The organism is Pseudomonas sp. D4002 (assembly GCF_013385665.1).
Lineage (GTDB): Bacteria > Pseudomonadota > Gammaproteobacteria > Pseudomonadales > Pseudomonadaceae > Aquipseudomonas.
In genome coordinates this window covers 1-54,952 of sequence record NZ_JACAPN010000010.1, presented here as the reverse complement: position 1 = coordinate 54,952, position 54,952 = coordinate 1, and the positions used below count along the sequence as shown (strand labels likewise).

Here is a 54,952-nt window from a genome sequence, read left to right as displayed (position 1 = left end):
ATGCCCTGGAGCAGCGCCTGGGGGTGAAAAGCCAATCCATCGCGGCGGATATCCAGCAGGAGTTGGACAAGCTGCTGTGGGCCGATCTGCTGATCCTCAATTTCCCGATCTTCTGGTTCTCGGCGCCCGCGATGCTCAAGGGCTGGATTGACCGGGTGCTGGTGTCGGGCGTGTGCTACGGCGGCAAGCGGTTTTATGATCAGGGCGGGCTCGCCGGCAAGAAAGCGCTGGTCACGGTGACCCTCGGCGGGCGCGAGCATATGTTTGGCGAGGGTGCGATTCACGGGCCGTTGGAGGACATGCTGCGGCCGATCCTGCGTGGCACGCTGGCGTATGTCGGGTTTGAGGTGCTGGAGCCGTTTGTGGCGTGGCATGTGCCGTATATCAGCGCCGAGGCCCGGCAGACTTTCCTGCACAGTTACCAGCAGCGATTGGAAGGGCTGGCGGATGACCAGCCGTTGGTGTTTCCGAAGTTGGCGCAGTTTGATGAGGCTCTTTATCCACTTTAGTCAAGTGAATGAAGATCCAGTGTGGGAGCGGGCTTGCTCGCGAAAGCGGTGTGCCAGTTGATGCATGTGCTGGCTGAACCACCGCATTCGCGAGCAAGCCCGCTCCCACATTTGGTCTTCATTTGTCAGGCGCGATTGTGTGCCCGCAACCGTTCGGCAGCGCTGCGTAGCAGCTGTTCCGTGCCGTCCCAGCCCAGGCAGCCATCGGTGATCGACACGCCGTATTTCATCGACGGGCTCAATGGCTGGCAGCCTTCGAACAGGTGGCTCTCGATCATCATGCCGATCAGCGAGGTGTCGCCCTGCAGGCGCTGCTCCAGCACGTCGTTGAACACCGCCGGTTGGCGCAGCGGGTCTTTGCCGCTGTTGGCGTGGCTGCAGTCGACCATGATCCGCGGCGCGACTTTGCTCTTGGCAAGGTCGGCGTGAACCTGGGCCACGCTCTGGCGATCGTAGTTCGGCCCACGATGGCCGCCGCGCAACACGAGGTGAGTGTCGGGGTTGCCCGGGGTCTGGATGATCGCCGGATGGCCCTGGCTGTCGACACCGAAGTGACGGTGCGGGTGAGCGGCGGAGCGCATGGCGTCACAGGCGATGGCCACGCCGCCGTCGGTGCCGTTCTTGAAGCCGACGGGCATGCCGAGGCCGCTGGCCATTTCGCGGTGGATCTGCGATTCGGTGGTGCGCGCGCCAATGGCGACCCAGCTCAGCAGGTCATCGAAGTAGCCGGCAGCCATCGGTTGCAGCAGCTCGGTGGCCACCGGCAGGCCCAGGCGCAGCATTTCACGCATCAGTTCCCGGGACAGGGTCAGGCCGGCGGCCATGTCATCACTGCCATCCAGGCGCGGGTCGTACGCCAGGCCTTTCCAGCCGATGGTGGTGCGGGGTTTTTCGACGTAGGCGCGGATCACCAGCAGCATCTGGTCACTGACTTCATGGGCCAGTTTTTTCAGGTTGCGCGCGTATTCCATGGCCGATTCCGGGTCGTGGATCGAGCACGGGCCGACGATCACCAGCAGGCGTGAGTCTTCGCCCTGGAGAATGGCGCGCACGGCTTGGCGATGGGCGTGGATCTGTTCGTTGAGGAATGGGCTCAGGGGCAGTTGGTGCTTGAGCTCAAGGGCACTGGGCAAACGCTGGGTCAGCGCTTCATTGGCGCAGGACAGGGTGGAAACAGGCAGAGCGGCGATCGAGGCGTTCATATTCGGGCTTCCTGGGCAAGCGGCGGGCTGTTCCCGCACGCTCTGCCCTACTGGGGTGTTCGACAATTGGCCGTATTGGCTACGTGTGCTGGCTTGCCACCAATAGGTGACCGATCGGAGGCGGCAGGCTGTCCCGAACGGAGCTTGCTAAATCGCCAGGCGGTGGAGGTGTCGTAGCGGTAATAGGTGGCGTAGTTCATGGCGTGAGTCCTTTAAGTGTTCGGTGTGTGGCAAAAATAATAAGGGCTGAAAAAACAAAACCCCCGGTCGGGGAGCCGACCGGGGGTTAGATTTCTCTGGTAGGCGACCCCTTGAGTAGTGGGCGCCGATTTCAGGTATCAGGCGCGCCAGTGGCTAAACCAATACCCAAAATAAAAGCTGACCAGTGCGCTCAAACCGCTCACGCGGGCAGCCACGACCGAGCGCTGGGCGCTGGCAGCAGGGCAAACCTGAGTGTGGGTGAGTTGCAACATGGTGTGTCTCCAAATGATGGGGGGAGCTTAACTGAGGCGAGCGGGTGGATTCAATCAGTAATTTCTATTGAGGTTGGGTACTTACGGCTATGACCCAAGTGTCGATATGCTGCACGGACTTCACGATGATTGCCTGGATGCGACCATGACGGCCTTGACGATTGCTGCTGCCCAATCCATTTCCATTGCGGGCGACGTACCCGGAAATATCGCGCGTCACTTGGCTTTCATGCGCGTGGCGGCGGAGCACGGCGTGCAGTTGCTGGTGTTTCCGGAACTGTCCCTGACCGGCTATGAACCGTCACTGGCCGCCGGGCTGGCGATCGCGCCCGGCGATGAAGCGCTGGCGCCGCTGCGGGAGATGGCCCGTGAGTTGCGCATCACCGCGGTGGTGGGCATGCCGATTCGCCTGGGGGGCGCCAGTGAGGTGTTGATCGGTGCGCTGGTGCTGGGGCCGGATGGCTCGGTGGCGGTCTATACCAAGCAGCATCTGCATCCCGGTGAAGACGTGGCGTTTGCTGCGGGGCAGGGCGGGGCGGCCCTTGAATGGGGGGACGACCGGATCGCCCTGGCGGTATGCGCGGATTTTTCCCACGCCAGCCACCCTCGACAGGCTGCCGAGGACGGGGCGAACATCTACGCTGCGGGTGTGCTGATCAGCGAAGGCGGCTACGCGCCGGACACCGCCTTGCTACAGGGCTATGCCGCCGAGCACCGGATGCTGGTGCTGATGGCCAACCACGGCGGTCCATCCGGTGGCTGGGCCTGCGCCGGGCGCAGCGCAATCTGGGGCGCCGACGGTGGTTTGATCGCGGCTAGCCCGGGTGTAGGCGATACGCTGGTGATTGCACGACGCGACACCGGCGGCCAGTGGCAGGGAGAACAGGTGGCAATCTAGGGAGTTCAGGCACATGGCGTTTCAACTGCAGGCCGCGACCAGCCAACACCTGGCCTTCGCCCGGACCCTGACCCACCAGGCCATGGGTAATTATTATCGCCAATACGACTTGTCGTGGTCCGATGCCGGTTTCGATACCGCCTGGGCCGGACGAGAAAACTGGCTGATCTGTCGCGATAACGAGGTGCTGGGTTTCATCAGCATCAGTCGTGACCCCAAGGCACTGTATATCCGCGAATTGCACATCCTTGAGGCGTTTCGTCATCAAGGGGCTGGCGGCTGGGTTATCGAGCAGATGGTGTACAAGGCGCGCGCGCAAGGGCTGGGTCTTTTACGGTTGACCGTTTTCAAGACCAACCCGGCGCGAAGGCTCTATCAGCGCAAGGGCCTGGAAATCGTTGGAGCGGAGGATTGCTTCTGGCGCATGGAGCGCAATTGCCGGCCGTGATCGGGTGCGAGTACTGCCAGTTCGAGGAAAACAGGCACTTGGTTTTAATAAGCGCATACTCACTTCAAGAAATGACTTCCTGCTCTTGTCTCACGGTTTCGCCCTCAACCGGGATGATTCCGTCCTTCATGCCCAACAGGACCGCCACCTTGTGGGCTTCTCCACGTCGTCCCTTTTTGCGCCCAGCGAGCACTTGATAGGTGGTTGCCGGGTCCACGCCATGTTCCCGGGCGAACGCTTGAACAGACTTACCTTGATGTTCCAGCCAGGCCTTGGCTTGTGCAGCAGTGCGAATACCGGGCATAGTTCAAAACCGTTCAAGTTTGTGTAAAACGAGATGAGTGTGTCACCTCTAGGGGTGTGCCAAATAGGATCATACATCCAAATGAGTGGAATCGGTTTCCGGTTAAGGCAAGAAAGAGAGCGGCTTGGCCTGTCGCAGAAAACTTTTGGTGAAATAGGAGGTGTAGAGGCGAACGCACAGGGTAAATATGAAAATGGCGGACGCGCGCCAAAGGCTGATTACTTGTCCCGCGTGGCAGAAAGAGGTGTCGATATCCTGTACGTGTTGACCGGCAATCCAACGCCGACCCAACTTGAAAACCTGAGCCAGGTCGAGGAGAAAGTGCTGGGGAACTACCGTGCGATGTTCAAGGAAGACCAGGACGCAATCCATCGCCTGACTTCTACCCTGGCCGAGCATTCACTCACCACCAATGGAAAAAACCGGTCATCGGCCCCGGATTCCTGACCTTTTACCCAGGAAATTGAGCCGTCCGCCATTCGGCGGCGGCCCGTTGTGCATTGAAACTCTATATATATGACGCTTGCAGCTAGGTCTGCGCCGTGGTTTTTTGCTAAGGTGTTCAGCAACCTATAAGACCATATCGCGAGGTGTCTGCTTGATTAGGGTGCTAGTAGTCGATGACCATGATCTCGTTCGTACAGGCATTACACGAATGCTGGCTGACATCGATGGCCTGCAAGTAGTCGGCCAGGCCGAGTCAGGGGAGGAATCCCTGATCAAGGCCCGGGAGTTGAAGCCCGATGTGGTTTTGATGGACGTCAAGATGCCCGGGATCGGCGGTCTTGGCGCCACTACGAAGTTGTTGCGCAGCCATCCGGATATCAAAGTCGTGGTAGTGACCGTGTGCGAGGAAGATCCTTTTCCTACACGGCTTCTACAGGCGGGCGCTGCCGGCTATCTGACAAAGGGCGCGGGATTGGCCGAGATGGTCCAGGCTATCCGCCTGGTATTCGCCGGCCAACGCTACATCAGCCCGCAGATTGCCCAGCAGTTGGCGATCAAGTCGTTCCAGCCCACCAGCGACTCGCCGTTCGATGCGCTGTCGGAGCGGGAAATCCAGATCGCCCTGATGATTGTCGGCTGTCAAAAAGTCCAGTCGATCTCCGACAAGCTGTGCCTGTCGCCGAAAACCGTAAACACCTACCGTTATCGGATTTTCGAAAAGCTTTCCATCAGCAGTGATGTTGAATTGACCCTGCTGGCGGTACGCCACGGCATGGTAGACGCCAGCGCCTGAAATGACAGCCTCTGAAATTAAAGTGCTGTTCGATCCGAGTGCGTTCCTTGCAACCTGCAGTGGCCGTCCTGGCGTGTATCGCATGTTCGACAGCGAAGCGCGCCTGCTCTACGTCGGTAAAGCCAAGAACCTGAAAAGCCGCCTGGCGAGTTACTTCCGCAAGACGGGCCTGGCGCCGAAGACCGCGGCGCTGGTGGCGCGTATCGCCCAGGTGGAAACCACCATCACCGCCAATGAAACCGAGGCGCTGCTGCTTGAGCAGACGCTGATCAAGGAATGGCGGCCGCCCTACAACATCCTGCTGCGTGACGATAAGTCCTACCCGTACGTGTTTCTCTCGGACGGCGACTTTCCGCGCCTGAGCATCCATCGCGGCGCCAAGAAGCAGAAGGGCAAGTACTTCGGGCCTTACCCCAGCGCCGGCGCCATCCGCGAAAGCCTGAGCCTGCTGCAAAAGGCGTTTTTCGTGCGCCAGTGCGAAGACAGTTTCTACAAGAACCGCAACCGCCCGTGCCTGCAGTACCAGATCAAGCGCTGCAAGGCGCCGTGCGTGGGCCTGGTTGAGCCTGCGGAATACGCCGAGGACGTGCGTCACTCGGTGATGTTCCTCGAAGGCCGCAGCAATGCCCTGGCCGATGAGCTGTCCGGCGCCATGGAGCAAGCGGCCAGCACCCTGGATTTTGAGCGCGCCGCAGAGCTACGCGACCAGATCTCCCTGCTGCGTCGCGTACAGGACCAGCAGAGCATGGAGGGCGGCACCGGTGACGTCGACGTCATCGCCGCCTTCGTCAACCCGGGCGGCGCCTGTGTGCACCTGATCAGCGTGCGCGGCGGCCGGGTGCTGGGCAGCAAGAACTTCTTCCCCCAGACCGGTATAGAAGAGGAGGTCGCCGAAGTCATGGCGGCGTTCCTCGGCCAGTACTACGTCAGCAGCCCCGAGCGCGACCTGCCGAGCGAACTGATCGTCAACGTGGTGCACGAGGACTTCCCGGCGCTGATCGAAGCGATTCACGAACTGCGTGGCCGCGAGCTGGACATCAGCCACCGCGTGCGCGGCACCCGTGCGCGCTGGCAGCAGTTGGCCGTGACCAACGCCGAACAGGCCCTGGGCGCACGCCTGGCCAACCGCCAGCACGTCGCCGCGCGATTTGACGCCCTGGCCGAAGTGCTCAAGCTCGACGAGCCGCCCCAGCGCCTGGAGTGCTACGACATCAGCCACTCCAGCGGCGAGGCCACCGTGGCTTCCTGCGTGGTGTTCGGGCCGGAAGGGCCGATCAAGTCCGATTACCGGCGCTACAACATCGAAGGCGTCACCCCGGGCGATGACTATGCCGCCATGCACCAGGCCCTGACCCGCCGCTTCAGCAAACTGAAGGACGGCGAGGGCAAGCTGCCGGATATCCTGCTGGTGGATGGTGGCAAGGGCCAACTGTCCATGGCCCGCGACGTGCTCAACGAACTGGCAGTGCCCGACCTGATCCTGCTCGGCGTGGCCAAGGGGGCCACCCGCAAGGCCGGTTTTGAAACCTTGTACTTGAATGATGCAGCCCATGAGTTCACCTTGAAGGGCGACTCCCCGGCGCTGCACCTTATCCAGCAGATCCGCGACGAAGCCCACCGTTTCGCCATCACCGGCCACCGTGCCCGACGTGGCAAAACCCGGCGTACCTCAACCCTGGAAGGGGTGGCAGGGGTCGGGCCGACACGGCGGCGGGACTTGTTAAAACATTTTGGTGGCTTGCAGGAGCTGTCCCGTGCCAGCATCGAAGAAATAGCCAAAGCTCCCGGTATCAGTAAAAAGCTCGCAGAGTTGATTTATGCAAATCTGCACAGCGAGTAGAATGCCTTCTCACCTCGTAGCCAGTTGTGCCGATGAATATCCCTAATCTGATCACCGTACTACGCGTCCTGCTCATACCGATTTTCATATTGCTGTTTTACCTGCCGTACGAATGGAGCTACATGGCATCCAGTTCGGTGTTTGCCTTCGCAGCCGCCACCGACTGGCTGGACGGTTACCTGGCCCGTCGCCTGGAACAGAGCACGCCGTTTGGCGCGTTCCTGGACCCGGTGGCCGACAAACTGATGGTAGCGGTCGCCCTGGTGCTGCTGGTGCAGGAACACGGCAACCTGTGGCTGACGTTGCCGGCGGCCGTGATCATCGGTCGCGAGATCGTGGTCTCCGCCCTGCGGGAGTGGATGGCCGAAATCGGCGCCCGAGCCCACGTGGCCGTGTCCAACATGGGCAAGTGGAAAACCGCGGCGCAGATGCTTGCCCTGGTGATCCTGCTGGCCAACCCATCGGATTTCTCCTTCTGGGTATTGCTGGGCTACGCCTTGCTGCTGATCGCCGCGGGGCTGACCTTGTGGTCCATGCTGCAATATTTGCGCGCCGCCTGGCCGCATCTGCGCACTGAGGTTGAAAAGAAATAAAACTTTTTTGAATCAAGGGGTTGACGGGTGATGAGGATTCTATAGAATGCGCATCACCAAGACGCGGGAATAGCTCAGTTGGTAGAGCACGACCTTGCCAAGGTCGGGGTCGCGAGTTCGAGTCTCGTTTCCCGCTCCAAACACAAAGAAAAAGCCACTCAATAGAGTGGCTTTTTTTTTGCCTGTAATTTAAGGAATAGACGCTTCGGCGTCTTTTTTCTTTTCTGCGAGACGCTTGGCGCCCGCAGGCTCCGGTGCGCTATCTACTCTTCGACGAACTCGGATTTGTAGGGTTGCCATTTCTCACACGCATCGGTAGTCGCCTTCCTATAGACGTTCACCCGGCCTCTCTCTGAAGTGAATGGCCATTCTGCACGCCCGATCCGCAGGTAAAGATGGCTTCAACGCAAAGAGGCTGCCTATCAAGCGATAACGTTCTGACTATTAGAGTTTTCCGCGATCGAAGCTAATCTCAGCACTCAGCCATCAATGTCTGAGGTGCGCCAGTGGCGCGATGGTACGGATGAACATGACTAAAAGGTGTGCCAAGCATGTCAACTGAATCGAAATGCCCTTTCAACCACGCTGCGGGTGGCGGCACCACGAACCGAGACTGGTGGCCCCAGCAACTGAACCTGAAGATCCTGCATCAGCATTCCTCCCTCAGCGACCCCATGGGTCATGGCTTCGATTACGCCAAGGCGTTCCAGAGCCTTGACTTCGAAGCGGTCAAGCAGGATTTGCGCGATGTCATGACGCAATCCCAGGACTGGTGGCCTGCGGACTTTGGCCATTACGGCCCGCTGTTCATTCGCATGGCCTGGCACAGCGCCGGGACCTACCGTACCGCCGACGGTCGCGGCGGTGCCGGTTCCGGTCAGCAGCGCTTTGCACCGCTCAACAGCTGGCCTGACAACGTCAGCCTGGATAAGGCCCGTCGCCTGATCTGGCCGGTCAAGCAAAAGTACGGCCGGCGGATTTCCTGGGCCGATTTGATCGTACTCACCGGTAACGTTGCGCTGGAATCCATGGGGTTCAAGACCTTCGGGTTCTCCGGCGGTCGCCCGGATGTCTGGGAGCCGGACGAGGACGTTTACTGGGGCGCCGAGACCACGTGGCTGGGGGGAGAAGAGCGTTACGGCGTGCAAAAGAAAATGCAGCAGCCGGGTGATGGTCCGTTGGTGGCTGAGCCGCAGAACCATGGCAACGAAGAAAGCCGCACCGGGGGCGGTGAGCGCAACCTGGAAAATCCCCTCGCCGCTGTGCAGATGGGCTTGATCTACGTGAACCCGGAAGGGCCTGAAGGTGTTCCGGATCCGGTCGCCTCGGCGAAGGATATCCGTGAAACCTTCGGTCGCATGGCGATGAATGATGAAGAGACCGTAGCCCTGATCGCCGGCGGTCACGCCTTCGGCAAGACCCACGGCGCAGGTCCGGCGGATAACGTCGGCCCGGAACCGGAAGCGGCTGGCCTGGAAGAGCAGGGGCTGGGCTGGAAAAACAGCTTCGGCAGCGGCAAGGGCGGTGACACCATCACCAGCGGGCTGGAGGTGACATGGACTTCGACGCCGACAAGATGGAGCAATGAGTACCTCGAAAACCTCTTCGGCTTTGAATGGGAACTGACCAGGAGCCCGGCGGGCGCCCATCAGTGGACACCGAAGAACGGTGCCGGGGCCGGCAAGGTTCCGGATGCCCATGACGCCGGCAGGCGGCATGCGCCGAGCATGCTGACCTCGGACCTGGCGCTGCGTTTCGATCCGGCGTACGAACAGATCTCCCGACGTTTCCTGGCCAACCCGGACCAACTGGCAGACGCCTTTGCCCGTGCCTGGTTCAAGCTTACCCACCGCGACATGGGTCCGCTTGCGCGTTATCTCGGCCCGGAAACCCCCGCGGAAGAGTTGCTGTGGCAGGACCCGATTCCTGCGGTCGATCATCCACTGGTGGATGAGCAGGATGTGGCGGCGCTCAAGCAAAAGATTCTCGCCGCGGGGCTGACGGTCTCGCAGCTGGTTTCGACGGCATGGGCAGCGGCGTCCACCTTCCGCGGCTCCGATAAACGCGGGGGAGCCAATGGCGGGCGCCTGCGCCTGGCTCCGCAGAAGGACTGGGCGGTCAACCAGCCTGAGCAACTGTCGGGCGTACTGAAGCGTCTCGAAGCTATTCAGGGCGACTTCAATGGCGCACAGACGGGAGGCAAAAGGATTTCCCTGGCCGATCTGATCGTGCTGGCGGGCAGCGTGGGAGTTGAGTTGGCGGCAAAAAATGCCGGCCGCCAGACCACGGTGCCTTTCACGGCAGGGCGCACGGATGCTTCCCAAGAGCAGACGGATGTCGAGTCGTTCGGTTTCCTTGAACCGGTCGCCGATGGCTTTCGCAACTACCAGAAGGGGCACTACAAGGTGTCTGCCGAAGCGTTGCTGATCGACAAGGCGCAACTGCTGACATTGACCGCACCCGAAATGACGGTGCTGTTGGGCGGACTGCGGGTCTTGGGTCTAAATGTCGGGGAAAGCAAGCACGGGGTGTTCACCGAGCGCCCGGGAACCCTGACCAATGACTTCTTCAGGAACCTGCTGGACATGGGCGTTGAATGGAAGCCAGTCACCGGCACCCACGATACCTTTGAGGCGCATGACCGCAAGACCGGTGCCGTCAAGTGGACGGGCACCCGGGTCGACCTGGTGTTTGGTTCGCATGCCCAGTTGAGGGCGCTGTCCGAAGTCTATGGCAGTGCCGACGCCGAGGAGAAGTTCGTCGAGGACTTCGTGGCGGCCTGGACCAAGGTGATGAATCTGGATCGCTTTGAACTGGCCTGACACTGGCGCCTGACGTTTACAGGCCCACGCTGTGGGCCTGTTCGCTAGCGGCCTGGGCTTATCCAGGTTTCCAGGTCCGTTGCGGTCATGGGCTTTGCTATCAGGTAGCCCTGCGCTTCGGAACATCCCCACTGTATCAAGAGGTCGAGGATTTCCTGGTTTTCTACGCCTTCGGCAACGACTCGGTAGCCGAGCCCTTTCGCCAGGCCTATCAGGGTTTTAACCAACTGCTTGTCATTTTGATTGCTGCCCAGCCCGCTGATCAATGATTGATCCAGCTTGACGGTAGTGGCCGGCAGTTCCTTCAGGTACGCCCAGTTACTGTAGCCCGTGCCGAAATCATCAACCGCGACTTCTATGCCAATCTGCCGAACGCGCTGCAGTTGCCGGATGACTTCCTCAGGGTTGGTCATCAACATGCTTTCGGTAAACTCAAGTTCAAAGTCGGCAGGGTCAAGGTCGTGCCGGTGAAGCTCATGAATCATCGCGTCCACGAACTCGGAGCTTTCCAGATCGCTGACGGTAATGTTCATCGCTATTCGCAGGCGCACGCCTTGTGCTTTCCAGGCTGCGGCTTGCCGGATGATTGCCTTGAGCACCCATAATCCAACGGACGGTATCAACGCGGTTTTTTCGGCCAGGGGGATGAACTCGGCAGGGCTGATGGGGCCAAGCAACGGATGGGTCCAGCGTAGCAATGCCTCTACCGAATCACAGCTTCCCGAGGGCAGTTTGACTTTGGGCTGATACACCAGGCTGAACTGTTTGTCGCAGCTGACCGCTTCCGGCAACGAACTCAGCAACATGAACGCGCGTTGTTGAGCTGCATCAAACTGGGGTTCATAAAGAGACCAGCCCAGCTTGCGGTCACGTGCCTCATCTGCCGCACTCACCAGCAGGCGTAGCCAGTCTTGCGGGCCGGAATGGTGAATGGGCAGCACGCCAATCCCGACTTGCATGAGGATGGGGATGCCGTGGCATTCAACAGGCTTTTTGAAGTCCTTGAGAATACTTTCGCAGATGTGCTCGGTGGTTTGATTCTCCTCTAGGATGAAGCCAAACCGCGTCGGGCTGATTTTGTAAAGCAGGCACTGCGCGGGTAACAGGTTTTGCAGGCGAGATTTGATCGCCAGAACCAGGTCTCCGGCAAAGCTGTAGCCCAGGGCCTTTACAATATCGTTGAGAAACTTCGGCGAGATAATGTCAACTGCGTACACATGGCACGCGTTTTCAAGCTTAAGCGCTTGACGTATATCTTCCTCAAGCCTGAGTCGATTGAATAGCCCAGTCGGTTGGTCTACGAAGTTGCGGGACCGCATGCCCTGTATGCGCATCATGACCAGCTCGGCAAAGTCGTTGAGCATTGCACTGTCACGCTCGCTCATGGGAGGGCGGGGGACAGTATCAATGATGCAGAGACTTCCCAGGGTAAAGCCATCCTCCGTGATCAATGGCGCGCCCGCGTAATAACGAATATGCGGCGGCCCCGTGACCAGGGGATTGTCTTTGAAGCGGGCATCCAGCGTTGCGTCCGACACCTCCAGCAGGGCGTTGTCCAGGGTAGAGTAGGCGCAAAAAGACACTTCTCGCGGTGTCTGCGTTTCTGTAATTCCCACCCGTGCCCTGAACCATTGCCGGTGTTTATCGACAATTGAAATCAGTGCGATGGGGGCGTTGTAATAGGCAGACGCCATCTCGACGATCTTTTCAAATACATCATCACTATCGCTGTCGGTTGGACAAAATTTCGCGACCTCTTTTAGCCGTTCAATTTCATTCGGCGGAATAGGAGCGCCTTCGCCCATGACAATCCTCAAAGTGGTTATGTTCGTACAACAAGGTATCAGACAGTGCCATCATTATGATGTTGTTTTTCTATTCATCAGATAGCTCAAGGGTATGGCGTCCGGGTGATCTCTTCCTGCGTATCTCCCTAATTCTTGCGCCCTGCGGATGAATGTACGCGCGAGGCAGCGAAGTGGATGCACGGCATTAAAAATTTTTCCGGCATTTCCGCGCTTCTAGTTCACCCGGGGCGCCGCCTTGATGGCCATGTATGCATCCTTGATGGGCTCAAAACCATATTTCTCTTCCAGCCGTTTCACGATGAAGTGCCCCCGCGCCATGTCCTGGTAGAAGTGGGTGAACAGCGTATTGATCGTCGCCCCGGTAAAGGCGCCCATCACCGGAACGGCCTGGGCTGCGAACTTGCTGGAAATGGTAAAGCCAAAACGTGTCGCGACTTTATCGATGAGGATCGCCAGCCATTTCCCGGCTTGGCCCGGGGACAAGCTGCTGATGGCCTTGGAGCCCTGCTTGGCGGCGATCCCCGCCAGTTCCTTGGACAGTTGTTGCATGGCCTGGGTGGTGAAGCTGCGGGTCATGTAGTAACCGGTCTCCGTTGCATCGTCGGCCTGGCTGGTGCCACCCATGGCAAACACCTCGATGCAGGCTTGTTTGGTCGAAAAGTCGCCCAGGTCGAAACCCTCGCTGCGCGCCACGTCGGCGACCGCGCGCATCATGATGGTGGTGGAGATCGGCAGCTCGATAAACAGCGCCGCGAAACCGAAGGCCCCGCCGATGGCGCCCGAGGTGGCCGCAAAAGCCTTGTGCAGCCGGGTCGAGGCCGGTTTTCTCGGACTGTTGTCCAGGCTTTTCAGCGCCGCGCCGGCGGATGAATGCAGCGCTGCCGCCACCGCGCCATTGATCCGTTTGGAAACCACCCCCGGCAATGCCTTTACCGCGCTTTCAATCGGGGAGCCGATCATGCCGGACAGCCTGGCCGTCAGGGAGGGTGACTCCAACAAACCGACGGCCCGCTTGAGATCCTGATAGTCCTCGGGATTGTCGCTGATGCTCACAGGCGTCTCCTTGAAATTTTTCCGGCTTTGATAAAACAAAGACCCGCGAAGAGGGCCATCGTGCCGTCACGCTTTACCCATTCTTTACCTGCGCGGGTGCTGCGTTCGCCGGCGGGTCGGTTAGGCTGCCAGTTACCTTGAACTGAACGGCGGTGTGAATCGAATGAACCTTCAACCTCGGTACTGGCTGGCGGTGAGCGCCCTGGTGGGCAGCCTGGGATTGATTGCGGGGTGTGCGGGCGATCCGCCAAACCCGCGGGCCGAATTCAGCGAGCGGGTCAACAAGGAACTGAGCACCGCGTATCAACCGTCCCATTATGAAACGTCCGGCTGGGGCGCGACCTGGCAGCTCGACAAGCAATCGGTGAACGTTGCGTGGCTGGCACCGGTGACCCATGAGCGCCTGCCGCTGATTATCTACTTGCCGGGTTTGGGTGAGCCGGCCTCGGGCGGGGTGGCGTGGCGCAAGGCTTGGGCGCAGGCCGGTTATGCGGTGTTGTCGGTTCAGGAACCCGCCCATGATCAGTCGATCTTTGCCTCGCAGCAGGCGTTATATGGCGACTTTCGCGGGATGGCGAGCAGTCATTACTCCGCCGCCGCCCTGCGTGACAGGCTGTCGACCTTGCAGAAAGTCCTGAGCGAAGTTCGGGCACGGGCCGCCAAAGGCGACGCGCAACTGGCGGCCATCGACTGGAACCAGGTGGTGGTGGCCGGCTTTGATTTTGGCGCGCAGACCGCTGAGGCACTCGCCGGGGCGCTGGAGCCCGGGGCCACCCCGGGCGTCGGGATTCAACCCAAGGCGGTGTTGCTGCTCAGCCCTTATGTGGACGCCGATGCCCGGCCGGACGTGTTTGCCCGGATAACGGCGCCCGTGCTGTCGATGACCGGCCAGCAGGATGAAGATCCGTTCAACTGGGTCAGCTCTTACCGTCAGCGAGAGGTGTTGGGCGAGTCGGTGACAGCGGCGGGCAGTGTTCAGCTGGAGTTGAACAGTGCGACGCACAAGACCTTGTCCGGGAGCGAGCTGTTCAGCCGGCCGGCGAAAAGGACCGACAAGGGCAGTGCTTCGTCTGGCGACGCGCCCAAGGGGCGAGGGCACAAGCACGGCGCCAAACCTGGCGGCGGCGGCCCGATGGCGGGCGAACCGGCGCCGGACCCCAAGCAGGTGGCCGCGATTCAGGCCATGGGTGTGGCGTTCCTGGATAGCCGGGTCAAACACAATCCCGCCGCCACCGAATGGTTGCGACAGGGCGCGTCAACCTGGCTGGGTGAGGCGGGACGGTTGAAGTAATGGCGGCGGGCTTCCCCCCGCCAAGCGTGATGTATAAGTTTCTCAAACGTCATCAACCATCTTTTTCCGGCGTGATACGCTAGCCTTACTTTTGAATTGGCACTGGTCGTTCCCGCGTATACGGCGACAGTGAGGAGTGAACATGTCGAAAATTTCCCACCAGGATCTACGGCGCTCGTTTCGCGAGCTGCTGGCCTCCCAACACTGCTTTCACACCGCCTCGGTGTTCGACCCGATGTCCGCCAGGATCGCTGCAGACCTGGGCTTCGAAGTCGGCATCCTGGGAGGCTCGGTGGCGTCATTACAGGTCCTGGCTGCACCGGACTTCGCGCTGATTACCCTGAGTGAGTTCGTCGAGCAGGCCACCCGCATCGGCCGGGTGGCGCAGCTTCCGGTGATCGCCGACGCCGACCACGGCTACGGAAATGCACTGAACGTGATGCGCACCGTCCAGGAACTGGAGCGTGCTGGCGTCTCGGCGCTGACCATTGAAGATACCCTGCTGCCCGCGCAGTTCGGGCGCAAATCCACCGACCTCATCAGCACGGAAGAGGGCGTGGGCAAGGTCAAGGCGGCCCTGGAGGCCCGGGTCGATCCGCAGCTTTCGATCATCGCCCGGACCAACGCCGCCGTATTGCCGGTGGAAGACGTTATCCATCGCACCAAGGCGTATCAAGAGGCTGGCGCAGACGGCATCTGCATGGTGGGTGTCCGTGACTTCGACCACCTTGAACAGATCGCCGAAGGCCTGACGGTGCCGTTGATGCTGGTGACCTACGCCAACCCGCATCTCAATGACAACGAACGCCTGGCCAAATTGGGTGTGCGGATTGTGGTTGCCGGGCACGGCGCGTACTTCGCCTCGATCAAGGCCACCTACGACAGCCTTCGCGAACAGCGCAACCTGACGCGCAGCACGTCAAACCTGACCGCCAGCGAACTGACCCACACCTACACGTTCCCCGACACCTACGTGAGCTGGGCCAAAGAGTTCATGGATGTTCAAGAGTGACATGACCCTGCAGGAGCGAGCTTGATCGCTCCTGCAGAAGCTCTAAGCTAATTCCATAAAATTATTTATTTTATTTTTTATAGATCAATATCATCTAACTGAGTTGACCCTTGGAGAGCCGGAGTCCGCGCTGTTCAAGTCTTATCCGCTCAGGAATCTATAAAAATGAACACGCTGAAACTGGCCCGCAACCTCCTCTCGGCCGTGGGCCTCGCTGTCCTCTCCCTAAGCGCTCAATCCGCTGACCTCACCATCGGCTACATCAACGGCATCGACCCGATCAAACGCGCCATCGCCGATGGCGAATATGAAAAAGGTATCGGCCAGAAGATCGATTGGCGCAGATTCGACGCGGGCCCGGCCGTCCTGGCCGCGATGGCTTCCGGTGATGTGCAGATCGGCAACCTGGGTTCCAGCCCGTTGGCCGCGGCGGCTTCGCGAAACATGCCGCTGGTGGCGTTCATTGTCAGCGCGCAGATTCGCAGTTCCGAGGCCCTGGTGGTTCGCGACGGCAGCGGGATCAAGACCCCTGATGACCTGATCGGCAAAACCATCGCCGTGCCCTTTGTGTCGACCTCCCATTACAGCCTGCTGGGCGCGCTGAAGCACTGGAACCTGGACCCGCGCAAAGTCAACATCGTCAACCTGACACCGGCACAAATCACCGCCGCCTGGGCCCGCGGCGATATCGACGGGGCGTTTACCTGGTCGCCTGCCCTGGGTGAAATCCGCAAGACCGGCAAGATCCTCACGGATGCTGCCGAAGTTTCCAACTGGGGCGCCCCGACCTTTGAGGTGTGGGTAGCGCGCAAGGATTTCGCTGAAAAGAATCCGCAGGTCGTTGCCGATTTTGCCAGGGTCAGCCTGGCGGCGATTGCCGATTACGCCGCGCATAAAAAAGACTGGACCGCTGATTCTGCCCCCGTGAAGAGCATCGCCCGACTCACAGGCGCCAACGCTGCGGACATTCCCGAGCTGCTCGAAGGCTCGTCGTTCCCGACGGCCGCCGAACAAAAAAGCGCGCAATACCTCGCCGGTGGCACCGCCAGGGAAATCGGCAAGACCGCCGAATTTCTGAAAGAGCAGGGAAAAATCGAAAAGGTCCTGCCTGACTATTCCGCCTTCGTCAGCGACAAGTTCATCGGAGAATAATCATGGGCCTGACGCTTCATCCCCTTGGCCCTACCATCGGCGCGGAGGTTGAGGGGCTGGATATGGCCCTGCCTCTGACGGATCAACAACACGACTGGGTGGAGCAAGCACTGCTGCAGCACCAGGTGTTGTTCTTCCGTAACCAGGCCATTACCCCCGGGCAGCACGTGGCATTTGCCGCGCGGTTTGGTGATTTGCACCGGCATCCGATTTACCCGCACGTTGACCGGCACCCGGAACTGCTGCTGATCGACACCGCCGTGACCGATGTCCGCGACAACGCCATCTGGCACACCGATGTGACCTTCCTCGCCGCACCGGCGATGGGCTCCGTGTTGGCGGCCAGGCAAGTGCCTGCGTTCGGCGGGGATACGTTGTGGGCCAATGGCGTGGCTGCGTTTGAAGGGTTATCGGCCCCCGTCAGGCAACTGCTCGACGGCCTGACCGCCACCCACGAATTGACCAAATCATTTCCCACCGAGCGCTTCGGCAGCACGCCCGAAGCATTGGCGCGCTACGAAAAAGCCCGGAAGGATCACCCGCCGCTGTCACACCCGGTGGTCAGGACGCATCCTGCCACCGGGCGCAAGGCGTTGTTTGTGAATGAAGGCTTTACCACGCGGATCAATGAGCTTGAGGCGGCGGAAAGTGATGCGTTGTTGCGGTTATTGTTCAGCCACGTGAGCCGTCCGGAATTCACCGTGCGTTGGCGATGGAAGGCGAATGATGTAGCGTTCTGGGATAACCGCATTACCCAGCATTACGCGATTGATGATTACCGACCGCAAAGGCGGGTGATGCACCGCGCGACGATTTTGGGTGACGTGCCTTTTTGATGGAGGATCGGTCGATGGACTTGCCCTTGGTGATCAACCCTGACGACTATCTGGAAACCGAGTTCGGCAGGGAATTCACGCCTGAACGAAATCGACAGGCATGGCAGCTCGCGTATGCGCGGTTGAGGCACGAGCTGTCACAGGCGGCAAAGGGCACTCATGTGTACGTGGTCATGGGCGTGCAGGGGGCGGGCAAGTCTCGCTGGGTGGCGGAAAACCTTGAGCGATTGGGGCACGGCGCAATCGTCTTCGATGCTGCTTTGCCGGCGCGGCGTCATCGGGAGGAGTTGCTGTCCATCGCGAGGGACTATGCAGTCCCGGTGATCGGCATCCTGGTGAGCGCACCGCTGGAGCTGGCGTTATCGCGAAATGCCCAACGCAATGCCGACAAAAAGGTGCCGGAGGACGCGCTGAAAAGCGTGTTCAGCATGCTCGAGCCACCCAGTGAAGACGAAGGATTCGTGTGGGTGCAAACCATTGAACAGCAGGCGCCGCTGCCCACAACCCTGCAAACTGACCGGATGACCCTGGTTGCGCCTGATGTGGCGCTCGCTGAAAAACTCGCCGATGCCTTGAACGCCAGTTACGCACTGCACCGCCGGTTTCTCGTATGGAGCAAGCCGCACTGGACGCGGGAGGACACGCAGGAAAGCCTGCAGCGCGCGGCAAAAGACTTCGATGCGCCTGTCGGGGAGAAACGGTATTTCCTGTTATCTCGCGACGATCCCCAGGCATTGGTGGGCTGTATCGGCCTGCTGCCGCTGGCCGATGAGATTCACAGCTACGAAGTTGGCTATTGGGGCAATCAGGCACACGCCGGTCATGGGCTGATGAGGGAGGCATTGACCGCTCTGGTTTCGCAGTTGAGCGGGCACACACTGCGCCTGACCACTTCTTCGGCGAACATATCCAGTCAACGACTGGCTGAGGCAACGGGGTTTGAATGGGTGGAAACCCTTCAAGGTGCGCGGCGCTGCGAGTACTTCGGCGTACGCGATACGCTGGTTTACCGCCGGACCGCGCGCTGACACTAAAGGTACTCACACTCCCCACGCAGCAGCGAAAGCTGAACCAGGTCTTGATGAGCTGCGTTCCAGTAACCCGCCTGCCTCAACGTTCCTTCACGCACGAACCCGGCTTTCTCAAGCAGGTTCAGTGACCGAGCGTTGTCAGGATGAACCAGCGCCTCGATCCTGTTGAGTTCCATGTGCTGGAACGCCCATCGAAGGGCGGCGTAAACCGCCTCCTTCATGAGCCCCTGTCCCTGTGCCGATTGCGCCATCTCAAACCCGATGGCACAACTGCGCCACATACGATTCCATTTGAAGAAACCACAGGTACCGATCAGCGCTGCCGTGGCTATGTCTTCAATCCCCCAGCGAATCCCCGGATTGGGTGAGGTGCGCCAACTGGCAAACAGCTCGATCAGTTGCTCCGCTTGATGAGGCTCGGTAATTGGGTCGGCACCGAACCACTTCATTGCTTCAGCGTCGCTATGAATCGCAAACAACCCCACCGCATCCTCCTGTGTAAGTTCTCTGAGGGTCAGGCGTTCGGTTTTGAGCGTCGGAAAATCGGACACTGCGGGCGTCACCTTTTGGAAAAAGATTCGCTAAGGTGTGTCGTGCGGAATAAAAAATCAATCTGTTCAGTGGTGACGCAGGGCGTCACGGGATACGAATACACGCTCCTGATCAACTGAGATCAACTGAGACCAACTGTGGGAGCTGTCGAGCCCCAGCGAGGCTGCGGTGCAGGCGCCGCGGTCTGGCAGGTACGGCGCGGTGATCCCATCGCAGCCTCGCCGGGGCTCGACAGCTCCCACATTGGTCTCAGCACTCACTCCTCGCGTTTGACCACCAACGTCAAGATGTCATAACTGGCCACCAGCTCACCCAACTGGTTGGTCACCTCCACATCCCACGCCACCACGCCTTGCGGAATGCCCTGGGGGCTCTTCTTGCCCTGGTCGATCTTGCGCTTGCAGGTCAGCCGCGCCTGGATGGTGTCGCCAATGCCCACCGGGTTGATAAACCGCAGGGTGTCCAGCCCGTAGTTCGCCAGCACCGGCCCCGGTGCCGGAGACACAAACAGCCCGGCCGCCGCCGACAGCACAAAGTAACCATGGGCAATGCGTTTGCCGAATTGCGATTCCTTGGCGGCGATGTCATCGAAGTGCATGTAGAAGTGATCGCCCGACAGGCAGCCGAAGTTCACCAGGTCGGCCTCGGTGACGGTGCGGCGGTGGGTCAGCAGCGATTCGCCAATCTGCAGGTCCTGGAAGAAGCGGCGGAACGGGTGCACTTCGGTCTCGATGACCTTGGCGCCGCGTACGTACTCGCGGGTGACCGCCGCCAGCATGGTCGGTGAGCCCTGTACTGCTGCGCGTTGCAGGTAGTGTTTCACGGCGCGCAAGCCGCCGAGTTCTTCGCCGCCACCGGCGCGGCCCGGGCCGCCGTGCTTGAGTTGCGGCAGGGGCGAGCCGTGGCCGGTGGATTCGGCGGCGGATTCGCGGTCGAGCACCAGCAGGCGGCCGTGCCACGCGGCAGCCACCGGGATGGCTTTGGCAGCGATCTGCGGGTCTTTGGTGATCAGGCTCGCGACGAGGCTGCCTTTGCCGCGTGCGGCCAGGGCCAGGGCTTCGTCGAGGTCGTCGTAGGCCATCAGCGTGCTGACCGGGCCGAAGGCCTCGATGTCGTGGGCGCCGCCTTCCGCATGCGGGTCGCGGGCTTGCAGCAGGGTCGGGGCGAAGAACGCGCCCTGGCTGACGTTTTCACCGCGGGGTTCAAAGCCGTCGCGGGCGCCGAACAGCATGTCGCTGCTCTGCAACAGGCTTTCCAGGCGTTCGGCCACGTCTTTCTGCTGGTCGTGGGAGGCCAGTGCGCCCATGCGCACGCCTTCCACCGACGGGTCGCCCACCACAACTTTTTTCAGGCGGTCCCGCAGGCGGGTGGCGACGGCGTCGATATGTTTGGCCGGCACGATGGCGCGGCGAATGGCGGTGCATTTCTGCCCGGCCTTGGTGGTCATTTCCCGGGCGACTTCCTTGATGAACAGCTCGAACTCTTCGTCGTCCGGGCTTACGTCCGGGGCGAGGATCGCGCAGTTCAGCGAGTCGGCCTCGGCGTTGAACGGCACCGAGTTGCGGATCAGGTTCGGGTTGACCCGCAGCTTGGCGGCGGTGTCGGCTGAGCCGGTGAAGGTCACCACGTCCTGGCCTTGCAGGCGGTCGAGCAAGTCGCCGGTGCTGCCGATCACCAGTTGCAGGCTGCCGGGTGGCAGCAGGCCGGATTCGTCCATCAGGCGCACCACGGCTTCGGTCAGGTAGCTGGTGGCGCTGGCCGGCTTGACGATGCATGGCATGCCCGCCAGGAAACTCGGGGCGAATTTTTCCAGCATGCCCCAGATCGGGAAGTTGAACGCGTTGATGTGCACCACGAGGCCGCCACGAGGCACCAGGATATGGGTGCCGGCAAAGCTGCCGAGCTTGCTCAGCTGCATCGCCGGGCCTTCGTGGACGATATTGCCCGACGGCAATTCCCGCGAGCCCAGGCTGGCGTAGGTGAACAGCGTGCTGTTGCCGCCTTCGATATCGATCCAGCTGTCGGCACGGGTCGCGCCGCTGTGGTGGGAGAGGGCGTAGAGCTGTTCCTTGCGCTCGCTCAGGTACAGCGCGATGGCCTTGAGGCGCTGGGCCCGCTGCTGGAAATCCAGGGCCATCAGCCCGCTGACACCCTGGCGGCGCCCGTGTTCGATGGCTTCGGCGAAGTCCGGGCGCTCCTCGTGAGTGCGTGCCAGCTCGTGGCCGTCAATGGCGCTGCGCAGCACCTGGGCGCCGTGTTGGCCGATCCAGCGGCCAGCGATAAAACTTTGCAGGGTAGGGGCGTGAGACATCACGATTCCTCCGGGTTGGAAAATGAGAGTTAGTGTTTGCTGGCGCCTGCGGCACCAATGCCGGTCATGGAGCGAATGAACTGCGCCAGGTAACGCCCGCGTTCAACGGCAGCGCGGGGCGAGCGGTCGGTGACGGAAAAGACCCAGGCGCTGAAAAACGCCAGGCTCATGGAAAACAGGGCAGGGTTGGAATAGGGGAACAGCGCCTTGTCGTAATGCAGTACGTTGACCCACACCGCCGGGCTCAGCACCAGCAGCACGATGGCCGAGACCAGTCCCGCCAGGCTGCCGGTCACCGCGCCACGGGTGGTCAGGCCCTTCCAGTACATCGAGAGGAACAGCACCGGGAAATTCACCGAGGCGGCGATTGCCAGTACCAGGCCGGACAGGAACGCGATGTTCTGCGACTCAAACAGCAGGCCGAGGATGATCGCCAGCACGCCGATGCACAGCGTGGCGATGCGCGACACGCGGATTTCCTGCTGCTCGCTGGCCTGGCCCTTGCGGATCACGCAGGCATACAGGTCGTGGGACACCGCCGACGCGCCGGACAACGCCAGCCCGGCGACCACGGCCAGGATGGTCGCGAAGGCCACCGCCGAAATGAACCCGAGGAACAGGTTGCCGCCCACGGCCTGTGCCAGGTGCACGGCGATCATGTTGCCGCCGCCGATGATCGCGCCGTTGGCATCCCGGAAGCTTGGGTCAGTACCCACCATGACGATGGCGCCGAAGCCGACGATGATCAGCAGCAGGTAGAAGTAGCCAATGAAACCGGTGGCGTAGAACACGCTCTTGCGCGCTTCCTTGGCGTCGCTGACGGTAAAGAAGCGCATCAGGATATGCGGCAACCCGGCGGTGCCGAACATCATGCCCAGCCCCAGGGAAATCGCATCGATCGGGTTCGACAGCAAGCCCCCCGGCGCCATGATCGCGCTGCCCTTGGCATGCACGGCGGTGGCCCCGGCGAACATCGCCTCGGTGCTGAAACCAAAGTGCTTGAGCACCATGAATGCCATGAAGGTGGTGCCGAACAGCAACATCACCGCCTTGATGATCTGCACCCAGGTGGTGGCGAGCATGCCGCCGAAGGTCACGTAGAACACCATCAGCACGCCCACCAGCATCACCGCGTACAGGTAGTCGATGCCGAACAGCAGCTCGATCAGCTTGCCGGCGCCCACCATCTGCGCCACCAGGTACATCAGCGCCACGGTCAGGGTGCCGAAGGCCGAGGTCAGGCGCACCGGGGTCTGCTCCAGGCGGTAGGACACCACATCGGCAAACGTGTACTTGCCCAGGTTGCGCAGGCGCTCGGCGATCAGGAACAGGATGATCGGCCAGCCGGCCAACACGCCCAGGGCGTAGAGCAGGCCGTCATAACCGTTGAGGAACATCATCGCCGAGATGCCGAGGAATGACGCCGCCGAGATCATGTCGCCGGCAATCGCCAGGCCATTCTGGAAGCCGCTCATGCCGCCGCCGGCGGTGTAGAAGTCGCTGGCGGAACGGGTGCGCAGGGCGGCCCAGCGAGTCACGCCGAGGGTGAACAGCACGAACACCAGGAACATGCCGATGGCGTTCCAGTTCAGTGGCCGGGATGCGCCGTCGGCGGCGACTGCAAGGTCCGTGGCCAATGCCAGCGGCAGGAGAAACCACGCTACCAGCCGGCTCATGCTGTGCACTCCTGCTTGAGTTTGTCGTTCAGCGGGTCGATCACATGGTTGGCGCGGTACACATAAAAGCCGGTCAGCGCGAACGCCAGCAGCACAATCACCACACCCACCAGCATGCCCACGGTGGTCACGCCACCGCTCAACGACTGCCCGAGGGTAGCCGGGGAGAACGCCACCAACAGCACAAACCCGAAATAGATCACCAGCATGATCAGCGACAGCGACCAGTACAGGTTCTGTTTGCGGCGTACCAACTGGATGAAATCGGGATGTCGACGGATGCGCTCGATATCGTCGGGGGTCATGGTGGTGTGCTCCTTTTTATTGTTGTTGTGGTTAAACCTGCGTCCTGTAGGAGCGAGCTTGCTCGCGAAAAACCTGAGGGCGCCGCGTTGATTCAGGCTACCCGCGTCATCGTTAACGATCTTCGCGAGCAAGCTCGCTCCTACAGGGGAGCGGTGTGTCCTTAAAGCTGATCGAAATCCAGTACCACCTTGTCGCTGACCGGGAATGCCTGGCACGACAGCACATAGCCGGCGGCCACTTCGTAGTCTTCGAGGGCGTGGTTGCTGTCCATCTCCACTTCGCCTTCGATGACTTTGCATTTGCAGGTGGAGCACACGCCGGCCTTGCACGAATACGGCAGCTCGGCGCCCTGGGCATTGCCCGCGTCGAGGATGCTCTGAGTGTTGCGGGGCAGGTCGAAGGCGAGGGCGCGGCCATCGCTGATCACCGTGATCTGGCTGACCGCCGCATCCACTTGCCGCGCCGCTTCGCGGGCCTCGCGCTTGTGCTGGCTGCCGGCGGCGGCGAACAGTTCGAAATGGATGCGCTCCGGCGCCATGCCCTTGGCCTTGAGGCTGTCGCGCACGGTCTCGGTCATCTCCTGCGGGCCGCAGATAAAGGCCGCGTCGAGGGCTTTCACGTCGAGCCAGCGGGAGAACAGTTGCTCGCACTTCTCGGCATTGATGCGGCCGTTGTAGAGGTCGACATCCTGCTGCTCGCGGCTGAACACGAAGATCAGGTTCAGGCGCTGCAGGTAGCGGTTCTTCAGGTCTTCGAGCTGTTCGCGAAACAGCGCGCCGGAGCTGGAACGGTTGCCGTACAGCAGCGTCACGCGACTGTGGGGCTCGGTTTGCAGGGTGGTCTTGATGATCGACAGGATCGGCGTGATACCGCTGCCGGCCGCCACTGCCAGGTAATGGCCGTGGCGAGCCGGATCAAGGTCCACATGAAAATGCCCGGCGGGCGGCATCACTTCCAGGCTGTGCCCGGCCTTGAGCTGCTCATTGGCAAAGGCGGAGAACCGTCCACCGGCCACGCGCTTGATGGCGATGCGCAGTTCACCGTCATTGACCCCGGTGCAGATCGAATAGGAACGGCGCACTTCCTCGCCATCCAGCTGGGTGCGCATCACCAGGTGCTGGCCCTGGGTGAAGTGGAAGCTGTCTTGCAGGTGCTGCGGAATCTCGAAGGCGATGGACACCGCGTCACGGGTCTCGTTGCGCACATCCTTGATGGTCAGGCTGTGAAATTTGCTCATTGTTGTTCTCCAACCAAGCGGGCCGCTGGCCCCTCAGATGCACTTGAAATAGTCGAACGGTTCCAGGCAATCGCGGCAGCGGTGCAGCGCCTTGCAGGCGGTGGAGCCGAATTCGCTGAGCACTTCGGTGTGGGTGCTGCCGCATTGCGGGCAAGCAATCACCGGGCTTTCTCCCAGCAGGCTGCGTTTGCTGCTACTGCCTTGGGGCGGTGCGATGCCGTAGGCCCGCAGGCGTTCGCGGCCGCTGCTGGTGATCCAGTCGGTGGTCCAGGCCGGGGTCAGCTTGCGTTCCAGTTGCGGCGCGCGGAAACCTGCCAGCTCCAATGCATCGCGGATGTCGCCCTCGATCACTTCGGTGGCGGGGCAGCCGGAGTAGGTCGGCGTGACCACCACATGCAAGTGGCCGGCCTGCCAGTCCAGGTCGCGCACTATGCCCAGGTCGACCACGCTCACCACCGGCACTTCCGGGTCCATGACCTGCGCCAGGGTGGCCCACGCGGCAGCCAGGTCGGTGGGTTGCGCCGGGCGTGCGCCCTGGTCGCTGGCGATCAGTTCACCAGGTTGCATCGGGGTACGCTCGGGGCAAAAACTGCATTTCCGCCAACAAAATTCCCAGGTGCTCGCTGTGCAAACCGCGGCGTGCATCCAGGTAGAAATAGCTCGCAGCAGGCGGCAGGGGCAGGGTGGCGCTGGTAAAGATTTCGCTGACCTGGGTCTGCCACGCTGCGGCAACCTGAGCGGCGTCCGGCGTAATGCCGGCGGCGTGCAGGCGCTGTTCACTGTCGTCGGCGCCGGTCAGTTCCACGGTGAACCGCCACAGCTCGGGGATCGCCGCGAGCATGCGTTTATGGCTTTCCTCGGTGCCGTCTCCCAGGCGCTCCACCCACTCGCCGGAGCGGCGCAGGTGATAGGTGACTTCCTTCACCGCCTTGGCCGCGATGCCGGCGATGCGTTCGTCGCTGGATTGGGCCAGGCCGCTCAACACCGGCAAGTGCCAGGCGTCATACAGGAATTGCTTGAGGATGGTCACCGCGTAGTCGCCATTGGGTTGTTCCACCAGCAGCAGGTTGCGATAGGCCCGCTCATCCCGGCGGAAGGCCAGGTGATCGGCGTCGCGCCCGTCGTCCAGCAGCTCGGCGGCGTATTCCAGCCAGTTGCGCGCCTGGCCCACCAGGTCGAGGCCGACGTTCATCAGCGCCAGTTCTTCTTCCAGCGCCGGCGCATGGCCGCACCACTGGCACAGGCGTTGGCCCTGGATCAGGGCGCTGTCGCCGAGGCGCAGCAGGTATTCGATCAGATCGGTTTCAGGGTTCATGGTCGACCTCACATATGCCCGACTTCGGCCGGCAACTCGTAGAAGCTGGCGTGGCGGTAGACCTTGTCATCGGCCGGGTCGAACAGCGGGTCTTTCTCGTCCGGCGACGAGGCGGTGATCAGCGCGGAAGGCACTACCCACAGGCTCACGCCTTCACTGCGGCGGGTGTACAGCTCCCGGGCATTCTCGATGGCCATGGTGGTGTCGGCGGCATGCACGCTGCCCACATGCTTGTGATTCAGGCCGTGCTTGCTGCGCACGAAGACTTCAAACAGGGTCCATTCAGACATAACGGTGACTCCACATCAGGTGGCCGATCAGGCGGCGTTCTTGTTCTGTTTTTTACGGGCGTGGGCGACGGCGGCTTCGCGTACCCAGGCACCGTCTTCAATCGCCTTGCGGCGGGTGGCGACGCGTTCCTGGTTGCACGGGCCGTTGCCCTTGAGCACTTCGTAGAACTCGCTCCACTGGATCTCGCCGAAATCGTAATGGCCGCGTTCGGCGTTCCACTTCAGGTCCGGGTCGGGGCAGGTGCAGCCCAGCAGCTCCAGCTGCGGGATGGTCTGGTCGATGAAGCGCTGGCGCAGTTCGTCGTTGCTCTGGCGCTTGATTTTCCAGGCCATGGACTGGGCGCTGTTGGGGGAGTGTTCGTCGCTGGGGCCGAACATCATCAGCGATGGCCACCAGAGGCGGTTGATTGCGTCCTGGACCATGTCTTTTTGCGCCTGGGTGCCCTGGCGCATCATGGTCAGCAGCAGTTCGTAGCCCTGGCGCTGGTGAAAGCTTTCTTCCTTGCAGATGCGCACCATGGCCCGGGAGTAGGGGCCGTAGGAGGTGCGCTGCAGTACCACCTGATTGACGATGGCGGCGCCGTCTACCAGCCAGCCTACTGCGCCCATGTCGGCCCAGTTCAGGGTGGGGTAGTTGAAGATGCTGGAGTACTTGGCCTTGCCGCTGTGGAGCTTGGCGATTTCTTCGTCGCGGTCGGCGCCCAGGGTTTCCATGGCGCTGTAGAGGTACAGGCCGTGGCCGGCTTCGTCCTGGATCTTGGCCATCAGTTGCAGCTTGCGTTTGAGGGTGGGGGCGCGGGTGACCCAGTTGCCCTCGGGCAGCATGCCGACGATTTCCGAGTGGGCGTGTTGGGAGATCTGGCGGATCAGGGTTTGACGGTAGGCGTCGGGCATCCAGTTCTTGGCTTCGATCTTGATTTCGGCGTCGATTTTTTCCTGGAAGGCGCGTTCCTGGTCGGACATCTCGGAGAGGTCCTTGATGCGCTTTACTCCGGTTTCTACAAGCTGTGCGTACATGGGGGGTCTCCCGCCTTGTGTTTTGTCGTAGGCATGGAGGACTTTATAAGCGATACGGAAATTAATATCAAACACAAAATTACGTGTCGTTATTTGATTTTGTATCGCTTTGCGGGAAGGGAGCAGATATCTGTCGCTACGGTAACGGCGGCATAGGGTTCCCGGTCATCGTGGTAAGCAGGGCCAGTAGGCAAAAAACAGGGCCGCTTTATGTGGGAGCGGGCTTGCTCGCGAAGAACCTGAGTGCGCCGCGTTGAATCAGGATGCCCGCGTCATCGTTAACGACCTTCGCGAGCAGGCCCGCTCCCACATTTGAACCGTGTGCGCCTTTGATTTTGCTGGTGCTCTACCCCCCACCCCAAAAAACGAGCAAAAAAAAGCCCCGCAAATGCGGGGCCAAAAAGGTGCAGCAGTCATGCCTTAGGGCGACGATCCATCACATGGCAAGCCTTGCCCTCAGACCGCTTGATCGAATGCAGCGGCTGCAAAACGATGCGCGAGCTGATCCCGATATACGTCTTGATGTGCCTGCTCAGTTCGCTGGAAACGGCTTTCTGTTGTTCATCATTGAGGTGCTGATGCTCAGCCTTGAGCTCCACATGCACATCCACACTGTCCAGGTTGCCATTACGATACAGATGTATCTCATAACACTCTGAAAGCTGTTTTATTTTAAGCACCTGCTCCTCGATCTGCGTGGGAAACACATTAACCCCGCGAATGATCAGCATGTCATCACTGCGCCCGGTGATCTTGTCGATCCGCCGCATCGGCCGCGCAGTCCCCGGCAGCAACCGCGTCAAATCCCGGGTGCGGTAGCGAATCATCGGCAGCGCCTCCTTGCTCAAGGAGGTAAACACCAGTTCACCCATCTGCCCGTCCGGCAGCACCTCACCCGTCACCGGGTCGATGATCTCCGGGTAGAAGTGATCCTCCCAAATGGTCGGGCCATCCTTGGTTTCCGCACACTCCATGGCCACCCCAGGCCCCATGATTTCCGACAGCCCGTAAATATCCAGCGCCGTAATCCCCAGTCGCGCCTCGATTGCACTGCGCAGCTCGGCAGTCCACGGCTCGGCCCCAAAGATCCCCAGTCGCAACGCCAGCTTCTGTGGATCAATGCCCTGGCGCTCGATTTCATCGGCAATGTTCAGCATGTACGAGGGCGTGACCATGATGATGTCCGGCTGGAAATCCTTGATCAGTTGCACCTGTTTTTCCGTCTGCCCGCCGGACATCGGAATCACCGTACAACCCAGGCGTTCCGCGCCGTAGTGGGCACCAAGGCCGCCGGTGAACAGCCCGTAGCCATAGGAAATATGCACCTTGTCGCCACGCCGCCCACCGGCCGCGCGGATCGAGCGGGCCACCACATTGGCCCAGGTGTCGATGTCGTTCTGGGTGTAACCCACCACCGTCGGCTTGCCGGTGGTGCCGCTGGAAGCGTGCAGGCGCACCACCTCGTTCATCGGCACGGCAAACATGCCGTAGGGGTAACTGTCCCGCAGGTCGCCCTTGGTGGTGAACGGGAACCTGGCCAGGTCGTCCAGGGACTTGATGTCATCCGGGTGCACCCCCAGCGCGTCGAAGCGCTGACGGTACAGCGGCACATTCTGGTAGGCGTGGCGCAGGCTCCAGCGCAGGCGCTCCAGTTGATGGGCGCGCAGTTCGTCGACGCTGGCGGTTTCCAGCGGGTCCAGCACAGGGTTAAGCACGGCGTTTGGAATAGGCATGTTCATGAGTTCACTCGAATTATTTTTGTGTATCAGCCCACCGCACACCGTGGGCTTTGAGTGCATGCCCCAAGGATACCGCTAGGCTCCCCGGGAATCGCGAATCTTTAGTCGGACAGGCGCTCGATGATCAGCGCGATGCCTTGGCCCACGCCGATGCACATGGTGCACAGGGCGTAGCGGCCGCCACGATCTTCCAGTTCATGCAGGGCGGTGGTTACCAGCCGTGCGCCGCTCATCCCCAGCGGATGGCCGAGGGCGATGGCGCCGCCGTTGGGGTTCACCCGTGGGTCGTTGTCCCCCAGGCCCAGCTCGCGCAGTACCGCCAGGCCCTGGGCGGCGAAGGCTTCGTTGAGCTCGATCACGTCCATGTCCGCCAGGCTCAGGTTGGCCAGTTCCAGCACCTTGCGGGTCGCCGGCACCGGGCCGATGCCCATGATGCGCGGTTCCACGCCGGCGGTGGCCATCGCCACCACCCGGCCGCGGGCGACCAGGCCGTGACGCTTGGCAACTTCCGCGCTGGCCAGCAGCAGGGCGCAGGCGCCGTCGTTGACCCCGGACGCATTGCCGGCGGTGATGCTGCCACCCTCGCGGAATGGCGTGCCGAGTTTCTGCAGTTGTTCAAGGGTGGTGTCGCCGCGGGGATGTTCGTCGTGTTCCACCACCTTGGCCGGGCCTTTGCGCTGGGGGATTTCCACCGCGACGATTTCCCTGGCCAGGCGCCCGCTGACCTGGGCGGCGGCTGCACGTTGCTGGCTGCGCAGGGCAAACGCGTCCTGGTCTGCGCGGGAGATATTGAACTGCTCGGCGACGTTTTCAGCGGTCTCCGGCATCGAGTCGATCCCGTAGGCCTTTTTCATCAGCGGGTTGACGAAGCGCCAGCCAATGGTGGTGTCATATAGCTGCGCATCGCGGGAAAACGCCTGTTCGGCCTTGCCCATTACCAGCGGTGCCCGGGACATCGATTCCACGCCGCCCACCAGCATCAAGCCAGCCTCGCCACAGCGAATCGCCCGGGCCGCGCTGCCGATGGCGTCCAGCCCCGAGCCGCACAAACGGTTGAGGGTGGTGCCCGGCACGCTCACCGGCAGCCCGGCCAGCAGCGCCGACATGCGCGCCACGTTGCGGTTGTCTTCGCCGGCCTGGTTGGCGCAGCCGTAGATCACATCGTCGACGCTGCTCCAGTCCACTTGCGGGTGGCGGCGCAGCAGTTCGCGCAGCGGCACCGCTCCGAGGTCGTCGGCGCGCACGCTGCTCAAGGCGCCGGCGTAGCGGCCGATCGGGGTGCGGACTGCGTCGATGATCAAGGCGTCATTCATTCGGATTCTCCTGCGCCAGCACCGTGCCGCGCACTTTGTAGGATTTGCCATGGAACAGCGCAATCAGCTGGCCCAGTTGGTTTTCGATACGGACGTCGTAGTTGCCGGTGCGACCCGAGCGGCTTTGCTCGCGGCAATCGGCACTCAAGGTGTCGCCCAGGTGGGCCGGGGCGATGTAGTCGATGCTGCAGCCCAGTGCCACGGTGGCGTCGTTGTAGCTGTTGCAGGCCAGGGCGAATGCCGAGTCCGCCAGCGCAAACAGGTAGCCGCCGTGGCAGGTGCCGTGGCCCTGGATCATGTCGGCGCGCACGCTCATGCCCAGTCGTGCGCAACCCGGCGCCACCGAGAGCAGGCGCATGCCCATGCCCTGGCTGGCGGCATCGCGGCTGAACATGGCCTGGGCGCACTGGTTGGCCAGGCTCATGGCTTCATGGTTGGTCATGTGGTGCGCTCCTTTCAGCGGCCCTTGAAGCTTGGGCTGCGTTTTTCCATGAAGGCGGCGACGCCTTCGCGGTAATCCTCGCTGCGCCCGGCCAGGCGTTGCAGGTCGCGCTCCAGCTCCAGCTGTTGGTCAAAGCTGTTGCTCAGGCTGGCGTTCAGGCTGCGCTTGATCAGCGCCAGGCCGTAGGTCGGTTGCGTGGCCAGGTGGCGGGCCAGGGTCAGGGCTTCGTTGCGCAATTCGGCGTCGTCCACGCAGCGGTAGATCAGGCCCCATTGCTCGGCCTGCTCGGCGCTCAGGCGGTTGCCCAGCAGGGCCAGCGCCTTGGCGCGGGCCATGCCCACCAGGCGCGGCAGGGTCCAGGTGCCGCCGGAATCGGGGATCAGGCCGATCTTGCAGAAGGCTTGGATGAAGTTCGCCGAGCGTGCTGCCAGCACCAGGTCGCAGGCCAGCGGGATGTTCGCGCCGGCACCGGCCGCCACGCCGTTGACCGCGCAGATCACCGGCAAAGGCAGGTCGCGCAGTTGGCGGATCAGCGGGTTGTAGAACTTCTCGATGGATTCGCCCAGGTCCGGCACCGCGCTGCCGGGTGCCACGTTGCGGTCGCTGAGGTCTTGCCCGGCGCAAAAGCCGCGGCCTTCACCGGTCAGCAGCAGCACGCGCACGTCGGGGTTTTCCTGGACTTGCTTCAACGCTTGCTGGACTTCGCCGTGCATCTGCGTGTTGAAGCTGTTGAGCTGGTCGGGGCGATTGAGGCTGAGCAGGGCGACGCCGGCCTCGATGGAAAACAGGATGTGTTCGAAGTTCATGGTCGTGAGGCCCTCACGGTGCACGCTCGGCGGTCAGCCGGCTCATTATTGGATCGGCGTGGTCAGCCGGTTTTGCCGGAGTATAGCTTTAACGTGATACATAAATGCAATGATAAAATTGATTTGGTGTGTCTTGTTTTGAGTTTGATGAAAATGAACTGCTCGCTGTGCTGGTCGGTGAATACCTGATAAATCCCCTATTTTATTGGCTTTACGTCGATTATCAGCGGCACCGTATCAAGCCACGGCGACACATGATTCAAGCGATACGCTTTTTCAGCTTTGTGCTTGTAAAAATGATGTGATACAAAATAAGCCAAGATCGGCATCGCTTTGCGAATACGCCATAAAAGGAATCCCCATGACTTGCTACAGCCTCGACGGCCTGACCCCGGTGGTCGACCCCACGGCCTACGTCCATCCCTCGGCGGTACTGATCGGCGACGTGATCATCGGCCCCCATTGCTATGTAGGGCCGCTGGCGAGTTTGCGCGGCGACTTCGGGCGCATCGTCCTCGAAGAAGGCGCCAACCTGCAGGACACCTGTGTGATGCACGGCTTCCCGGACAGCGATACGGTGGTCGAGCGCAACGGCCATATCGGCCACGGCGCCGTGCTGCACGGTTGCCGGATCGGCACCGATGCGCTGGTGGGCATGAATGCGGTGGTGATGGACAACGCCCGTATCGGCGCTCGCTCGTTCGTCTCGGCGGCGGCGTTCGTCAAAGCCGGTTTCGAGTGCCCTGAGCAGTCGTTGGTGATGGGCGCGCCGGCCAGCGTCAAGCGCAGCCTCAGTGATGAAGAGGTGCACTGGAAACAAACCGGCACCCGTGAATACCAGCGCCTGGCTCAGCGTTGCCTGGAGCAGATGCAGGAATGCGCACCCCTGAGCGCACCGGAAGCTGATCGCCCACGCATCAGCGACAGCGGCCTGCGGCCCAAGGGCAGATGAATCGCCTGCATCCCGACGCCGCTAAAAACGGTATATTTTCTCTTTTTGCCTCGGTACGCCCATGTCGTCACTGACACCCCTGAACCAACTGATTACCCGCTTCCAGGAGCAGACGCCGATTCGCGCCAGTTCCTTGATCATCACCTTGTACGGGGACGCCATCGAACCCCACGGCGGGACGGTGTGGCTGGGCAGCCTGATCCAGTTGCTCGAACCCATCGGCATCAATGAACGGCTGATCCGCACCTCGATCTTCCGCCTGACCAAGGAAGGCTGGCTGACCGCCGAAAAAGTCGGGCGCCGCAGCTACTACAGCCTGACCGGTGCCGGGCGTCGGCGTTTCGACAAGGCCTTCAAGCGGGTCTACAGCTCCAGCGTGCCGGCATGGGATGGCTCGTGGTGCCTGGTGATGCTCACGCAGTTGACCCAGGACAAGCGCAAACAAGTGCGTGAAGAGCTGGAGTGGCAAGGTTTTGGTGCGATTGCCCCGACCGTGCTGGCCTGCCCACGCAGCGACCGCGCCGACGTCAACGCCACCTTGCTCGACCTCGGCGCCCAGGAAGACACCATCGTCTTCGAAACCACCGCCCAGGATGTACTGGCCTCCAAGGCCCTGCGGGTGCAGGTGCGCGAGAGCTGGAACATCGAGGAGCTGGCGGCCCATTACAGCGAGTTCATCCAACTGTTCCGACCGCTCTGGCAAGCGCTTCGCGAGCAGGAACAGCTACAGCCTTCGGATTGTTTCCTGGCACGGGTCCTGCTTATCCATGAGTACCGCAAACTGCTGCTGCGCGACCCGCAATTGCCCGATGAATTGCTCCCCGGCGATTGGGAAGGCCGAGCCGCCCGCCAGTTGTGCCGCAATATTTACCGGTTGATCTACGCCAAGGCCGAGGAATGGCTGAACAGCGCGCTGGAAACTGCCGACGGCCCGTTGCCGGACGTTGGCGAAAGCTTTTACCGGCGGTTCGGAGGCCTGAAGTAAGGAGCGACGCTGTTCAGGAGAACGGGTGGAGTGATGTGGCGTAGAGAATAAAAATAAGCCTGCGTGAGGCCTGAACATGATGTCTTCAATTGCACAGCGCTGTGATGGGTTCGACCAATGGATCCATCAGATCAATCAGATCTGTGGCGCATTCGATGGGCAGATCCTGGGGGATGGTTTTTCCGGGCAGATCCGCGAGTACCAGAGCGGCGCGCTGAAACTCAGCTTTGTCGACGCCTGCCAGGCGCGGCTGTTTCGTACCCCCAGCCAAATCGCGGCGGGCGAGGGCGGCAAGTACTTTGCCGTGTTCCAGCTCGACGGCACGGCCGGCATGGCTCAGGGTGACAGCAAGGCGCTGTTGCGCGCCGGCGACATTACCCTGATCGATGCGGCGCACCCCAGCGACTTCACCTACAGCGAGAATTCGCGGCAGTTGTCGTTGATCCTGCCGTCGTACCTGGTGGAGCAGACCTTGCGTTTCAACCCGGTCAAATGCGGGCACCGGATCGAGGCGACGTCGCCGATGGCGATGCTGTCCCGGCAGCTGATTCTGGAGGCCACCCGGCAAGACAACCTGACCTTGCAGGAAAGCGAGGCGACGCTGGAGGCGATCATCAACCTGCTGCGCCCGGCGATCAGCCAGGCGGGCGAGGGCAGCGACGCCCATGAGCGAGTGTTCCGCAAGACGCTGGAGTGCATTGACCAGCACATTCGCTCCGAAGAGCTGTGCCCCGAGTGGCTGGCGCGGGAGGTGGGGATGTCGGTGCGCGGGCTGTACCGGATCTTTGCCCGCAAGGGCCTGGTGGTGGCGCGGTACATCAAGAACCGACGGCTGGATTTGTGTGCTGAATCCCTGCGCCAATCCAGGGTGGAGGAAAAGCTTTCGGTGCTGGGGTACTCGTGGGGGTTTTCGGATTCGAGTTATTTTTCGACGGCGTTCAAGTCACGGTTCGGCATTGCGCCGGGTGAGTACCGCAAACAACACGCCTGATCAGGGGATACGCCGATCAAAAATGTGGGAGCGGGCTTGCTCGCGAATGCGGTGGTTCAGTTGATGCATTGGGTGACTGACACACCGCATTCGCGAGCAAGCCCGCTCCCACATTTGGATCGCGTTTCGTTCAGTTGGGCATTCCATCTTCAATCGCAATCCCTTGCGCCCGCATTTCCTTGATCAAACCCGCCCTTGTGCCCGGCAGATTGAGCATCGCTTTGTGCCGCAATTCGGTGACTTCCTCGGCGCTATAGGGCTTGTAATCCACCGGCGTACTCTTGCCCGCCATCCCGTCCGGGCGCATCAGCCAGTTCAGCAAATCCGCCAGTTGCCCATCGTTCAGCGCCGACTGCGACATCCCCGGCACCCTTACCAAAAACTCCCGACCGCCTGGCACCTTCAGAAAGTTGCCGACGAACCCGGTCATCCTCGGTGTGTCGTTGGCCGCCGAGCCCATGCCGCTGCCCAGATGGCAGCCGGCACACTGCAGCTGATAGTTTGTCGCCACGCTGTACCCGGCCTGGGCGATCGGCGTTTGCGGCGACTCATTGCCCGGTGCGTGCTTCTGGTTTGGATTGGGAATGGCCCGAGCCTGGGCGAGCGGGGTGGCGAAGACACACATCAAGCTCAGCAAAAACAACGTACGCATGACAAGCCTCTTGCACTGACCTGTGGCGAGGAAGCTTGCTCCCGTTGGGCTGTGCTGCGGCCCCAAGATCTCTGGGAGCGCTTCGCACTCCAACGGGAGCAAGCTCCCTCGCCACAAGGGTGAGTTAAACCGCGACGCCGCGAATGATCGAGACCGTGCAGTGGTAGATGTGGGATTTGGCCGCCAGGCACCAGTTCACATCGTTGTTGTTGAACGGCCGGTATGCCGGTTCCTCACTGTCGTTACGCGTGCACGCGCACTGGGCGCAGCTTTGCTTACCGCAGCAGTCGTTATAGGAAATGATGTAGTCCTTGCCATCCGCCGGGTTGCGGCAGGTGCCGATCCAGGTCACCTGGGACGCCTCGGTGCCCGGTGGGCAGGAGGTCACCGAACCGCCACAGCAACTGCACAGGAAACCGTCGATGGAGCAGTAGCGCCAGTAGTCGCAACTGTTCGGGTCGCCCGGGTCACCGGCTTTCGGGTTATCGGCAGCCAGCGCCTTGCTGGTGCGGTCCAGGGGCAGCAGCAGGGGCAACGCTGCGCCTGCGACCATCAGCGAACCCATACGGGCCAACAGTTTGCGTCGCGACGTGGTGTCGGCCAGGCGACGGGTCGAGCGCTCGAATAACAGATCCAGCAATTTCATGAGAGTCTCCCTGCCTTAATCAGTGGCTATGGCCGTGGCTGTGGTCGTGGGGCTGCGGCTGGCTGTTGAGGTATTCCTGCAGCGTCGCGCTTTTCAGGTGTTCGACTTCGAACAGGCTGTCCAGGTGCTCGCGGGAATTGACCAGGCCCTTGGCGCGCAAGGTGCCGCTCTTGTCGATCAGCGCGGCATACGGCAGCTTGCCGATCTGGTAGGTCATGCCGACTTCCGGGCCGACCACGTAGGTGACGTCGTCAAGCTTGTGTTCGGTGATCAGCGCGTGCTGGGCTTCCATGTCGCCGTCGCTGATAAACACCACATCGAGTCGGTCAGCCTGTTCCCTGGCGATGGACTTGATCGCCGGCAACAGGGATTTGCAGATCGGGCAGGTGGGCGAGAGGAAGAACAGCAACTGGTTCTTCTCACCGGCATAGCCGAAGTTCACCGGGCGGCCTTTACGGTCGGAAGCGGTGACTTGCGGGGCCGGCTCATTCACCGCCACGCCCTTGTCGACCATCAGTGCGCCGGCCGGGGCGATGCGCCCGTGCAGCACACCAATCTGGCGCACCAGGCCCATCACGGCAAACGCCAGCGCCAGCAGCAGTACCCACAGCAGTACGTTGGAAACAATAAGGCCTTCCATTGATCACCTACCAATCAGTTTGAGCAGAAGAGGGGAGTTCGCCAGCAGGCCATCGGCTGCGGCGTAAATCAGCAGCGCGACGGCGCTGGCGGCGACGGTGACGAAGCCGTCGAAAAAAACCAGGTCACGGGCAATCGGCAGCACGCTGGCCAGCAGGGCCACGGCCACCAGTGCGCCGTTGCGCAACAGCAGGATTGGCCGCAACGGCTGCGCCTGGTCGGGGCCTGCGCAGCCGCAGTCGATGTCCCGGCGGCCGCGCCACAGGTTGATGCCAATGGCGGCGGCGTACAGTGCAATCAGGCCGGCGGCGCCGAGGGCGGCCCAGGAACGGCTGGCCGGCACCAGCAGGGCAAAGGCAATCACCAGTTCCAGCACCGGGATTACCCGGGCGGCGGGGCGAGTCACTGCCTCTGGCAGCAACTGGTAATCGGCCAGTTGCCGGGCGAAGCGTGCCGGTGCGCGCAACTTGTGGGTCGCGGCACTGGCCAGCAACACCGCGATGGCGAGGGCGCTGGCAATGATGAAGATCGGGTCGATATGCATGGCCGAACCTCTTTAGTAGCTCATGATCTGGGTCGCGGTCTTCGCTACCTTGGCCATGCTACCGGTGAGTTTATTGGTCTTGAGGTCGAAGATCTGCAAGCCGCCTTCGACGTCGGCGCCCAGCAACAGGGGCTTGTCGTCGCCGGTGGCCTGCATGCTCCAGACCGGGGTCGGGGCTTCCAGGGTGGCTATCTTCTTCATGGTCTTGAGGTCGTAGGCCCAGATGATGGTGCTCGGGTCTTCCCACTTCATCGGCTCGTGGTTGTCGTGCATCAGCACGTACATGCGGTTTAGTTTCGGTGCCACGGCCATCAACTGCCAGCCACCCGGGGCCCAGCCGGTTTTCTTTTCCGCGTCGGTGGTGAGTGACCAGGACGGCAGGATTTTCGGCTCATCGCCGGAGAAATCTACCGGGCGGATGGTGCCGGTGGTGGTGGTGAAGTAGTAGGTGTCGCCCACGTTCACCGCGCGTTCGTTGAGCTTCTCGGCGTTGGGGTCGAAGAAGTGCGTGCGGTTGCGCGAGGTTTCCTGGCCCTGCTCGTTCAGCGTCACCACTTGCAGGCTGCCGTCACCGCACAGGGAGGCGAAGCGGCGAGTGCCGACCGGGTAATTGAGTACGCAGCCCGGGATCGCGATTTCGGCGGTGACGGAGCGGGACTGTGTGTCGACCACGGTCACCGAGGTGGAGGGTGTGAAGTTGTAGACGTAGACGAAGCGGTCATCGCCGCTGGTCTTCAGGCCATAGCGCTGGGTCAGGGATTCGGCGCGTTTGTTCGGGATCAGCACTTCCCAGGCGGGCGACAGGCTGGAGCTGTCCCAGGCGGTGAGCACATCGGTGCGATCGCCCCGGGTGCCGCGGGAATAGTAGATGTCGGCGCTGTACAGGGTCTTCTGGTCGTGGCTCAGGGCCGAGGGCGCGGCGAAGCCGGTGGGGACCATGCCGAGGACGCGCTTCTTGTCGGGATCTACCACGGTGACGCGGCCGACCACGAAGCTTTCGAATTCGACGTCTACCACGAATGCGCGGTGGGCTTCCGGTGGAAAGGCCAGGGTGGTCTGGCCGATGGTGTCTGGCGGTAAATCCGCCCGGGCGCTGTTCAAGCCGAGTACAAGCAGGCCCAGACCCAGCGCTGACTGTACGTTGATCCTGTTGCTTCGCATTAGGGGCACTCCCTGAATTATTGTGTTTTGCTAATCGCGGGTGCTTTGGCAGATTCTTGCAAGTGGATTCTGCCTTGTGGGGCGATTGCAAGAATTGTTGTGTCTGCCAAGTGGTTGTGTGTCTGTGCCAATGGTTTGGGGTAGGGTGTATATCCGTTATTTTTGTTATGGCAGAAACGGGTTCCGCTCTTGCAGCGGCTCACTTTTGAACAGCCCTGTAGGCGCTGGCTTGCCGGCGATGGTCGTTAACGATGACGTTGGCATCCTGAATAAACGCGGCGACCTCACGTTTTTCGCCGGCAAGCCGGCTCCTACAGAAAAGCCGCTTCGCAAATGCCCCAATCTCACGACCCCACCAAAGGCAACGAAAAACTGAACACCGCCCCACACGGCTCCAGATTCTGCGCCCAGATATCCCCCTGATGCCGACCAATGATGTTCTTGCACAACGCCAGCCCAATCCCGTTACCACTCACCTTCGACGAAAAGAACCCGTCAAAGATTTTCTCCCGCGCCACGGCCTGAATCCCGCGCCCACAATCCTCGACACTCAACCGCGCCACGTTTCCATCCCGGCAGGCATGCAACCGCAGCACCCGACGCTCCACGGGCAGCTCACTCATCTCTTCAATGGCATTGAACGCCAGGTTCAGAATCACCTGCCCAATCAGCACCCTCTCGCACTGCACCATCAGCGGTTCCGCGCTCGGGACGATCTCCAGCCGCACCTGACTCGGCTCGGCCCGCAGGCTGATGAAATATCGGGTTTCCTGCAGCAACTCATTGAGGTCCAACCACTCCGCGCTCTGCTCCAGCTTGACCACATAATCACGCACACTCTTGATGATCGTTGACGCATGCTCGACCTGCCGCACGGCGCTTTGCAGCCCCCAGTTCACCCCCTGGTCGGCACTGTGGGTATCGCCCAGACGAATCAAAACCCCCTCGATAAAATTGCGCGTGGCCGCCAGTGGCTGGCTCAACTCATGAGCAATCGCCACCGCCATCTCGCCCATGGCGTTGTATCGGGCCAGGTATTCAAGCTGCTGTTCACTGACACGCCGGGCTTCCTCGGCGCGGATCAGGTCCCGCTTCACCTTGTCTTCCCGGGAAATATCACGGAACTGCACCATCAGCACGTCGCGCCCGTCCAGGTGCACCAGCGTCGCGACCGCTTCCGAAAGAATCTCCACCCCGGCCTTGGAGCGATAACACCACTCGATGGTGCGCTGGCCACTGCGGGCCGCGCGCTCAAGCCAACGCAAGCCGATGGAGCGCTTGTACTTCGGTGCGTCCCGGGTCATGTCCGGGGCCTTGAGCGGGATCAGTTCTTCCAGGGTAAACCCCAGCGCCGACAGCGCCGCGGTGTTGGCCCAGAGGATGTCCTTGCTCTGCGCATCGTGAAGGATGGTGCAGATCGGCATGGCTTCGATCAGGGTGTGGAAATCATTGTTATTGGGTAGGTACATCGCGTAGCCCTTGGCGGTGGAGGGGACGACTACGGTGGCAAGTTATACCGGTTTGCATCCGGGGGCACGCTCAGAAGTAATCGGGGGCGCACTAGGGGATTTCTTTAGCCGGTGGGCTGCACGCCCCAATAGTTGACGGTGGTCGGGCTTTTTACACTGGACCCATCAACGCCCGATACGGCGTCCATAACAACTACAACGGAGAAAGCCCATGCTGCGTTCGGCCCTCGTGCAACCAGACGCTTTACCCGACGTGCAGCCCGCGCTGTTCCAGCAGGTGCTCGATGAAGTGCGCCAGCGCCGCGACGAGTTCGACGCCGGCTCCCACGTGCCACGGGACATGATCGAACGCTTCAAGCAGGTGGGCATCTACCGGGCGGCCACGCCCCGTTGTTTCGGCGGCGATGCCCTGGCCCCCGCAACGTTCTTGCAGATGATCGAGCGCATATCCGAAGCCGATGGCTCCGCCGGCTGGGTCGCCAGCTTCGGCAGCGCCGGGGTGTATCTTGCGGCCTTGCCCCAGGAAACCCTCGCCGAACTGTATGCCGACAGCCCCGACCTGGTGTTTGCCGGTGGCCTGTTCCCGTTGCAGCCGGCGGAAACCGTCGAGGGCGGCTGGCAGGTCAACGGCACCTGGAAGTTTGCCAGCGGCTGCAAAGGCGCCGACCTGCTGGGCGTGGGCATCGGTGCGGCGGGCGGCAAGCCACGCACTGCCGTGTTCAAGCCCGGCCAGGTTGAAATCATCGAAAACTGGGACGTGGTCGGCCTCAAGGGCACCGGCAGCCATGACCTGCGAGTTACCGACCAATACATCGACGAGCGCTGGACCTTCATCCGTGGCGGCGCCGCCACCATCGACGAGCCGCTGTTTCGTTATCCCTCGATTGCCTACGCCGCCCAGGTGCTGGCGGTGGTCAACCTCGGCCTGGCCCGCGCGGCCCTCGATGAAATCAGCGCCATGGCCAGCGGCAGCGGCATCACCGGCGCGCCGAAACTGGCGGACCGCGCCTACGTGCGCATCGAAATCGCCAAGGCCGAAGCCCGGCTGAGCGCCGCTCGGGGCTTTTTCTACGGCGCCACCGAACAAGTGTGGAACTCGATCCTCGCCGGCAACCCGGTCACGGCCGAGCAAACCAGCCTGCTGCGCCTGACCGCCATTCACGTGTCCCAGGCCGGCGCCGCCGTGGTGCAGAGCGCCTACAGCCTGGCGGGCACCACCGCGATCTACCTGCGCCACCCGCTGCAGCGCTACCTGCGCGACGCCATGGTGGTGACCCAGCACGCCTTCCTCAGCGAAGGCCTGTACGACGGCGCGGGCTCGGTGTTCCTCGGCGTTCCTCCATTTCCTGGCTACATCTGACTTTCAAGGATCAACCCATGTCCCAAGCCACTCAAGGACCGCTGCGCGTCGTCTTCTGCATCGGCATCACCCAGAACTTTTTCGACCTGCCTACCGGCGAAGGCCTGAGCGTGTGGAAAGGCTTCAGCCAGATGATGGGCGACCTCGGCGCCATGCCGGGCATCAACGTGCTGGGGGCGATGGATGACGACCGCTTGATGGTCGGCCCGTCGACCACCTCGCCGTGGACCGTCTACATCATGGCCGACGTCGACTGCCACCAGTCGGTGATCGACGCCTGCAACCTGTTCCGTACCACGCCGGTGGGTGAATACAGCCTGTGGCGCTACGCCAAGGTCGAAGCACGGATCGGCCGCCCGCTGACCATTCCCGAAGCGGCCAGGGTGTGAGCCATGGACCTGTTGCAGCGTGTTGAAACCCTTGAAGGGGAGAGCCAGGTAAGGCGCTTGATGGCGCGCTACATGGACCTGTGCGACGTGCCCCGGGCGGCGACCAACGTTCGCGAGTTGGCCGAGCTGTTCACCGTGGATGCGGTGTGGGAAGGCATTGGCACAAGTACCGCGCAGACCTTCGGCCAGCATCGGGGGCGCGACGCGGTGGCGGCGTTTGTCGGCAGCTACCTGCCACCGTCGGAACACTTTGCGCTGAACCTGCATTACCTCACCAGTGAGTCGATCCAGGTAGACGGCAGCGCGGCTGCAGGGCAGTGGATCATGCAACAGATTTCCACCTACGCCGACCAGCGCAGCGAGTTGTTCGGCACGCGGCTGACCATCGATTTTCGCCGTGTCGACGGCACCTGGCTGATCGCGCATTTCCGTACGCAGCGCCTGTTCAATAGCATGTTGGGGGTGAACCCATGAGTACCTTCGTCAGCGAATTTTTACTCGGTGGCAGCGGCCGACGCGTGGCCATCAAGGATTCCATCGACATCGCCGGGTATCCGACCCGCTCGGGCAGTCGTGCCTTTGCCGATGCTCCGCCGGCGACGCGGCATGCGCACGTGGTGCAGGCGGTCCTGGATGCCGGCTGGCAGATCGTCGGCAAGACCAGCCTGCATGAACTGGCATTTGGCGTCACCGGCATCAACGACTGGAGCGGTACGCCCGTCAATCCCCAGGCGCCAGACCGCGTGCCGGGCGGCTCCTCCAGCGGTTCGGCCGCGGCGGTTGCGGCGGGCCTGGCGGATATCGCCATTGGTACCGACACCGGCGGCTCGGTGCGGGTGCCGGCGGCGTGCTGCGGGATTGCCGGGTTGAAACCGACCTATGGCCGAGTCAGCCGCATTGGCGCGCAACCGGCGGTATCCAGCCTCGATTGCGTCGGGCCGTTCGCCGCGAACATGCAGGACCTGATTGCCGCGATGCAGGTGATTTGCCCGGGTTTCCAGCCACAGGCGGCGCCGTCCGGCAGCGTGCCGGTGGGCTTTCTGGATGTGGCCTGTGAGCCATGGCTGAAGGCGAGCCTGATGGCTGCCGTCGACGCGGCCGGCTGGCGTCAGCAGCGTCTGCATCTGGACGACTTTGACACGGCGTTCGGCGCCGGCCTTACGGTGATTAACGTCGAAAACTGGGCAGCCTTCGGTCACCTCACCGGCAAGGGCCTGATCGGTGCGGATGTCGAACAACGCTTGTTGGCTGCCAGCCGCACCAGCGCTGCTGATTTGGCCGCAGCCGAAGTCGTGCGCACCCGCTTCAGTCATCAGGTGGACGCCGCGCTCGAAGAATTCTCCGTGTTGCTGCTGCCGACGATGCCAGACCTGCCGCCGACCCTGGCCGAAGCCCGCAACGGCAGCCAGGCCGTGGCCCGCATGACGCCATTGGTGCGGCCATTCAACCTCAGCGGCCACCCGGCGTTGACGGTGCCGGTGACCCTGGCCGCCAGCGAGCTGAAGGTGGGGCTGCAGATTGTCGGCCGCAAGGGCCAGGACGAATGGGTGTGTGCCCTCGGCGCACAACTGCAACAGAGCATCACGGCTCGCCAATAAGAACAACGCCTTGAGGAGGGCTCCATGAGTACCCATGAATACCGGCTGATTGCCAAATCGAAAAGCCTCGACGAGTTGGTCAAGCACGATCGCGTCGACGTCTCGCTGTACAACGACCCGGCGCTGTTCGAGGCCGAACTGGAAAAGATCTTCTACCGCACCTGGGTCTGGGTCGCCCATGAAAGCGAAGTGCGCAACAGCGGCGACTTCAAGACCGCGACCATCGGCCGGCGCCCGGTGATTGTGGTGCGCGACAAGAAAGGCGCGATCAACGTGCTGGAAAACCGCTGCCGCCACCGTGGCGCCACGGTTTGCGAGAAGCACAAGGGCAATGCCACCGGCTTCACCTGCCCGTATCACAGCTGGTCCTATGGCTTGGACGGCAAGCTGCGGGCGCTGCCTTACCCGGACGGCTACGAAGGCATCCTGGAAAAGTCCGAGTTACCCCTGACCAGCCTGCGGGTGGACAGCTACGCCGGGATGGTATTCGCCAGCTACAACGACGATATCGAACCGTTGGCCGACTTTCTCGGCGGCGCCAAACACTGGATGGACCTGTTCATGAAGCAGGGCGCCGGCTACCCGATCAAGACCCAGGGCGAACACAAGTTCAGCTTCAAGGGCAACTGGAAGATCCAGCTGGAAAACACCACCGACGGCTACCACTTCCCGATCGTGCACAAGTCGTTCATGTCGTCGGTGGACGCCGAGACCTCGGAAATGCTCTCGTTCATGACCGACGAGCAGGCCGTCACCCATTCCCTGGGCAATGGCCACAGCGTGATGGTGATGGTGCCCGAGCATGTCGACCTGGACCACGACGACGGTACCGAGCAGTTGCAGGAGCGTTTCGCCCACGTCACCAAAGAACTGTCGAAAACCATGGAGCCGGCCCAGGTGCGACGCATCGTGCGCTCGCTGCACGGCGCTGGGTTCAACCTCAACCTGTTTCCCAATGTCGCCATGTCGATGTCGTTCTTCCGGGTGCTGCGCCCGGTGTCGGTCACCGAGACCGAAATCCGCCACGTCGCCCTGGGCATGGAGGGCGGCCCACAGGTTGCCAACCGCGAGCGCCTGCGCATCCATGAACACTTCCAGGGCCCGTTCGGCTTTGGCAGCCCCGACGACGCCGAGGCCTGGGACCGGGTGCAACGCGGCTCGTATGCCGGCGTGGACGCACCGATCCTGGTCAACCGTGGCCTGAACCGCGAAGTGCTGGCCGACAACGGCGACAAGGTATCCCACGCCACTGATGAAGGCGGCATGCGCGGGGCCTATGACATGTGGAAAAGGATGATGAGCCAATGAACACCCTGACTGGTTTTACCGCACCGCTGGCCCAGGCAATCGAATTCATCTGGCGTGAAGCCGAACTGCTGGACCACAAGGACTACGTGCAATGGGCCGCGTTGTGGAGCGAGAGCGGGCGCTACGTCGTGCCGATCGACCCGGACACTGACGACTTTGAAGCCAACCTCAACTACGCCTATGACGATGCGCGCATGCGTGACCTGCGCATCGAACGGCTGACGGCGGGGTATTCACCGTCAGCGGTGGATGCGGCGAAAACCGTGCGCAGTGTCTCGCGATTCACCCTGGTGGAAGCGGCGGGCGAGGTGGTGGAGGTTAACTGTGCGCAGCTGCTGTACGCCTACAAGCGCGGAGTACACACGCCGTTCGTGGCCGACCTGAATTACCGCATCCGGTTCAGCGCCGGGGTCGCGACCCTGGAGCGCAAGGTGGTGCGGCTGATCAATTCCACCGACAGCCTGAGTGCACTCGGCTTTCTGTTGTAAGCACGATTCAAACAACGACACAAAACCAATGTGGGAGCGGGCTTGCTCGCGAATGCGGTGGATCAGTCGCCACATGCATTGACTGACACACCGCATTCGCGAGCAAGCCCGCTCCCACAGTTGAGACGAGGACATCCTGATGAACCGAATCGCGCTTGTAACCGGCGCCTCCCGTGGCCTCGGCGAATGCATCGCCCGGCGCCTGCACGCCGCAGGCTACCGCGTGGGCCTGGCGGATGTGCACCTGGACGGCGTGCAGCGCCTGGCCTCTGAACTCGACAACCGCGGCGAAACCGCCGTCGCCATCGAGCTGGACGTGCGCAACAAGGCCGATTTTATTCGCGCCCGGGACCTGCTCAGCGAGCGCTGGGGCGGCACCGATATCCTGGTGAACAACGCCGGGGTGTCGAAAGTTGCGGCGCTGATGGACATCACACCCGAGGAATTCGACGAATCGATGGCGATCAACCTGCGGGGCACGTTCGTGGCCTGCCAGGTGTTTGGTGCGCATTTCGCCGAACGAGGGTTCGGGCGCATCGTCAATATCGCCTCCCTCGCCGGGCAAAACGGCGGAACTGCCACTGGCGCGCATTACGCCGCGGCCAAGGGCGGCGTGGCTACGCTGACCAAGGTCTTCGCCCGTGAACTGGCGCCCCGGGGCGTGACGGTCAACAGCATTTCGCCAGGCCCGCTTGATTTGCCGGTAGTGCGCGAAACCGTGGCGCCGGAGCGCCTGGAGCAGATCCTCAAGTTTATCCCGACGGGCACCCTCGGCGACCCGCACACCATCGCCGACACCGTGCTGCTGTTGATCGCCGACCACGCCGCCTCGATCACGGGCGCGTGCTGGGACATCAACGGCGGGCTGTTCATGCGCTAGTCATCGCCGAAGAGAGTGGGCCTGCTGCGCAGTCCAGCGGGAGCAAGCTCCCTCGCCACAGGTTAGCGTTCAACCGAAACAACAGGATTCAGGTGCTGCAATGATGAAGGTGAAGATCGAACGCATCGTCGATGAAGCGCTGGATATCCGTTCCTTTCGCCTCGTGCGCAGTGACGGCCAGCCCCTCGACAGTTATGAGCCCGGGGCCCATGTGGACCTCACCGGGCCAACCGGCGTCACCCGCCAGTATTCGCTGTGCAGCCCGCCCCACGATGGCCGCGCGTACCTGGTGGCGGTGAAGAAAGAGGCGCAATCCCGTGGCGGCTCCCTGGCCCTGCATGAGCAGGTGCGGGAGGGCATGGAACTGGAGATGGGCGCGCCGCGCAACCTGTTCCGCCTCGACCCGGAGGCGCCGGCCCATGCGCTGTTTGCCGCCGGTATCGGGGTGACGCCGCTGTTGAGCATGGCCTATCGACTGGTCGACAGCGGCCAGCCGTGGTGCCTGCACTATTTTGCACGTTCGGCGCAGTACGCGGCGTTTACCCAGCTGTTGGCCGATACATTCGGCGAGCATGTGCAGTTTCACTATGGCGTCGAGCCGGGCGCGCTGGATGCGGCCTTGAGCGCCTGCCTGGAGCAGGCGGGCGCGGCTGCCCACGTCTACACCTGCGGCCCCGCGCCGTTCATGCACAAGGTGGTGGAAGTGGCGGCCCGCAGCCGTCCCGAGGAGGCGATTCACCTAGAGCACTTCCAGGCCGACCCGGCGGCGAATGTCGGGCCCAGCGGTGGTTTCGAGGTGGAGCTGGCCAGCTCCGGCGTGGTGCTGCAAGTACCGGCGAATACCAGCCTGGTGGACGTATTGCAGGCCCACGGTTGCGACATCGACACCGAGTGCCGCGAAGGCATCTGCGGCACCTGCATTGTCGAGGTGCTGGAAGGCGTGCCCGAGCACCGTGACAATTGCCTGTCGACCAAGGAGAAGGCCGCCAACCGGCAGATTTGTGCGTGTGTTTCCCGGGCGGTATCCGCTCGTCTGGTATTGGATATTTGATCGGCGCTACCCGTAAGATTGCTGGGACCAAAAAAATAAAAAACGTGAGGCCTTGCGGTCATGATGAGTTCAACGGTGCAACGTAACGAATCGTTCGAGCGTTGGTTACAGCAGGTTAACCAGGCCTGTGGACGCTTCGATGCCAGGGCCCTGGGCGCGGGGTTTTATGGGGAGTTGAGCGAGTTTCGCAGCGGCGCGATCAAGCTCAGCGTGGTCGATATGGCCCAGGTGCATCTGTATCGCAGCAGCAAGGAAGTCAGTACGGGCAATGAAGGGCACTACTACGCGGTGTTCCAGTTGCAGGGCAGCGCGCAGCTGGAACAGGGCGACAACCGTGCGCAGCTGGGCTGCGGTGACATCGCCCTGATCGACGCCTGCCGCCCCAGTGACATGACCTACCACGACAACTCCCGGCAATTGTCGCTGATCCTGCCGCGCCAGGTGGTGGAGCGCGGTTCGCACTTCACGGCGGTCAACTGCGCGACGCGGATCTCGGCGCGCACGCCGTTGGCGCTGATGGCCAGCCAGATGGTGCTCGACACCCGCCAGCAAAACGACCTGGGCATGCAGGAAAGCGAAGCCGTGCTGGATGCATTGGTCAGCCTGCTGCTGCCGGGGATCAGCGCCCGGGACAACGGCGTGGACACCCAGGAACGGCAGTTTCGCAAGACCATCGCCTACATCGATGCGCACATCGGCGCCGAAGAACTCTGCCCCGAGCTGATCGCCCGGGAAGTCGGGGTGTCGGTGCGCGGGCTGTACCGGATGTTTTCCAAGCGCGGGCTGGTGGTGGCGCAATACATCAAGCACCGACGCCTGGATTTCTGCGCCGAAACCCTGCGCCATTCGCCGGCGGAGCAGAAGCTGTCGGCACTCTGTTATGCCTGGGGCTTCTCCGACTCCAGCTACTTCTCATCGGCGTTCAAGTCGCGCTTCGGCGTGTCACCGGGCGAGTACCGCAAGCGCTATAGCCATCATTGATGCGTGCCGCTCCCGAACCTGGAATGCATTTTCCTGTGGGAGCCGGGCTTGCCCGCGATGCAGGCCACTCGGTCTGACAGGTACACCGCCGCGATCCCTTCGCAGCCTCGCCAAGGCTCGACAGCTCCCACATTCAATCATCGCGCCCTAGGGATACAACACCTCGCGGACCAGCATGGCGATGCTGGTCACGCCCATCTTTTCCTTGATCTTGGTGCGGTGCACGTCAACGGTCTTCACGCTGATGTTCAGCTCGCGGGCAATCACCTTGCTCGCCTTGCCGTCCACCACCAGCATCAACACTTCTCGCTCCCGACTCGTCAGCAGCGCCAGCTTGCCTTGCAGGTGCTCGCGCTGTTCCTGGTCGGCCTGGGCCTGTACAGCGGTCTTCAGCGCGGCCTGGATGCGGTCGATCATCTGTTGCGGGTTGTAGGGCTTCTCGACGAAATCCAGCGCGCCGTTTTTCATTGCGGTGACCGACATCGGTATGTCGCCGTGGGCCGACACGAAGATGGTCGGCAAGGTGCTGCCGCGCCGGTTGAGGATCTCCTGCAACTGGAAGCCGCTGGTCTGCGGCATGCGCACGTCCAGCACCAGGCAGGCGGGCTGGCGCGGGTCGTAGTGCGCAAGGAACTCTTCGGCCCCGGCGAAACATTGGGCCTTTACGCTGACCGACTCCAGCAGCCAGGCCAGCGAGGTACGCAGGTCTTTGTCGTCATCAACGATGTAAACAATCGGTGTGCGAATTTCCATCAGGGACTGCCACGAGAATTTCTAATTATTGTTTTCGCACGCGGGCACGCTGCGGCGGACATTGGCTCATCTGTGGAGCCTTGCCAGCAGAATACCCAGTGTGAACGGCCCTGACGATAAAGAAACCACCTAGTCGGCATGGGGATCGTCTGAATGGTCGCGCCGCACGGGGCGTCTTAGTCTTGTGGCATCACCCACGGACCGTAAAGGGGCACCGACATGGCCGACCTGAGCCAGCAGCAAATCGACTTTCGCAACGCCATGGCGCAACTGCCGGCCGCGGTGAACATCATCACCACCAACGGCCCGGGCGGGCGTTGCGGGATCACGGCGAGTGCGGTGTGCTCGGTGACGGATTCGCCCCCCACGGTGTTGGTGTGCGTGAACCGCGGGAGTGCGACCCATGATGTGTTCCGTACCAATGGGCAGCTGTGCGTGAACGTGCTGTGCGGGGAGCAGGAAGAGCTGGCGCGGCACTTTGCCGGGATGACCCAGGTGCCCATGGCGGAGCGGTTTGCCTGGGACCTGTGGGACGGAGGCGAGGCGGGGGTGCCGGTGCTGCGGGATGCGCTGGTGCAGCTGGAAGGGCGTATCAGTGAGTGCAAGGAGGTAGGGTCGCATTCGGTGATGTTCGTGGAGTTGTCGCGGGTTGGGGTGCGGGGGCAGGGCGACAGCCTGGTGTACTTCAACCGGCTGTTTCACCGGATTGAGCATGCTGGCGCCCATTGCTGAAGGTTCAGGAGATCAAATGTGGGAGCGGGCTTGCTCGCGAAGGCGGTGTATCAGAAACCTATTCAGTGGCTGACACTCTGTCTTCGCGAGCAAGCCCGCTCCCACATGGGGCCTGCGGGGCAGTTGTTGGTCAGATGCGAAAGCTGCCCACCAGCTGATTCAAGCGTTCCGCTTCACGCTCAAGCTCGGTACAGGCCTGCAGCGTCGACTGCAGGTTTTCCACCCCGGCCTGGTTCAGCATATTGATCTCGGTAATGTCCACATTCAGCGCTTCCACCACCGACGTCTGCTCCTCGGTCGCCGCCGCCACCGACTGGTTGACGTTATCAATCTCGCCAATCCTCTGCGTCACACTGGCCAGCCGCGTACCCGCCAGGTTGGCGATGCTCACGCTTTCCTCGCTGTGCTGCTGGCTCTCGGTCATGGTGCTGACGGATTCCCGTGCGCCCACCTGCAACTCTTCGATCATCTGCTGAATCTCCAGCGCCGACTCCTGGGTGCGATAGGCCAGGCTGCGCACCTCATCGGCCACCACCGCAAACCCGCGCCCGGCCTCACCGGCCCGGGCCGCTTCAATGGCGGCGTTCAGTGCCAGCAGATTGGTCTGCTGGGAGATGCCCTTGATCACCTCCAGGATTTGCCCGATGTTCACCGTCTTGTGATTCAGCGCATCGATGTGCACGCACGAGGCGCTGATCTTGCCCGACAGTTCATTCATCACGGCAATCGTGCGCTCCACCACCTGGCGCCCGTCCTCAGCCTGTTGCCGGGCGCCGGAGGCTTGCTGCGACGCATCGGAGGCATTACGGGCGATTTCCTGGGCGGCGGCGCCCAGTTCGTTGATCGCCGCCGCGACACTGTTGGTGCGGGTCGCCTGTTCATCGAAGTTGTTCAGCGAGGAATTCGAGGCCAGCAGCACCCGCTTGACCACCTGGTTGACCCCGAGCCCCGCTGAAGACACTTCGCGGATCGACTGGTGGATGCGTTCGACAAAACGGTTGAAGGCGCTGGCCAACTGGCCGATCTCGTCCCGGGATTGCACCTCCAGCCGCCGCGTCAGGTCGCCTTCGCCACGGGAAATGTCCTCCATCACCCGGGTCAGGGTTTGCAGCGGCCGGGTGATGCGCAGCGCGGCGTACCAGATCAACAGCAGGCCGAGCAGGGCCGAGCCGCCACCCAGCAGCAGTTCCAGGGCGGTGCTTTTCACCCTTTGGGCATCGAGTTGCTGTTGCAGCGCAGTGACCGGCGCCAGCAGCACCGACTGCGGCACGCCCACCAGAACGCCCCACGGTGCGGCACCGGCAATCGGTGCCAGCGGTTCGAGTAGCTTGATTTGCTGTTGATCGACAAAGGTTTGCGGTTGCCCCTGGCGCAACGCGTCCAGTACCTGGGCGCCATCGTGCATGACTTCGCTGATCGGCTGCCCGAGGCGGCTGGCGTCCTCGCTGTAGGCGGAAATCACGCCTTCGGGGCTGACGATGCTGACTTGCCCGTGGCCGTCGAACAGTTGCCCGGCGCTGGTATGGCTGGCCTGTTGCAAGGCCGCCAGGTTGATGTCCAGGCCAATCACCGCGATCACCTTGCCGTGCTCCATCAGCGGGAACGCAATGCTGGTCACCAGCTTGCGGCTGCCGGAAGCCTCGTCGAAATACGGCTCCAGCACACAGGCCCTGGCGGTGTCGCGGGCGCAGGTGTAGAAGGCGTTGTACGGCGCGCCGCTGGGGCCGGGCGAGGTATTGGCCAGCAGCGCTTCGTCGCCGACTACCGCTGTCAGTTCACCCGGGGTGGCCTGCACCCAGTATTGGGCGAAGCGCCCGGCCTCGTTGCTGCCGACGGCGGCCTGGTCGACGAACTGGGCATCGTCACCGTCCAGGGCATTGGCTTCGAAAATGACGTAAATCCCGAGCAGGTCGGGCTTGTCGACCAGGGCCTGGCGCAGCTGGGTATTCAGCTCCTGGCGCAACTCTGGGCGGGTCAGTTTGCCCTGTTGTTGCAGTTGCCGCAGGTACAGCACATAACGCGACAAGCCCTGGCCGTATTCATGGGTTTGCATGAAGGTGCGTTGCACCTGCATGGCCTGAACTTGCCCCAGTGCCTGCATGTGTTCCTTGGCGGCGGCAGCGAGCATGTCGCTGCTGGCCTGGGCCACGTGCTGGCTGCTCTGGTGGGTCTGGTACAGCGACAGGCTCATCAGCAGGCCGACCACCAATAACAGGCAGAGGCCGGCGAGCAGGGCGATCTTGCTCTGGATCGTGAGGAATTTCGTGTGCATTGCGAAGGCCTTGGCCAGGCGGGGCGATGGCGGCGCCACCGCCCCGGCCGGGCTTAGAAGTTAGTGGCGAACACCACTTGGCTGTAGAGGTTTTTATCGTGGTTGCCCAGCTGCGTGCCGCCTTGCTCGGCGCTCTTGTCCGGCTGGTACAGGCCGATCAGCGGCATCACCGTCAGGTGGTCGTTGACGTGCCATTCGGCATACAGGTCCAGCTCGTGGCCGTCGCTGTTGCCGAGGTTGCGGTCGATGGTCTTGAAGTCGAACAACACCGCGCCGACGTTGAGGTTCTGCAGGGGCGAAACCTTGAACGTGACGTTCTGGATGCGTGAGTTGTTGTTGAACGGCCCGGCGTAGTTGCCCGCCACTTCACCCTGGAACCAGGTGCCGTAGCCACGGCTGAAACCGTAGAACAGCGGGTCGAAGCCTTCCGAGAAGCGGCTGTAGCGGTAGCTCACATACGGCGTCCAGGTCACGTCGGAGAAGGTCCAGCCAGCTTCCAGGTACCAGGCGTCTTCGTTGCCGGTGTGGGGCTTGTCCTGCCAGGCGTATTCGCCGGACAGGAACAGGTTGGTCACCCCGGCATTGCCCGTGGCCCGCAGGCTGTAGGTCTTCATGCCATCGCGTTCCAGCTGCGTGGGGGAGGCGTACTGCTTGTCGACGTCGGTGGTGTCGATGTACGTCAGCCCCACGGTGCCTTCGGCGGCCACGTGTTCGAGGGTGGCGACGTACATCTCGGTCTTGGCCTGGGCACGGTTATCGGACTTGAGCCACATCAGGTCGCTGCGCCAGCCGTCCTTGCCGCCCAGGCGCAACACGGCGGTTTCGTCGAAGGCCTTGCGGGCGGCGATGTAGTAGCCGCCGCCGCGATTGAGGTCGCCATCGGCCACGCCCTTGCCGAAGTTCAGCGCGTCGCCGTCAATCAGGAAACCGTCGCCGACCACGATGTTCTGGCGGCCGAAGGACAGGTCCACGCCATTCTCGCCCAGGGCCTCAAACAACTTGCCCGAGCGCCAGCCGAGGTAGGCGTCTTCGAATTGGGTGGTGCGCTCCGAACCGTCGCTGAAACCTGCGGCATCGCCGTCGCCCCAGGTGCCGGAACTCAGCAGGTTGGCCGCACCGTAGGTGGTGCCGGCGCCGCTGAAGCTTTTGTCGAAGCTCAGGCCGTACTTCACGTAGCCCTCGCGCCAGGACGAGGAGCCCTTGGCCAGGCGGCCGGATTGACTGTAGTTCTGCTGGCTGTGGAAGGCACCGAATACCGCTTCCAGCGTGGCGTTCAGATGACTGCTGTCATCGGCGTACAGCTCATAAGCGCCGGCCGGGTTGGCGCCGATCATCAGCGCGAGGGTCGAGAGACGAAGCAAGGGGGACTTGAGCATGGTGTGGCATCCATTCTTGTTCATGACCACAGGGTTGGGGTCTGCCGCGATACTAATGCTGGCGAAGTGACGTGCCTTTTGTCTGGTTGCCAAAGACTTGACTGTGCTTGCCAGAATCCACGGTTTGGCAGCCCGGCCAATACGACTGGCACGCAGGGCAAAACCCGAGCGACCTTGAGCCCTGACAATCGTCGGCAACTTCGATGATTTCCAAGGTCGTTTTTCTATGTTCACTGCACACAGATTTTCCCTGGCCGGCCTGCTGTCGCTGGTCCTGGCCCACAGCGCATTCGCCGCTGAATGCGGCCCTGACCAGAACCGTGGCGCCCAGGTTTTCGCCAACGAATGCAGCGTGTGCCATGCGGTGGCGAAGGGCGGCGCGACAATGATGGGGCCAAACCTGGCGGGCGTTTACGGACGTAAATCCGGCTCCCTGGCGGGCTTCAGCTACTCCCAGGCGATGCGTGACAAAAACGTCGAGTGGCAAGCCGAGACCATCGCGCAATTCATCACCCAACCCCAGGCGTTTGTGCCCGGCACCTACATGCCCTACATGGGCCTGGCTTCGGCCGACGATCGCCAAGCGGTCGCCTGCTTTCTCAAAGAACAGCATTGAATACAGGTGAATCATGAGCAACGTTGAAATCCTGCCGCAGGTGGCTGCATTCCTGGACCGTCGTCATGGCTGCTTTATCGATGGCCAGTGGGTATTTGCCGAGGGCGAACACATCAAGGTGATCAACCCGGCCACCGGGCAAACCCTGTGCGAAACCCTCGACGCGCCGCTGCACGTGGTGGAGCAGGCGGTGCAGTCGTCCCATGCGGCGTTCAAGTCCCGCGTGTGGTCGGGATTGCGCCCGGCCGACCGTGAGCGGATTTTGCTGAACTTCACCGCGTTGGTTGAGGCCCATGCCGAGGAGCTGGCGCAGCTGGAAACCCTGAGCCAGGGCAAGTCGATCAACCTGGCGCGGGGGCTGGATCTGAACGCCACGGTGGAGTTCATGCGCTACATGTCGGGCTGGGCGACCAAGATCGAAGGGCAGACCTTCGACGTGTCCATCCCTTTGCCACCGGGGGCCAGGTTCACTGCGTTCACCAAGCGCGAGCCAGTGGGCGTGGTGGTGGGCATCGTGCCGTGGAATTTCCCGCTGCTGATTGCGGCCTGGAAATTGATGCCGGCGCTGGCGACCGGGTGCACGGTGATCATCAAGCCGGCGATGGAAACGCCGCTGACGGCGATGCGCCTGGCGGAGCTGGCGCTGGAGGCGGGGATTCCGGCGGGGGTGTTCAACGTGGTGACCGGCGGCGGGGCCTCGGTGGGGGGCGTTCTGACTGCTCATCCGTTGGTGAGCAAGGTGTCGTTTACCGGTTCGACTGCGGTGGGCAAGAGCGTGGGGGTGGCGTGCATGGAGAACATGACGCGGTTTGCCCTGGAGTTGGGGGGCAAGAATCCGATGATCGTGTTGGCGGATGCGGATATTGATAAGGCGATCCAGGGGGCGATCCTGGGTGGGTTGCTGAACAACGGACAGGTGTGTGCGGCGGCTTCGCGCTTTTATGTGCATCGTTCAGTGTATGACCGGTTTGTCGAGGGGTTGGCGGCCGCGGTGTCGGCGATGCCGTTGGGGGCGGGGATGGATGGTGAGGCGGCGATTAATCCGTTGGTGTCGCGCAAGCAGCAGCAAGGGGTACTGCGCCATATCGAGCAGGCCCGGGCTGAAGGGGCGCGGGTGGTGATCGGTGGGGATGAGGTTGCGGGTGAGGGGTTTTATGTGCGGCCGACGATTTTGGCGGATATCGATCATGGGATGGCGGTGGCCCGGGAGGAGGTGTTTGGGCCGGTGTTGGGGGTGATGGCGTTTGATGATGAGGATGCGGTGATTGAGTTGGCCAATGACAATCGGTATGGGTTGGCGGCCAGTCTTTGGACCAATGATCTGGGGAAGGCGATGAATCTGGTGCCGCGGATCGAGGCGGGGACTGTTTGGGTGAATGCGCATGTGTTGCTGGACCCGGCGATGCCGTTTGGCGGGGTGAAGCAATCGGGGATGGGGCGGGAGTTTGGGCGGGCGGTAATTGAGGCTTATACCGAGCTGAAGTCGGTGTGTATTGCGCATTGATTGGGGGCATATCCGTTATTTAGGTCACGGCGACTTATGGTTTCGCTCTTACAGCGAGTCACTTTGCAAAAGCGTGTACGGACCGGACA

At 62.0% G+C, this 54,952-nt stretch carries 54 protein-coding genes, 1 tRNA gene and 2 pseudogenes (1 of these 57 cut by a window edge); 29 read left to right on the top strand and 28 right to left on the bottom strand.

Annotated elements, in window-relative coordinates:
- A protein-coding gene (locus tag HX824_RS04240; RefSeq protein WP_177020177.1) for an NAD(P)H-dependent oxidoreductase crosses the window boundary here: on the top strand, positions 1-509 show its 3' portion. Its footprint begins 190 nt before the window's first position; 509 of the gene's 699 nt are visible here — the last part of the coding sequence; its start codon lies beyond the left edge, outside the window; its stop codon occupies positions 507-509.
- 125 nt (positions 510-634) lie between these two features.
- Here HX824_RS04240 and HX824_RS04235 read toward each other — a convergent pair whose 3' ends face one another.
- Both HX824_RS04235 and HX824_RS32480 read right to left on the bottom strand, forming a co-directional pair.
- The gene (locus HX824_RS04235) at positions 635-1,711 is read right to left on the bottom strand and encodes a 3-deoxy-7-phosphoheptulonate synthase (RefSeq protein WP_177054171.1); all 1,077 of its coding nucleotides are present in this window, start codon (positions 1,709-1,711) and stop codon (positions 635-637) included.
- 338 nt (positions 1,712-2,049) lie between these two features.
- The gene (locus tag HX824_RS32480; RefSeq protein ID WP_003208942.1) at positions 2,050-2,184 is read right to left on the bottom strand and encodes a hypothetical protein; all 135 of its coding nucleotides are present in this window, start codon (positions 2,182-2,184) and stop codon (positions 2,050-2,052) included.
- 145 nt (positions 2,185-2,329) lie between these two features.
- On the opposite strand from HX824_RS32480, the gene HX824_RS04230 reads away from it, so the two are divergent.
- Together HX824_RS04230 and HX824_RS04225 are read left to right on the top strand one after the other, a co-directional pair.
- Positions 2,330-3,082 carry a carbon-nitrogen hydrolase family protein gene (locus tag HX824_RS04230; protein ID WP_177054170.1) on the top strand — a complete coding sequence of 251 codons (753 nt, stop codon included), beginning with the start codon at positions 2,330-2,332 and terminating at the stop codon, positions 3,080-3,082.
- A 13-nt stretch (positions 3,083-3,095) separates the two neighbouring features.
- Positions 3,096-3,530, top strand: a complete 435-nt coding sequence (locus HX824_RS04225; RefSeq protein ID WP_008436062.1) for a GNAT family N-acetyltransferase — start codon at positions 3,096-3,098, stop codon at positions 3,528-3,530.
- A gap of 64 nt (positions 3,531-3,594) precedes the next feature.
- On the opposite strand, the gene HX824_RS04220 is transcribed toward HX824_RS04225, so the two are convergent.
- The gene (locus tag HX824_RS04220) at positions 3,595-3,834 is read right to left on the bottom strand and encodes a DNA-binding protein (protein WP_008436063.1); all 240 of its coding nucleotides are present in this window, start codon (positions 3,832-3,834) and stop codon (positions 3,595-3,597) included.
- Positions 3,835-3,915: 81 nt separating this feature from the next.
- Between HX824_RS04220 and HX824_RS04215 the strand changes: the two genes are divergently transcribed.
- From HX824_RS04215 to katG, 6 genes are all read left to right on the top strand, one after another.
- Positions 3,916-4,281, top strand: a complete 366-nt coding sequence (locus tag HX824_RS04215) for a helix-turn-helix domain-containing protein (RefSeq protein ID WP_032899473.1) — start codon at positions 3,916-3,918, stop codon at positions 4,279-4,281.
- A 151-nt stretch (positions 4,282-4,432) separates the two neighbouring features.
- Positions 4,433-5,074, top strand: a complete 642-nt coding sequence (uvrY, locus tag HX824_RS04210; RefSeq protein ID WP_008436066.1) for a UvrY/SirA/GacA family response regulator transcription factor — start codon at positions 4,433-4,435, stop codon at positions 5,072-5,074.
- Between the two features lies 1 nt (position 5,075).
- Complete coding sequence (uvrC, locus tag HX824_RS04205; RefSeq protein ID WP_023658726.1) at positions 5,076-6,914, top strand: excinuclease ABC subunit UvrC; 1,839 nt, start codon at positions 5,076-5,078, stop codon at positions 6,912-6,914.
- 32 nt (positions 6,915-6,946) lie between these two features.
- Positions 6,947-7,507: a CDP-diacylglycerol--glycerol-3-phosphate 3-phosphatidyltransferase gene (gene pgsA / locus HX824_RS04200; RefSeq protein ID WP_003208929.1), complete on the top strand. Its 561-nt coding sequence runs from the start codon at positions 6,947-6,949 to the stop codon at positions 7,505-7,507.
- 63 nt (positions 7,508-7,570) lie between these two features.
- A tRNA-Gly gene (locus HX824_RS04195) sits at positions 7,571-7,646 on the top strand.
- 412 nt (positions 7,647-8,058) lie between these two features.
- The gene (katG, locus tag HX824_RS04190; protein ID WP_177054169.1) at positions 8,059-10,329 is read left to right on the top strand and encodes a catalase/peroxidase HPI; all 2,271 of its coding nucleotides are present in this window, start codon (positions 8,059-8,061) and stop codon (positions 10,327-10,329) included.
- 44 nt (positions 10,330-10,373) lie between these two features.
- On the opposite strand, the gene HX824_RS04185 is transcribed toward katG, so the two are convergent.
- Both HX824_RS04185 and HX824_RS04180 read right to left on the bottom strand, forming a co-directional pair.
- On the bottom strand, positions 10,374-12,134 hold the full coding sequence (locus HX824_RS04185) for an EAL domain-containing protein (protein WP_177054168.1): 1,761 nt from the start codon (positions 12,132-12,134) through the stop codon (positions 10,374-10,376).
- A 216-nt stretch (positions 12,135-12,350) separates the two neighbouring features.
- Positions 12,351-13,190 carry an EcsC family protein gene (locus HX824_RS04180; RefSeq protein WP_177028828.1) on the bottom strand — a complete coding sequence of 280 codons (840 nt, stop codon included), beginning with the start codon at positions 13,188-13,190 and terminating at the stop codon, positions 12,351-12,353.
- Positions 13,191-13,353: 163 nt separating this feature from the next.
- Here HX824_RS04180 and HX824_RS04175 point away from each other — a divergent pair, with 163 nt between their 5' ends.
- From HX824_RS04175 to HX824_RS04155, 5 genes are all read left to right on the top strand, one after another.
- Entirely contained in the window at positions 13,354-14,481 is a 1,128-nt protein-coding gene (locus HX824_RS04175; RefSeq protein WP_177054167.1) for an alpha/beta hydrolase, read from the top strand.
- 142 nt (positions 14,482-14,623) lie between these two features.
- Positions 14,624-15,493 carry an oxaloacetate decarboxylase gene (locus HX824_RS04170; protein WP_003208921.1) on the top strand — a complete coding sequence of 290 codons (870 nt, stop codon included), beginning with the start codon at positions 14,624-14,626 and terminating at the stop codon, positions 15,491-15,493.
- A gap of 165 nt (positions 15,494-15,658) precedes the next feature.
- On the top strand, positions 15,659-16,645 hold the full coding sequence (gene tauA / locus HX824_RS04165) for a taurine ABC transporter substrate-binding protein (RefSeq protein ID WP_177049395.1): 987 nt from the start codon (positions 15,659-15,661) through the stop codon (positions 16,643-16,645).
- Between the two features lie 2 nt (positions 16,646-16,647).
- Positions 16,648-17,481: a taurine dioxygenase gene (tauD, locus tag HX824_RS04160; RefSeq protein ID WP_087694292.1), complete on the top strand. Its 834-nt coding sequence runs from the start codon at positions 16,648-16,650 to the stop codon at positions 17,479-17,481.
- Between the two features lie 14 nt (positions 17,482-17,495).
- Positions 17,496-18,509, top strand: coding sequence for a GNAT family N-acetyltransferase (locus HX824_RS04155; protein WP_177054166.1), 1,014 nt, complete (start codon positions 17,496-17,498; stop codon positions 18,507-18,509).
- Between the two features lie 2 nt (positions 18,510-18,511).
- Here HX824_RS04155 and HX824_RS04150 read toward each other — a convergent pair whose 3' ends face one another.
- From HX824_RS04150 to paaG, 13 genes are all read right to left on the bottom strand, one after another.
- Positions 18,512-19,063 (bottom strand): GNAT family N-acetyltransferase, encoded by a 552-nt coding sequence (locus tag HX824_RS04150; RefSeq protein ID WP_177036940.1) that lies wholly within the window; start codon positions 19,061-19,063, stop codon positions 18,512-18,514.
- A gap of 257 nt (positions 19,064-19,320) precedes the next feature.
- Positions 19,321-21,375 (bottom strand): phenylacetic acid degradation bifunctional protein PaaZ, encoded by a 2,055-nt coding sequence (paaZ, locus tag HX824_RS04145; protein ID WP_177049391.1) that lies wholly within the window; start codon positions 21,373-21,375, stop codon positions 19,321-19,323.
- 29 nt (positions 21,376-21,404) lie between these two features.
- Positions 21,405-23,051 (bottom strand): cation acetate symporter, encoded by a 1,647-nt coding sequence (locus HX824_RS04140; protein ID WP_003208909.1) that lies wholly within the window; start codon positions 23,049-23,051, stop codon positions 21,405-21,407.
- Positions 23,048-23,356, bottom strand: a complete 309-nt coding sequence (locus tag HX824_RS04135) for a DUF485 domain-containing protein (protein ID WP_003208907.1) — start codon at positions 23,354-23,356, stop codon at positions 23,048-23,050. Before HX824_RS04135 ends, HX824_RS04140 begins: the two co-directional genes overlap by 4 nt.
- A 161-nt stretch (positions 23,357-23,517) precedes the next feature.
- A complete protein-coding gene (gene paaE / locus HX824_RS04130; RefSeq protein ID WP_003208905.1) occupies positions 23,518-24,594 on the bottom strand; it encodes a 1,2-phenylacetyl-CoA epoxidase subunit PaaE in 1,077 nt (358 codons plus the stop codon).
- A gap of 33 nt (positions 24,595-24,627) precedes the next feature.
- Positions 24,628-25,161: a 1,2-phenylacetyl-CoA epoxidase subunit PaaD gene (gene paaD, locus HX824_RS04125; protein WP_003208903.1), complete on the bottom strand. Its 534-nt coding sequence runs from the start codon at positions 25,159-25,161 to the stop codon at positions 24,628-24,630.
- Positions 25,148-25,909 (bottom strand): 1,2-phenylacetyl-CoA epoxidase subunit PaaC, encoded by a 762-nt coding sequence (gene paaC / locus HX824_RS04120; RefSeq protein ID WP_003208901.1) that lies wholly within the window; start codon positions 25,907-25,909, stop codon positions 25,148-25,150. The genes paaD and paaC overlap by 14 nt, the downstream gene beginning before the upstream one ends.
- 8 nt (positions 25,910-25,917) lie before the next feature.
- Positions 25,918-26,199: a 1,2-phenylacetyl-CoA epoxidase subunit PaaB gene (gene paaB / locus HX824_RS04115; protein ID WP_003208899.1), complete on the bottom strand. Its 282-nt coding sequence runs from the start codon at positions 26,197-26,199 to the stop codon at positions 25,918-25,920.
- Positions 26,200-26,226: 27 nt separating this feature from the next.
- Positions 26,227-27,216: a 1,2-phenylacetyl-CoA epoxidase subunit PaaA gene (gene paaA / locus HX824_RS04110; protein WP_003208897.1), complete on the bottom strand. Its 990-nt coding sequence runs from the start codon at positions 27,214-27,216 to the stop codon at positions 26,227-26,229.
- Between the two features lie 413 nt (positions 27,217-27,629).
- Positions 27,630-28,955, bottom strand: a complete 1,326-nt coding sequence (gene paaK, locus HX824_RS04105) for a phenylacetate--CoA ligase PaaK (RefSeq protein ID WP_102368711.1) — start codon at positions 28,953-28,955, stop codon at positions 27,630-27,632.
- Positions 28,956-29,056: 101 nt separating this feature from the next.
- Positions 29,057-30,268 (bottom strand): 3-oxoadipyl-CoA thiolase, encoded by a 1,212-nt coding sequence (pcaF, locus tag HX824_RS04100; RefSeq protein ID WP_177054165.1) that lies wholly within the window; start codon positions 30,266-30,268, stop codon positions 29,057-29,059.
- Positions 30,261-30,710: a hydroxyphenylacetyl-CoA thioesterase PaaI gene (gene paaI / locus HX824_RS04095; protein ID WP_177054164.1), complete on the bottom strand. Its 450-nt coding sequence runs from the start codon at positions 30,708-30,710 to the stop codon at positions 30,261-30,263. The genes pcaF and paaI overlap by 8 nt, the downstream gene beginning before the upstream one ends.
- A gap of 14 nt (positions 30,711-30,724) precedes the next feature.
- The gene (gene paaG, locus HX824_RS04090) at positions 30,725-31,516 is read right to left on the bottom strand and encodes a 2-(1,2-epoxy-1,2-dihydrophenyl)acetyl-CoA isomerase PaaG (RefSeq protein WP_003208887.1); all 792 of its coding nucleotides are present in this window, start codon (positions 31,514-31,516) and stop codon (positions 30,725-30,727) included.
- Positions 31,517-31,877: 361 nt separating this feature from the next.
- Here paaG and paaY point away from each other — a divergent pair, with 361 nt between their 5' ends.
- From paaY to feaR (HX824_RS04075), 3 genes are all read left to right on the top strand, one after another.
- A complete protein-coding gene (gene paaY, locus HX824_RS04085; RefSeq protein WP_003208885.1) occupies positions 31,878-32,468 on the top strand; it encodes a phenylacetic acid degradation protein PaaY in 591 nt (196 codons plus the stop codon).
- 61 nt (positions 32,469-32,529) lie between these two features.
- A complete protein-coding gene (paaX, locus tag HX824_RS04080) occupies positions 32,530-33,453 on the top strand; it encodes a phenylacetic acid degradation operon negative regulatory protein PaaX (protein ID WP_063029029.1) in 924 nt (307 codons plus the stop codon).
- A gap of 76 nt (positions 33,454-33,529) precedes the next feature.
- The gene (feaR, locus tag HX824_RS04075) at positions 33,530-34,444 is read left to right on the top strand and encodes a transcriptional regulator FeaR (RefSeq protein WP_003208881.1); all 915 of its coding nucleotides are present in this window, start codon (positions 33,530-33,532) and stop codon (positions 34,442-34,444) included.
- 130 nt (positions 34,445-34,574) lie between these two features.
- Here the strand turns inward: feaR (HX824_RS04075) and HX824_RS04070 are convergent, their stop codons facing one another.
- The 6 genes from HX824_RS04070 to HX824_RS04045 all read right to left on the bottom strand — a co-directional run bounded on the left by HX824_RS04070 (position 34,575) and on the right by HX824_RS04045 (position 39,555).
- Complete coding sequence (locus tag HX824_RS04070; RefSeq protein WP_087694284.1) at positions 34,575-35,096, bottom strand: cytochrome C; 522 nt, start codon at positions 35,094-35,096, stop codon at positions 34,575-34,577.
- A 124-nt stretch (positions 35,097-35,220) separates the two neighbouring features.
- Positions 35,221-35,742: a methylamine dehydrogenase light chain gene (locus HX824_RS04065; protein WP_003208877.1), complete on the bottom strand. Its 522-nt coding sequence runs from the start codon at positions 35,740-35,742 to the stop codon at positions 35,221-35,223.
- Between the two features lie 19 nt (positions 35,743-35,761).
- Complete coding sequence (gene mauD, locus HX824_RS04060) at positions 35,762-36,382, bottom strand: methylamine dehydrogenase accessory protein MauD (protein WP_003208875.1); 621 nt, start codon at positions 36,380-36,382, stop codon at positions 35,762-35,764.
- A gap of 3 nt (positions 36,383-36,385) precedes the next feature.
- Complete coding sequence (locus HX824_RS04055) at positions 36,386-36,925, bottom strand: MauE/DoxX family redox-associated membrane protein (protein WP_177020203.1); 540 nt, start codon at positions 36,923-36,925, stop codon at positions 36,386-36,388.
- A 12-nt stretch (positions 36,926-36,937) separates the two neighbouring features.
- Positions 36,938-38,086, bottom strand: coding sequence for an amine dehydrogenase large subunit (locus HX824_RS04050; protein ID WP_008431064.1), 1,149 nt, complete (start codon positions 38,084-38,086; stop codon positions 36,938-36,940).
- 344 nt (positions 38,087-38,430) lie between these two features.
- Entirely contained in the window at positions 38,431-39,555 is a 1,125-nt protein-coding gene (locus tag HX824_RS04045) for a sensor histidine kinase (RefSeq protein ID WP_177054163.1), read from the bottom strand.
- A gap of 211 nt (positions 39,556-39,766) precedes the next feature.
- On the opposite strand from HX824_RS04045, the gene HX824_RS04040 reads away from it, so the two are divergent.
- From HX824_RS04040 to feaR (HX824_RS04000), 9 genes are all read left to right on the top strand, one after another.
- Positions 39,767-40,915, top strand: coding sequence for an acyl-CoA dehydrogenase family protein (locus HX824_RS04040; protein WP_102368716.1), 1,149 nt, complete (start codon positions 39,767-39,769; stop codon positions 40,913-40,915).
- A gap of 17 nt (positions 40,916-40,932) precedes the next feature.
- Positions 40,933-41,304: a hypothetical protein gene (locus HX824_RS04035; RefSeq protein ID WP_177054162.1), complete on the top strand. Its 372-nt coding sequence runs from the start codon at positions 40,933-40,935 to the stop codon at positions 41,302-41,304.
- A gap of 3 nt (positions 41,305-41,307) precedes the next feature.
- The gene (locus HX824_RS04030; RefSeq protein ID WP_008431069.1) at positions 41,308-41,778 is read left to right on the top strand and encodes a nuclear transport factor 2 family protein; all 471 of its coding nucleotides are present in this window, start codon (positions 41,308-41,310) and stop codon (positions 41,776-41,778) included.
- Positions 41,775-42,902 (top strand): amidase, encoded by a 1,128-nt coding sequence (locus HX824_RS04025; protein WP_177049374.1) that lies wholly within the window; start codon positions 41,775-41,777, stop codon positions 42,900-42,902. The genes HX824_RS04030 and HX824_RS04025 overlap by 4 nt, the downstream gene beginning before the upstream one ends.
- Positions 42,903-42,926: 24 nt before the next feature.
- A complete protein-coding gene (locus HX824_RS04020) occupies positions 42,927-44,210 on the top strand; it encodes a Rieske 2Fe-2S domain-containing protein (RefSeq protein WP_177054161.1) in 1,284 nt (427 codons plus the stop codon).
- Complete coding sequence (locus HX824_RS04015; RefSeq protein WP_177054160.1) at positions 44,207-44,698, top strand: aromatic-ring-hydroxylating dioxygenase subunit beta; 492 nt, start codon at positions 44,207-44,209, stop codon at positions 44,696-44,698. Before HX824_RS04020 ends, HX824_RS04015 begins: the two co-directional genes overlap by 4 nt.
- Positions 44,699-44,837: 139 nt before the next feature.
- Positions 44,838-45,578 (top strand): SDR family NAD(P)-dependent oxidoreductase, encoded by a 741-nt coding sequence (locus HX824_RS04010; protein WP_177054159.1) that lies wholly within the window; start codon positions 44,838-44,840, stop codon positions 45,576-45,578.
- A gap of 100 nt (positions 45,579-45,678) precedes the next feature.
- Complete coding sequence (locus HX824_RS04005) at positions 45,679-46,629, top strand: PDR/VanB family oxidoreductase (RefSeq protein ID WP_177054158.1); 951 nt, start codon at positions 45,679-45,681, stop codon at positions 46,627-46,629.
- Between the two features lie 60 nt (positions 46,630-46,689).
- A complete protein-coding gene (gene feaR / locus HX824_RS04000; RefSeq protein WP_023658728.1) occupies positions 46,690-47,610 on the top strand; it encodes a transcriptional regulator FeaR in 921 nt (306 codons plus the stop codon).
- Positions 47,611-47,757: 147 nt separating this feature from the next.
- Here the strand turns inward: feaR (HX824_RS04000) and HX824_RS03995 are convergent, their stop codons facing one another.
- On the bottom strand, positions 47,758-48,363 hold the full coding sequence (locus HX824_RS03995; RefSeq protein ID WP_003212609.1) for a response regulator transcription factor: 606 nt from the start codon (positions 48,361-48,363) through the stop codon (positions 47,758-47,760).
- A gap of 219 nt (positions 48,364-48,582) precedes the next feature.
- Between HX824_RS03995 and hpaC the strand changes: the two genes are divergently transcribed.
- Positions 48,583-49,095: a 4-hydroxyphenylacetate 3-monooxygenase, reductase component gene (gene hpaC, locus HX824_RS03990; protein WP_003212611.1), complete on the top strand. Its 513-nt coding sequence runs from the start codon at positions 48,583-48,585 to the stop codon at positions 49,093-49,095.
- Positions 49,096-49,225: 130 nt separating this feature from the next.
- Here the strand turns inward: hpaC and HX824_RS32855 are convergent.
- The 3 genes and pseudogenes from HX824_RS32855 to HX824_RS03980 all read right to left on the bottom strand — a co-directional run.
- Positions 49,226-49,822: pseudogene (locus HX824_RS32855) on the bottom strand (methyl-accepting chemotaxis protein); the annotation flags it as partial.
- A 258-nt stretch (positions 49,823-50,080) separates the two neighbouring features.
- A pseudogene (locus tag HX824_RS32850) lies at positions 50,081-51,148 on the bottom strand (HAMP domain-containing protein); the annotation flags it as partial.
- 272 nt (positions 51,149-51,420) lie between these two features.
- A complete protein-coding gene (locus HX824_RS03980) occupies positions 51,421-52,743 on the bottom strand; it encodes a hypothetical protein (protein ID WP_177054156.1) in 1,323 nt (440 codons plus the stop codon).
- A 226-nt stretch (positions 52,744-52,969) separates the two neighbouring features.
- On the opposite strand from HX824_RS03980, the gene HX824_RS03975 reads away from it, so the two are divergent.
- Positions 52,970-53,359: a cytochrome c family protein gene (locus HX824_RS03975; RefSeq protein ID WP_177036955.1), complete on the top strand. Its 390-nt coding sequence runs from the start codon at positions 52,970-52,972 to the stop codon at positions 53,357-53,359.
- 13 nt (positions 53,360-53,372) lie between these two features.
- Entirely contained in the window at positions 53,373-54,863 is a 1,491-nt protein-coding gene (locus HX824_RS03970; protein WP_008431084.1) for an aldehyde dehydrogenase family protein, read from the top strand.
- Positions 54,864-54,952: the final 89 nt, after the last annotated feature.

What these genes read in the sequence shown, in the direction of transcription:
- HX824_RS04235 (WP_177054171.1), bottom strand. Translation starts at nt 1,711, where the DNA reads ATGAACGCCTCGATCGCCGCTCTGCCTGTTTCCACCCTGTCCTGCGCC.
- HX824_RS32480 (WP_003208942.1), bottom strand. Translation starts at nt 2,184, where the DNA reads ATGTTGCAACTCACCCACACTCAGGTTTGCCCTGCTGCCAGCGCCCAG.
- HX824_RS04230 (WP_177054170.1), top strand. Translation starts at nt 2,330, where the DNA reads ATGACGGCCTTGACGATTGCTGCTGCCCAATCCATTTCCATTGCGGGC.
- HX824_RS04225 (WP_008436062.1), top strand. Translation starts at nt 3,096, where the DNA reads ATGGCGTTTCAACTGCAGGCCGCGACCAGCCAACACCTGGCCTTCGCC.
- HX824_RS04220 (WP_008436063.1), bottom strand. Translation starts at nt 3,834, where the DNA reads ATGCCCGGTATTCGCACTGCTGCACAAGCCAAGGCCTGGCTGGAACAT.
- HX824_RS04215 (WP_032899473.1), top strand. Translation starts at nt 3,916, where the DNA reads ATGAGTGGAATCGGTTTCCGGTTAAGGCAAGAAAGAGAGCGGCTTGGC.
- uvrC (WP_023658726.1), top strand. Translation starts at nt 5,076, where the DNA reads ATGACAGCCTCTGAAATTAAAGTGCTGTTCGATCCGAGTGCGTTCCTT.
- pgsA (WP_003208929.1), top strand. Translation starts at nt 6,947, where the DNA reads ATGAATATCCCTAATCTGATCACCGTACTACGCGTCCTGCTCATACCG.
- katG (WP_177054169.1), top strand. Translation starts at nt 8,059, where the DNA reads ATGTCAACTGAATCGAAATGCCCTTTCAACCACGCTGCGGGTGGCGGC.
- HX824_RS04185 (WP_177054168.1), bottom strand. Translation starts at nt 12,134, where the DNA reads ATGGGCGAAGGCGCTCCTATTCCGCCGAATGAAATTGAACGGCTAAAA.
- HX824_RS04175 (WP_177054167.1), top strand. Translation starts at nt 13,354, where the DNA reads ATGAACCTTCAACCTCGGTACTGGCTGGCGGTGAGCGCCCTGGTGGGC.
- HX824_RS04170 (WP_003208921.1), top strand. Translation starts at nt 14,624, where the DNA reads ATGTCGAAAATTTCCCACCAGGATCTACGGCGCTCGTTTCGCGAGCTG.
- tauA (WP_177049395.1), top strand. Translation starts at nt 15,659, where the DNA reads ATGAACACGCTGAAACTGGCCCGCAACCTCCTCTCGGCCGTGGGCCTC.
- tauD (WP_087694292.1), top strand. Translation starts at nt 16,648, where the DNA reads ATGGGCCTGACGCTTCATCCCCTTGGCCCTACCATCGGCGCGGAGGTT.
- HX824_RS04155 (WP_177054166.1), top strand. Translation starts at nt 17,496, where the DNA reads ATGGACTTGCCCTTGGTGATCAACCCTGACGACTATCTGGAAACCGAG.
- paaZ (WP_177049391.1), bottom strand. Translation starts at nt 21,375, where the DNA reads ATGTCTCACGCCCCTACCCTGCAAAGTTTTATCGCTGGCCGCTGGATC.
- HX824_RS04140 (WP_003208909.1), bottom strand. Translation starts at nt 23,051, where the DNA reads ATGAGCCGGCTGGTAGCGTGGTTTCTCCTGCCGCTGGCATTGGCCACG.
- HX824_RS04135 (WP_003208907.1), bottom strand. Translation starts at nt 23,356, where the DNA reads ATGACCCCCGACGATATCGAGCGCATCCGTCGACATCCCGATTTCATC.
- paaE (WP_003208905.1), bottom strand. Translation starts at nt 24,594, where the DNA reads ATGAGCAAATTTCACAGCCTGACCATCAAGGATGTGCGCAACGAGACC.
- paaD (WP_003208903.1), bottom strand. Translation starts at nt 25,161, where the DNA reads ATGCAACCTGGTGAACTGATCGCCAGCGACCAGGGCGCACGCCCGGCG.
- paaC (WP_003208901.1), bottom strand. Translation starts at nt 25,909, where the DNA reads ATGAACCCTGAAACCGATCTGATCGAATACCTGCTGCGCCTCGGCGAC.
- paaB (WP_003208899.1), bottom strand. Translation starts at nt 26,199, where the DNA reads ATGTCTGAATGGACCCTGTTTGAAGTCTTCGTGCGCAGCAAGCACGGC.
- paaA (WP_003208897.1), bottom strand. Translation starts at nt 27,216, where the DNA reads ATGTACGCACAGCTTGTAGAAACCGGAGTAAAGCGCATCAAGGACCTC.
- paaK (WP_102368711.1), bottom strand. Translation starts at nt 28,955, where the DNA reads ATGAACATGCCTATTCCAAACGCCGTGCTTAACCCTGTGCTGGACCCG.
- pcaF (WP_177054165.1), bottom strand. Translation starts at nt 30,268, where the DNA reads ATGAATGACGCCTTGATCATCGACGCAGTCCGCACCCCGATCGGCCGC.
- paaI (WP_177054164.1), bottom strand. Translation starts at nt 30,710, where the DNA reads ATGACCAACCATGAAGCCATGAGCCTGGCCAACCAGTGCGCCCAGGCC.
- paaG (WP_003208887.1), bottom strand. Translation starts at nt 31,516, where the DNA reads ATGAACTTCGAACACATCCTGTTTTCCATCGAGGCCGGCGTCGCCCTG.
- paaY (WP_003208885.1), top strand. Translation starts at nt 31,878, where the DNA reads ATGACTTGCTACAGCCTCGACGGCCTGACCCCGGTGGTCGACCCCACG.
- paaX (WP_063029029.1), top strand. Translation starts at nt 32,530, where the DNA reads ATGTCGTCACTGACACCCCTGAACCAACTGATTACCCGCTTCCAGGAG.
- feaR (WP_003208881.1), top strand. Translation starts at nt 33,530, where the DNA reads ATGATGTCTTCAATTGCACAGCGCTGTGATGGGTTCGACCAATGGATC.
- HX824_RS04070 (WP_087694284.1), bottom strand. Translation starts at nt 35,096, where the DNA reads ATGCGTACGTTGTTTTTGCTGAGCTTGATGTGTGTCTTCGCCACCCCG.
- HX824_RS04065 (WP_003208877.1), bottom strand. Translation starts at nt 35,742, where the DNA reads ATGAAATTGCTGGATCTGTTATTCGAGCGCTCGACCCGTCGCCTGGCC.
- mauD (WP_003208875.1), bottom strand. Translation starts at nt 36,382, where the DNA reads ATGGAAGGCCTTATTGTTTCCAACGTACTGCTGTGGGTACTGCTGCTG.
- HX824_RS04055 (WP_177020203.1), bottom strand. Translation starts at nt 36,925, where the DNA reads ATGCATATCGACCCGATCTTCATCATTGCCAGCGCCCTCGCCATCGCG.
- HX824_RS04050 (WP_008431064.1), bottom strand. Translation starts at nt 38,086, where the DNA reads ATGCGAAGCAACAGGATCAACGTACAGTCAGCGCTGGGTCTGGGCCTG.
- HX824_RS04045 (WP_177054163.1), bottom strand. Translation starts at nt 39,555, where the DNA reads ATGTACCTACCCAATAACAATGATTTCCACACCCTGATCGAAGCCATG.
- HX824_RS04040 (WP_102368716.1), top strand. Translation starts at nt 39,767, where the DNA reads ATGCTGCGTTCGGCCCTCGTGCAACCAGACGCTTTACCCGACGTGCAG.
- HX824_RS04035 (WP_177054162.1), top strand. Translation starts at nt 40,933, where the DNA reads ATGTCCCAAGCCACTCAAGGACCGCTGCGCGTCGTCTTCTGCATCGGC.
- HX824_RS04030 (WP_008431069.1), top strand. Translation starts at nt 41,308, where the DNA reads ATGGACCTGTTGCAGCGTGTTGAAACCCTTGAAGGGGAGAGCCAGGTA.
- HX824_RS04025 (WP_177049374.1), top strand. Translation starts at nt 41,775, where the DNA reads ATGAGTACCTTCGTCAGCGAATTTTTACTCGGTGGCAGCGGCCGACGC.
- HX824_RS04020 (WP_177054161.1), top strand. Translation starts at nt 42,927, where the DNA reads ATGAGTACCCATGAATACCGGCTGATTGCCAAATCGAAAAGCCTCGAC.
- HX824_RS04015 (WP_177054160.1), top strand. Translation starts at nt 44,207, where the DNA reads ATGAACACCCTGACTGGTTTTACCGCACCGCTGGCCCAGGCAATCGAA.
- HX824_RS04010 (WP_177054159.1), top strand. Translation starts at nt 44,838, where the DNA reads ATGAACCGAATCGCGCTTGTAACCGGCGCCTCCCGTGGCCTCGGCGAA.
- HX824_RS04005 (WP_177054158.1), top strand. Translation starts at nt 45,679, where the DNA reads ATGATGAAGGTGAAGATCGAACGCATCGTCGATGAAGCGCTGGATATC.
- feaR (WP_023658728.1), top strand. Translation starts at nt 46,690, where the DNA reads ATGATGAGTTCAACGGTGCAACGTAACGAATCGTTCGAGCGTTGGTTA.
- HX824_RS03995 (WP_003212609.1), bottom strand. Translation starts at nt 48,363, where the DNA reads ATGGAAATTCGCACACCGATTGTTTACATCGTTGATGACGACAAAGAC.
- hpaC (WP_003212611.1), top strand. Translation starts at nt 48,583, where the DNA reads ATGGCCGACCTGAGCCAGCAGCAAATCGACTTTCGCAACGCCATGGCG.
- HX824_RS03980 (WP_177054156.1), bottom strand. Translation starts at nt 52,743, where the DNA reads ATGCTCAAGTCCCCCTTGCTTCGTCTCTCGACCCTCGCGCTGATGATC.
- HX824_RS03975 (WP_177036955.1), top strand. Translation starts at nt 52,970, where the DNA reads ATGTTCACTGCACACAGATTTTCCCTGGCCGGCCTGCTGTCGCTGGTC.
- HX824_RS03970 (WP_008431084.1), top strand. Translation starts at nt 53,373, where the DNA reads ATGAGCAACGTTGAAATCCTGCCGCAGGTGGCTGCATTCCTGGACCGT.